The 56,103-nt window shown below is 68.7% G+C and carries 53 protein-coding genes and 1 pseudogene (1 of these 54 only partly in view); 27 read left to right on the plus strand and 27 right to left on the minus strand.

The window, feature by feature from the left end:
* Positions 1–93, minus strand: partial view of a DUF3185 family protein gene (locus BFF94_RS24040; RefSeq protein ID WP_128844192.1) — the 5' portion only. 114 nt of this gene lie to the left of the window's left edge; the window shows 93 of its 207 coding nt (coding positions 1–93); it begins with the start codon at positions 91–93; the stop codon falls past the left edge of the window.
* 187 nt (positions 94–280) lie between these two features.
* Here BFF94_RS24040 and mgrA point away from each other — a divergent pair, with 187 nt between their 5' ends.
* Positions 281–1,324, plus strand: a complete 1,044-nt coding sequence (mgrA, locus tag BFF94_RS24045; RefSeq protein WP_128844189.1) for an L-glyceraldehyde 3-phosphate reductase — start codon at positions 281–283, stop codon at positions 1,322–1,324.
* A 107-nt stretch (positions 1,325–1,431) separates the two neighbouring features.
* On the opposite strand, the gene BFF94_RS24050 is transcribed toward mgrA, so the two are convergent.
* The 3 genes from BFF94_RS24050 to BFF94_RS24060 form a co-directional block, all read right to left on the minus strand.
* The gene (locus tag BFF94_RS24050) at positions 1,432–1,617 is read right to left on the minus strand and encodes a hypothetical protein (RefSeq protein ID WP_014895742.1); all 186 of its coding nucleotides are present in this window, start codon (positions 1,615–1,617) and stop codon (positions 1,432–1,434) included.
* 267 nt (positions 1,618–1,884) lie between these two features.
* Positions 1,885–2,766 (minus strand): DMT family transporter, encoded by an 882-nt coding sequence (locus BFF94_RS24055; RefSeq protein ID WP_128844187.1) that lies wholly within the window; start codon positions 2,764–2,766, stop codon positions 1,885–1,887.
* A 409-nt stretch (positions 2,767–3,175) separates the two neighbouring features.
* Positions 3,176–4,426 (minus strand): MFS transporter, encoded by a 1,251-nt coding sequence (locus BFF94_RS24060; RefSeq protein ID WP_219139933.1) that lies wholly within the window; start codon positions 4,424–4,426, stop codon positions 3,176–3,178.
* A 329-nt stretch (positions 4,427–4,755) separates the two neighbouring features.
* Here BFF94_RS24060 and BFF94_RS24065 point away from each other — a divergent pair, with 329 nt between their 5' ends.
* Both BFF94_RS24065 and BFF94_RS24070 read left to right on the plus strand, forming a co-directional pair.
* Positions 4,756–4,968, plus strand: coding sequence for a hypothetical protein (locus BFF94_RS24065; protein ID WP_011353523.1), 213 nt, complete (start codon positions 4,756–4,758; stop codon positions 4,966–4,968).
* A 58-nt stretch (positions 4,969–5,026) separates the two neighbouring features.
* Positions 5,027–6,049 carry a serine/threonine protein kinase gene (locus tag BFF94_RS24070; RefSeq protein WP_372454285.1) on the plus strand — a complete coding sequence of 341 codons (1,023 nt, stop codon included), beginning with the start codon at positions 5,027–5,029 and terminating at the stop codon, positions 6,047–6,049.
* A 72-nt stretch (positions 6,050–6,121) separates the two neighbouring features.
* On the opposite strand, the gene BFF94_RS24075 is transcribed toward BFF94_RS24070, so the two are convergent.
* On the minus strand, positions 6,122–7,564 hold the full coding sequence (locus tag BFF94_RS24075) for a coniferyl aldehyde dehydrogenase (protein WP_128847224.1): 1,443 nt from the start codon (positions 7,562–7,564) through the stop codon (positions 6,122–6,124).
* A 727-nt stretch (positions 7,565–8,291) separates the two neighbouring features.
* Between BFF94_RS24075 and BFF94_RS24080 the strand changes: the two genes are divergently transcribed.
* Positions 8,292–9,932 (plus strand): GMC family oxidoreductase, encoded by a 1,641-nt coding sequence (locus tag BFF94_RS24080; protein ID WP_219139934.1) that lies wholly within the window; start codon positions 8,292–8,294, stop codon positions 9,930–9,932.
* Between the two features lie 29 nt (positions 9,933–9,961).
* On the opposite strand, the gene BFF94_RS24085 is transcribed toward BFF94_RS24080, so the two are convergent.
* The 6 genes from BFF94_RS24085 to fliF are packed head-to-tail and all read right to left on the minus strand — an operon-like array spanning position 9,962 to position 16,805.
* The gene (locus BFF94_RS24085) at positions 9,962–11,338 is read right to left on the minus strand and encodes a flagellar hook-length control protein FliK (protein WP_219139935.1); all 1,377 of its coding nucleotides are present in this window, start codon (positions 11,336–11,338) and stop codon (positions 9,962–9,964) included.
* Between the two features lie 31 nt (positions 11,339–11,369).
* On the minus strand, positions 11,370–11,828 hold the full coding sequence (gene fliJ / locus BFF94_RS24090; RefSeq protein ID WP_128848942.1) for a flagellar export protein FliJ: 459 nt from the start codon (positions 11,826–11,828) through the stop codon (positions 11,370–11,372).
* Positions 11,829–11,833: 5 nt separating this feature from the next.
* A complete protein-coding gene (gene fliI / locus BFF94_RS24095; protein ID WP_219139936.1) occupies positions 11,834–13,384 on the minus strand; it encodes a flagellar protein export ATPase FliI in 1,551 nt (516 codons plus the stop codon).
* Entirely contained in the window at positions 13,378–14,061 is a 684-nt protein-coding gene (gene fliH, locus BFF94_RS24100) for a flagellar assembly protein FliH (RefSeq protein ID WP_219139937.1), read from the minus strand. The genes fliI and fliH overlap by 7 nt, the downstream gene beginning before the upstream one ends.
* Positions 14,054–15,049 carry a flagellar motor switch protein FliG gene (fliG, locus tag BFF94_RS24105; RefSeq protein ID WP_128849831.1) on the minus strand — a complete coding sequence of 332 codons (996 nt, stop codon included), beginning with the start codon at positions 15,047–15,049 and terminating at the stop codon, positions 14,054–14,056. Before fliG ends, fliH begins: the two co-directional genes overlap by 8 nt.
* On the minus strand, positions 15,039–16,805 hold the full coding sequence (fliF, locus tag BFF94_RS24110; RefSeq protein WP_219139938.1) for a flagellar basal-body MS-ring/collar protein FliF: 1,767 nt from the start codon (positions 16,803–16,805) through the stop codon (positions 15,039–15,041). The genes fliG and fliF overlap by 11 nt, the downstream gene beginning before the upstream one ends.
* Positions 16,806–17,053: 248 nt before the next feature.
* On the opposite strand from fliF, the gene fliE reads away from it, so the two are divergent.
* From fliE to BFF94_RS24145, 7 genes are all read left to right on the plus strand, one after another.
* Positions 17,054–17,398: a flagellar hook-basal body complex protein FliE gene (gene fliE, locus BFF94_RS24115; RefSeq protein ID WP_219139939.1), complete on the plus strand. Its 345-nt coding sequence runs from the start codon at positions 17,054–17,056 to the stop codon at positions 17,396–17,398.
* 272 nt (positions 17,399–17,670) lie between these two features.
* Entirely contained in the window at positions 17,671–18,105 is a 435-nt protein-coding gene (fliS, locus tag BFF94_RS24120) for a flagellar export chaperone FliS (RefSeq protein WP_128849221.1), read from the plus strand.
* On the plus strand, positions 18,102–18,434 hold the full coding sequence (locus BFF94_RS24125; protein WP_128849218.1) for a flagellar protein FliT: 333 nt from the start codon (positions 18,102–18,104) through the stop codon (positions 18,432–18,434). Before fliS ends, BFF94_RS24125 begins: the two co-directional genes overlap by 4 nt.
* A 131-nt stretch (positions 18,435–18,565) precedes the next feature.
* On the plus strand, positions 18,566–19,921 hold the full coding sequence (gene fliK / locus BFF94_RS24130; protein ID WP_219139940.1) for a flagellar hook-length control protein FliK: 1,356 nt from the start codon (positions 18,566–18,568) through the stop codon (positions 19,919–19,921).
* A complete protein-coding gene (locus BFF94_RS24135; RefSeq protein WP_128849050.1) occupies positions 19,918–20,235 on the plus strand; it encodes an EscU/YscU/HrcU family type III secretion system export apparatus switch protein in 318 nt (105 codons plus the stop codon). Before fliK ends, BFF94_RS24135 begins: the two co-directional genes overlap by 4 nt.
* A 38-nt stretch (positions 20,236–20,273) precedes the next feature.
* Complete coding sequence (locus BFF94_RS24140; RefSeq protein WP_128849047.1) at positions 20,274–20,486, plus strand: hypothetical protein; 213 nt, start codon at positions 20,274–20,276, stop codon at positions 20,484–20,486.
* Between the two features lie 18 nt (positions 20,487–20,504).
* A complete protein-coding gene (locus BFF94_RS24145; RefSeq protein ID WP_128849044.1) occupies positions 20,505–21,239 on the plus strand; it encodes a PepSY-associated TM helix domain-containing protein in 735 nt (244 codons plus the stop codon).
* A 90-nt stretch (positions 21,240–21,329) separates the two neighbouring features.
* On the opposite strand, the gene BFF94_RS24150 is transcribed toward BFF94_RS24145, so the two are convergent.
* The 10 genes and pseudogenes from BFF94_RS24150 to BFF94_RS24195 all read right to left on the minus strand — a co-directional run bounded on the left by BFF94_RS24150 (position 21,330) and on the right by BFF94_RS24195 (position 30,442).
* Positions 21,330–22,355 carry an XdhC family protein gene (locus BFF94_RS24150; RefSeq protein WP_219139941.1) on the minus strand — a complete coding sequence of 342 codons (1,026 nt, stop codon included), beginning with the start codon at positions 22,353–22,355 and terminating at the stop codon, positions 21,330–21,332.
* A 207-nt stretch (positions 22,356–22,562) separates the two neighbouring features.
* Positions 22,563–23,066 (minus strand): hypothetical protein, encoded by a 504-nt coding sequence (locus BFF94_RS24155; protein ID WP_128845764.1) that lies wholly within the window; start codon positions 23,064–23,066, stop codon positions 22,563–22,565.
* A gap of 544 nt (positions 23,067–23,610) precedes the next feature.
* Positions 23,611–25,017: a branched-chain amino acid transporter BcaP gene (gene bcaP, locus BFF94_RS24160; protein ID WP_128845761.1), complete on the minus strand. Its 1,407-nt coding sequence runs from the start codon at positions 25,015–25,017 to the stop codon at positions 23,611–23,613.
* A gap of 198 nt (positions 25,018–25,215) precedes the next feature.
* Positions 25,216–25,872, minus strand: a complete 657-nt coding sequence (gene rqpR / locus BFF94_RS24165; RefSeq protein ID WP_128845758.1) for a response regulator transcription factor RqpR — start codon at positions 25,870–25,872, stop codon at positions 25,216–25,218.
* A gap of 7 nt (positions 25,873–25,879) precedes the next feature.
* The gene (rqpS, locus tag BFF94_RS24170) at positions 25,880–26,695 is read right to left on the minus strand and encodes a quorum system sensor histidine kinase RqpS (RefSeq protein ID WP_219139942.1); all 816 of its coding nucleotides are present in this window, start codon (positions 26,693–26,695) and stop codon (positions 25,880–25,882) included.
* A 416-nt stretch (positions 26,696–27,111) separates the two neighbouring features.
* Positions 27,112–27,882, minus strand: coding sequence for a ferredoxin--NADP reductase (locus BFF94_RS24175; protein ID WP_128845756.1), 771 nt, complete (start codon positions 27,880–27,882; stop codon positions 27,112–27,114).
* A 228-nt stretch (positions 27,883–28,110) separates the two neighbouring features.
* Positions 28,111–28,215 (minus strand): annotated as a pseudogene (locus BFF94_RS38480) (LysE family translocator); the annotation flags it as partial.
* A 39-nt stretch (positions 28,216–28,254) separates the two neighbouring features.
* On the minus strand, positions 28,255–29,082 hold the full coding sequence (locus BFF94_RS24185; protein ID WP_219139943.1) for an endonuclease/exonuclease/phosphatase family protein: 828 nt from the start codon (positions 29,080–29,082) through the stop codon (positions 28,255–28,257).
* Between the two features lie 5 nt (positions 29,083–29,087).
* Positions 29,088–29,576, minus strand: a complete 489-nt coding sequence (locus BFF94_RS24190; protein ID WP_128850480.1) for a hypothetical protein — start codon at positions 29,574–29,576, stop codon at positions 29,088–29,090.
* A 146-nt stretch (positions 29,577–29,722) separates the two neighbouring features.
* Positions 29,723–30,442, minus strand: a complete 720-nt coding sequence (locus tag BFF94_RS24195) for a nitroreductase (protein WP_128850477.1) — start codon at positions 30,440–30,442, stop codon at positions 29,723–29,725.
* 229 nt (positions 30,443–30,671) lie between these two features.
* Here BFF94_RS24195 and BFF94_RS24200 point away from each other — a divergent pair, with 229 nt between their 5' ends.
* From BFF94_RS24200 to BFF94_RS24245, 10 genes are all read left to right on the plus strand, one after another.
* Positions 30,672–31,652 (plus strand): AAA family ATPase, encoded by a 981-nt coding sequence (locus BFF94_RS24200; RefSeq protein WP_128850474.1) that lies wholly within the window; start codon positions 30,672–30,674, stop codon positions 31,650–31,652.
* A gap of 134 nt (positions 31,653–31,786) precedes the next feature.
* The gene (locus BFF94_RS24205; RefSeq protein ID WP_128850471.1) at positions 31,787–32,896 is read left to right on the plus strand and encodes an NAD(P)/FAD-dependent oxidoreductase; all 1,110 of its coding nucleotides are present in this window, start codon (positions 31,787–31,789) and stop codon (positions 32,894–32,896) included.
* A 140-nt stretch (positions 32,897–33,036) separates the two neighbouring features.
* Positions 33,037–33,348 (plus strand): high-potential iron-sulfur protein, encoded by a 312-nt coding sequence (locus BFF94_RS24210; RefSeq protein WP_128850469.1) that lies wholly within the window; start codon positions 33,037–33,039, stop codon positions 33,346–33,348.
* Between the two features lie 190 nt (positions 33,349–33,538).
* Entirely contained in the window at positions 33,539–34,846 is a 1,308-nt protein-coding gene (locus BFF94_RS24215) for an MFS transporter (RefSeq protein WP_128850467.1), read from the plus strand.
* A 317-nt stretch (positions 34,847–35,163) separates the two neighbouring features.
* Positions 35,164–36,792, plus strand: a complete 1,629-nt coding sequence (locus BFF94_RS24220; RefSeq protein ID WP_128850465.1) for an ABC transporter substrate-binding protein — start codon at positions 35,164–35,166, stop codon at positions 36,790–36,792.
* Positions 36,793–36,909: 117 nt separating this feature from the next.
* Positions 36,910–37,920: an ABC transporter permease subunit gene (locus BFF94_RS24225; RefSeq protein WP_128850462.1), complete on the plus strand. Its 1,011-nt coding sequence runs from the start codon at positions 36,910–36,912 to the stop codon at positions 37,918–37,920.
* Positions 37,921–37,924: 4 nt separating this feature from the next.
* On the plus strand, positions 37,925–38,842 hold the full coding sequence (locus tag BFF94_RS24230) for an ABC transporter permease subunit (protein ID WP_128850459.1): 918 nt from the start codon (positions 37,925–37,927) through the stop codon (positions 38,840–38,842).
* 2 nt (positions 38,843–38,844) lie between these two features.
* Complete coding sequence (locus BFF94_RS24235) at positions 38,845–39,888, plus strand: ABC transporter ATP-binding protein (protein WP_128850457.1); 1,044 nt, start codon at positions 38,845–38,847, stop codon at positions 39,886–39,888.
* Complete coding sequence (locus BFF94_RS24240; RefSeq protein ID WP_128850454.1) at positions 39,885–40,901, plus strand: peptide ABC transporter ATP-binding protein; 1,017 nt, start codon at positions 39,885–39,887, stop codon at positions 40,899–40,901. The genes BFF94_RS24235 and BFF94_RS24240 overlap by 4 nt, the downstream gene beginning before the upstream one ends.
* Positions 40,894–42,039: a TraB/GumN family protein gene (locus tag BFF94_RS24245; RefSeq protein WP_219139944.1), complete on the plus strand. Its 1,146-nt coding sequence runs from the start codon at positions 40,894–40,896 to the stop codon at positions 42,037–42,039. Before BFF94_RS24240 ends, BFF94_RS24245 begins: the two co-directional genes overlap by 8 nt.
* 537 nt (positions 42,040–42,576) lie before the next feature.
* Here BFF94_RS24245 and pxpA read toward each other — a convergent pair.
* From pxpA to pxpB, 3 genes are read right to left on the minus strand one after another with little or no spacing between them, the layout of a single operon-like run.
* Positions 42,577–43,341, minus strand: a complete 765-nt coding sequence (pxpA, locus tag BFF94_RS24250; RefSeq protein WP_128850449.1) for a 5-oxoprolinase subunit PxpA — start codon at positions 43,339–43,341, stop codon at positions 42,577–42,579.
* Positions 43,342–43,396: 55 nt separating this feature from the next.
* Positions 43,397–44,464, minus strand: coding sequence for a 5-oxoprolinase subunit C family protein (locus BFF94_RS24255; RefSeq protein ID WP_219139945.1), 1,068 nt, complete (start codon positions 44,462–44,464; stop codon positions 43,397–43,399).
* Positions 44,461–45,117 carry a 5-oxoprolinase subunit PxpB gene (gene pxpB / locus BFF94_RS24260; RefSeq protein WP_219139946.1) on the minus strand — a complete coding sequence of 219 codons (657 nt, stop codon included), beginning with the start codon at positions 45,115–45,117 and terminating at the stop codon, positions 44,461–44,463. The genes BFF94_RS24255 and pxpB overlap by 4 nt, the downstream gene beginning before the upstream one ends.
* Before the next feature lie 148 nt (positions 45,118–45,265).
* Between pxpB and BFF94_RS24265 the strand changes: the two genes are divergently transcribed.
* Positions 45,266–45,778, plus strand: a complete 513-nt coding sequence (locus BFF94_RS24265) for a winged helix DNA-binding protein (RefSeq protein WP_006483173.1) — start codon at positions 45,266–45,268, stop codon at positions 45,776–45,778.
* A gap of 84 nt (positions 45,779–45,862) precedes the next feature.
* On the opposite strand, the gene BFF94_RS24270 is transcribed toward BFF94_RS24265, so the two are convergent.
* Positions 45,863–46,471 carry a 5-formyltetrahydrofolate cyclo-ligase gene (locus tag BFF94_RS24270; RefSeq protein WP_128850446.1) on the minus strand — a complete coding sequence of 203 codons (609 nt, stop codon included), beginning with the start codon at positions 46,469–46,471 and terminating at the stop codon, positions 45,863–45,865.
* A gap of 8 nt (positions 46,472–46,479) precedes the next feature.
* Here BFF94_RS24270 and BFF94_RS24275 point away from each other — a divergent pair, with 8 nt between their 5' ends.
* The 4 genes from BFF94_RS24275 (at position 46,480) to BFF94_RS24290 (ending at position 51,566) form a co-directional block, all read left to right on the plus strand.
* On the plus strand, positions 46,480–48,432 hold the full coding sequence (locus tag BFF94_RS24275; protein WP_219139947.1) for a lytic transglycosylase domain-containing protein: 1,953 nt from the start codon (positions 46,480–46,482) through the stop codon (positions 48,430–48,432).
* Between the two features lie 221 nt (positions 48,433–48,653).
* Positions 48,654–49,613 carry a complex I NDUFA9 subunit family protein gene (locus tag BFF94_RS24280; protein ID WP_219139948.1) on the plus strand — a complete coding sequence of 320 codons (960 nt, stop codon included), beginning with the start codon at positions 48,654–48,656 and terminating at the stop codon, positions 49,611–49,613.
* 67 nt (positions 49,614–49,680) lie between these two features.
* Complete coding sequence (locus tag BFF94_RS24285; protein WP_128850440.1) at positions 49,681–50,328, plus strand: glutathione S-transferase family protein; 648 nt, start codon at positions 49,681–49,683, stop codon at positions 50,326–50,328.
* On the plus strand, positions 50,325–51,566 hold the full coding sequence (locus BFF94_RS24290; RefSeq protein WP_128850437.1) for a multifunctional CCA addition/repair protein: 1,242 nt from the start codon (positions 50,325–50,327) through the stop codon (positions 51,564–51,566). Before BFF94_RS24285 ends, BFF94_RS24290 begins: the two co-directional genes overlap by 4 nt.
* A 45-nt stretch (positions 51,567–51,611) precedes the next feature.
* Here BFF94_RS24290 and BFF94_RS24295 read toward each other — a convergent pair whose 3' ends face one another.
* A complete protein-coding gene (locus tag BFF94_RS24295) occupies positions 51,612–52,397 on the minus strand; it encodes a helix-turn-helix domain-containing protein (RefSeq protein WP_219139949.1) in 786 nt (261 codons plus the stop codon).
* A gap of 412 nt (positions 52,398–52,809) precedes the next feature.
* Here BFF94_RS24295 and BFF94_RS24300 point away from each other — a divergent pair, with 412 nt between their 5' ends.
* The gene (locus tag BFF94_RS24300) at positions 52,810–54,660 is read left to right on the plus strand and encodes a M24 family metallopeptidase (protein ID WP_128847467.1); all 1,851 of its coding nucleotides are present in this window, start codon (positions 52,810–52,812) and stop codon (positions 54,658–54,660) included.
* Between the two features lie 19 nt (positions 54,661–54,679).
* Here BFF94_RS24300 and BFF94_RS24305 read toward each other — a convergent pair whose 3' ends face one another.
* On the minus strand, positions 54,680–56,035 hold the full coding sequence (locus BFF94_RS24305) for an SGNH/GDSL hydrolase family protein (RefSeq protein ID WP_219139950.1): 1,356 nt from the start codon (positions 56,033–56,035) through the stop codon (positions 54,680–54,682).
* Between the last annotated feature and the right edge of the window lie 68 nt (positions 56,036–56,103).

The following is a 56,103-nucleotide window of genomic DNA, read 5'->3' on the forward strand; positions in this document are numbered from 1 at the left end:
CATGTTGTCGTTGATCGAATGGAACGACTGCCCGCCGAAGTACAGCAGCACGACGCCGCCGACGAGCAGCGCAACCGAGATGACCCGGGACATACCAACCTCGCTGAAACGGTGATTCGAGACGCCGCAGTGTAGGCGACGCCCGCGGTCGCGTCCATCGCCGTGCGCGCATCGGTCGCCTTCGCTACCATAGCCGCGTGATGCGCTTTCTCCGCCGCCGTCGCGCCATGGGCGCGGCCGGCGCGCGCCCTTCTGTCCGACGTCCCGACGGGAAATACTCATGGCCTACGAAGCAGCTTCCGAACGTTATGCTGACATGCACTACCGCACCTGCGGCAAATCCGGGCTCAAACTGCCCGCCCTGTCGCTCGGCCTGTGGCACAACTTCGGCGACTCGACGCCGATCTCGACGCAGCGCGAGATCCTGCGCACCGCGTTCGACCTCGGCATCAACCACTTCGATCTCGCGAACAACTACGGGCCGCCGTACGGTAGCGCCGAAACCAACTTCGGCCGGCTGCTGAGGGAGGATTTCCGGCCGTATCGCGACGAGCTGCTGATCTCGACGAAGGCCGGCTGGGACATGTGGCCGGGGCCGTACGGCAGCGGCGGCGGGTCGCGCAAGTACGTGCTCGCGAGCCTCGACCAGAGCCTGCAGCGGATGGGGCTCGACTACGTCGACATCTTCTATTCGCACCGCTTCGACGCGCACACGCCGCTCGAGGAAACGGCGGGCGCGCTCGCGTCGGCCGTGCAGCAGGGCAAGGCGCTCTACATCGGCATTTCGTCGTATTCGGCGGCGAAGACGCGCGAGATGGCCGAGCTGCTCGCGCAGTACCGGGTGCCGCTGCTGATCCACCAGCCTTCGTACAACATGCTGAACCGCTGGATCGAGAGCGACCTGCTCGGCACGCTCGACGACGTCGGCGCGGGCAGCATCGCCTTTACGCCGCTCGCACAGGGGCTGCTCACGTCGAAGTACCTGAACGGCGTGCCGGCGGACGCGCGCGTGAACAAGCCGGGCGGCGGCTCGCTGAAGCAGGATCACTTGAGCGCGGACAATCTCGAGCATGTGCGCAAGCTCAACGCGATCGCCGAGCGGCGCGGGCAGAGCCTCGCGCAGATGGCGCTGGCGTGGGTGTTGCGCAACGGCCGCGTGACGTCCGCGCTGATCGGCGCGAGCCGTGCGGAGCAGGTGCGTGAAAACGTCGGTGCGCTGAAGAACCTCGAATTCTCGGCGGAGGAACTCGCGGAGATCGATCGTCACGCGACGGAAGGCGGTATCAATCTTTGGGAAAAGCCGTCCACCGATCAGGCTATCTGACCGGCAGTCGATACGGCATGCGAAACATCGCGTGCCGTATGCCGGCTTGCAGGCAGCACATTGCATCGCTGCGGTGCAGCGATGCGCGTCAAGCACGAGTGGTGCGGCTAGAGCAGGGCAGGCAGGCCTTCGACAAGCAATACCGCGACGCCGACGCCGAGGATGACGCCCAGCACGCGCAGCAGGTTGTGGCGGAATTCGGTTGCGCACGGCACCGCGCCGAGAAATAGCGCTCCGGCCAGCGCCATCGGGATCAACAGGATGAAATCGCCGATCGTGAAGTAGGTCGTCATGCGTGTCTCCAGTCCCATGCCGGGCTGTTTCTAGTGTTGGTCCGACCCGATTGCGAGCCGGGTGGTCAATTCGAGTATAGGCAACCGGCAGCGCTTTTCGCTATCCGAACCATTAAAAATCAGCGGAAAGCCTGACGAATCGCGCATTTTTCCCGCAAGTAAGACGAACACCTTGCGCGCATCTTTCCAGTGCCTTTCGATTTATGCGGGATTGTCGTATGTGTCCGATGCGGGCCGCCGCACCCGCAGGCACGGCGGCCCGCCCGCTTATGCGCGATCGGGTTGCGCGCGGGCGGCCGGCGCGCGGAATACGAGCGCGAGCCCCGCGATGATCGCGCCCATGCCGGCGAGCGCGAGCGGCTCGGGCCGGTTGCCGAGCCAGACGGCATCCATCAGCGTGGTGACGACGGGCACGAGATAGAACAGGCTCGTCACGTTGACGAGATCGCCGCGCTGCATCAACCGGTAGAACAGCAGTTGCGCGATCACCGAAATCACGATGCCGAGCCACAGCAGCGGTACGACGAACGCCCAGCTCATGTCGAACGACACCGGCCGGAACGGCACGATCGCCACGCACAGCGCGAGGCCGATCGCATTCTGCAGCGGCAGCACGTCGGCGGGCGCCGCGCGTACGCGCTTTTGCAGCAGCGAGCCGACGGTCAGCGCGACGAGTGCGGTGAGCGCACACGCGATGCCCGCGGCCGACAGGCCTGCGCCGCCCACGCCGCGGCACACGACGAGCGCGAGTCCGGCCAGCGACAGCGCGAGCCCCGCGACGCGCACGGGCTGCCAGCGCCGTTCGACGATCGCGAGCGTGAGGATCGGCTGCACGCCGAGGATCGTCGCGAGCACGCCCGGCGCGATCCCGCGCTCGAGCGCGAGCAGGTAGAAGATCGAATAGCCGCCCATCATCAGCAAGCCGGTCAGTGCGGCCATGCGCCGCTCGCCGCGCGGCGGCAGCCAGCGTTTGCGCATGAAGGCCAGCGCGAGCAGCACGAGCGACGCGAGCGCGAAACGCGCGGTGAGAAAGACGAACGCGGATGCGTGACGCAGACCGAGTTCAGCGAAGATCGCGCCGCTGCTCCACAGCAGCACGAAGAGCGACGTCGCTCCATGCGCGGCAAGCGCGCGTTTGAACGAAACCATGTGAATCCACCTGTCGAACGGATCGGAATGTTCCATCCGCGCGCGCAGCAGCAAGCCGTGCGTCACGACGCACGAACATCAGCCGACGGGCGAATGGAAAACGAAACGGAAGCCGGCTGGTCAGCCGGCGCGTGCCGCCGGAGGGGGCGGCGCGGCGCCGACGAGCGGCGGTGCGACAGGAGGAGGAAGGACCGACGGATGCGCGCACGCCTGCGGCCGCGAGTCGAACTGCGGCCGGGATTTTGCGAGGGCGGACGTGAGCGGATGCATCGTGTCGGAATGCGCTTGAACGCGGATGAACATCAAAGGTACAGCAAGGCCGGCGTCCAAGGCAACAAATGTCGGTGGCCCCTGCACGGCGAAAGGCCGGTTGCCGCGATGCAGGGCGCGGTGTGTGCGAACGTCATGCTCATGCGGCGTCGCGGCGTTCGCGACCGCGCAGCCACACCGCGGCCGCGAGGCCCGCGGCGAGCAGCACCGCGACGAGCGTCGCGACGCCCGGCCAGCCGTGCGCGCTCCAGAAGCGTCCGCCGAGCGAGCCGACGATGCTCGAACCGAGGTAGTAGGACAGCAGGTACAGCGCGGCGGCCTGTCCCTTGCCCTGCGTCGCGAGGCGGCCGACCCACCCGCTCGCGGTCGAATGTCCGGCGAAGAAGCCGAACGTGACGCATGCGATGCCGAACGCGATCGCGGCGACGGGCTGCAGCAGCGTCAGCGCGACGCCGGCCAGCATGATGACGACGCTCGCGATCAGCACGCGGCCGCGCCCGAGCGAGTCGGCCATGCGTCCCGACCACGGCGACGCGACGACGCCGACGAGATAGACGACGAAGATCGCGCCGATCGTCGCCTGGTTCATCGAATACGGCGGCGCGAGCAGCCGGTAGCCGACGTAGTTGTACAGCGTGACGAAGCCGCCCATCAGGATGAAGCCCATCGCGAACAGCACGGGCAGTTCGCGGCGGCCGGCGAGATGGCGGGCAAGGGCCGCGCGATGCTGCGCAAAACCGATCCCGCGGCGCGGCGTGAAGTGACGCGACGGCGGCAGCAGCGCGCGAAACGCGAGCGTCGACGCGAGGCCGAGCACGCCGATCGCACCGACCGCGACGCGCCACGTGAACAGGTCGGCCAGCACGCCCGCGATCACGCGCCCGGCCATCCCGCCGATCGCATTGCCGCCGACGTAGAGCCCCATCGCGAGCCCGAGCCCGTCGGGATGCACTTCCTCGGCGAGATAGGCCATGCCGACGGCCGGCACGCCACCGAGCGCGAGCCCGGTGAGCGCGCGCAACGCGAGCATCTGGTGCCAGTGCGGCGCGAACGCGGCGACGAGCGTGAGCAGCGACGACAGCATCAACGACGCGGTCATCAGCCGGTGGCGGCTCAGGCCTTCGGACACGAAGCCCGCGACGAACACGGCGGCGGCGAGCGCGGCTGTCGAAAACGACAGCGCGAGGCTGCTTTGCGCGGGACCGACGCCGAACGCGGTCGAGAATTCGGGCAGCAGCGGCTGCACGTAGTAGAGCAGCGAGAACGTCGCGTAGCCGGTGAACAGCAGCGCGACGCTTGCGCGCCAGTAGCTGCGCGAACCGCGTTCGAGATAGGGGGAAGAGGCGACGGTGCGCGAGGCGGGCGGCGTGGTTCCGTCAGGCTCGGTCACGCGAAATCTCCGGGCGGCTGGGTACAGGACAGACGATACGCCCGTTGCGTCGATCACGGGCACGCCGCGGCGGTGCGGCGGATTCGGCGGGCGGTCATATTCGACAGGGTATGATGGGGGTAGCCGGGTGAGCAAGTACCCGCCCGGCGCAGTGGTTGATTGGAGACATTCGACGAATTCGCGGCACTTCGCACGCTTCTTCTTCTTTTCGCGCTTCGATAAACCGTGAACAATGGGATTACGCGCAACGCTCCGACGAGGGCGCGCGGATCGTGCATTTGCCGGCTCGTCAGCGGGCCGGGTTTCAAGTTTCAACGTGGGGAACCATCATGCATGTCGGGTCGATTGTCTGCACTACCCATATCGCGGTGCCGAAGGGCGCGCGCGGCATCGTCCAGCGCGTCCTGGGCGACATGGCCATGGTGACCTGGTACGCGGGCGTGCCGGGCGAGTCGAAAGAACTCAACACCGAGCCGTTCTTTCTCGAGGACCTGATCGACACCGGCGAATCCGTGCTGCCGGCCGGCGCGGCGCTTCACTGAGCGCAAGCGCCGCATCGGACGCTCGTCTTTCGGCCCGGCTGGCGGCACAATGCGGGGCATGAAAGACGTCACTTCCGCTCCCGCTTCTCCCGCCGGCGCGCCGTTCGCCGGGCTCACGCCCGAGTGCGTGCTCGACGCGCTCGACAGCGTGCTGATGCCGGCCGGCCTGCGCACCGACGGGCGCCTGCTCGCCCTCAACAGCTACGAGAACCGCGTCTACCAGGTCGGCGTCGAAGACGGCCCGCCGGTCGTCGCGAAGTTCTACCGCCCGGCGCGGTGGTCGGACGATGCAATCCTCGAGGAGCACGCGTTCGTCGCCGAACTCGCCGCGCGCGAGATACCGGCGGTGCCCGCGCGCGCTTTCGACGGTCTCACGCTGCATGCATTCGACGGCTTCCGCTTCTCGATCTTCGAGCGGCGCGGCGGCCGTGCACCCGATCTCGACCGCAGCGACACGCTCGAATGGCTCGGCCGTTTCATCGGCCGGATCCATGCGGTCGGCGCGACGCAGCCGTATGTCGCGCGTCCCGTGCTCGACATCCAGACGTTCGGCTATGAGCCGCGCGACTACCTGCTCACGCACGATTTCATTCCGGACGATGTGCGGCCTGCCTACGAGACGGCGGTCACGCTCGCGCTCGAAGGCGTCGAGGGCGCGTTCGAGCGTGCGGGCGAGATCCGCCTGTTGCGCACGCACGGCGACTGTCATCCGAGCAACGTGCTGTGGACCGATGCCGGCCCGCATTTCGTCGACTTCGACGACAGCCGGATGGCGCCCGCGATCCAGGATCTGTGGCTGCTGCTGCCGGGCGATCGCGAAGGCGCGTCGCGCGCGCTGGCGGACCTGCTCGCCGGCTACGAGGATTTCTGCGAATTCGAGCCGCGCGAGCTGCACCTCGTCGAAGCGCTGCGCACGCTGCGGCTGATCCACTACGCGGCATGGCTTGCGCGGCGCTGGGACGATCCCGCATTTCCGGCCGCGTTCCCGTGGTTCAACACGCATCGTTACTGGGAAGCGCGCGTGCTCGAACTGCGCGAGCAGATCGGCGCGATGCAGGAAGGGCCGCTCTGGCCCGTGTGACGGCGCGCACGGCACCGGCGCCGCGCGGCAGGCTCGCGCGGGCCGCGGTGCGATGCGCGCGGCCCGTCCGGCTCAGAACTTCAGCATCAGCTTGATCAGCGCGGCGAAGCGCTTGCCGTACGGCGGCGCGAGCAAGTTGCGCGCGTTCAGGCGCGCCTGCGTGAGCACCGGCTTCATCTTCGAGAACGTCACGAAGCCGTCGTAGCCGTGATACGCGCCCATGCCGCTCGCACCGACACCGCCGAACGGCAAACTGCCGCATGCGATGTGCATCAGCGTTTCATTGATCGACACGCCCCCGGAGATCGTTTCGCGCATCACGCGGTCAATCGTGCCGCCGTCCTCGTCGAACAGATACAACGCGAGCGGCCGCGGGCGCGCATTCACGTAAGCGATCGCCTCGTCGAGCCGTTCGTACGGCACGAGCGGCAGCAGCGGCCCGAAGATTTCCTCCTGCATCAGCTGCGACGCGGCCGGCACCTGCGTGACCGCGCACGGCACGAAGCGGCGCGACGCGGGATCGGACTGCGCGTCGGACAGCGGATGCAGTTGCGCGCCGGCCGCCTGCGCGTCGCTCGCGAGTTGCTGCAGCCGCGCATAGTGGCGCGGCGACACGATCGTCGTGTAGTCGCCGTTGGCCGACAGGTCCGGATACATCTTCGCGAACCGTGCCCGCGCGCGCTCGATGAACGCGGCTTCCATCCCGCGCGGCAGCAACACGTAGTCGGGCGCGATGCAGGTCTGGCCCGCGTTCAGCGTCTTGCCCGCGACGATCGCGTCGACGGCCGCATCGAAGCGCGCGTTCGGGCCGACGATCGCGGGCGACTTGCCGCCGAGCTCGAGCGTGACGGGCGTGAGGTTGTCGGCGGCCGCGCGCATCACGTGGCGGCCGACCTGCGTCGAACCGGTGAACAGCAGATGGTCGAACGGCAGCGCGCTGAATGCGGCACCGACCTCCGCGTCGCCGTTCACGACCGCGACGTGGTCGCGCGTGAAAGTCTTCGCGATCAGTTGCTCGAACAGCGCCGACGTGCGCGGCGTCAGTTCGGACATCTTGATGATCGCGCGGTTGCCGGCCGCGAGCGCGCAGATCAGCGGACCGGCCGCGAGCAGCACCGGATAGTTCCACGGCACGACGATGCCGACCACGCCGAGCGGCTGCGGAATCACCTTCGCGCGCGCCGGGCGCAGCCACTTGTTCATCGGCTTGCGGATCGGTTTCATCCAGCGCTTGCCGTGCTTGAGCGCGTCGTCGATTTCTTCCTTCGCCATCCAGATTTCCGATAGCAGCACTTCCTGCTTCGCGCGATGACCGAAATCGGCGCTGATCGCTTCGGCGAGCGCGTCCGCATGGTCGATCAGCATCGTGCGCAGCGCGCGCAGATGCTGCGTGCGCGTTTCCCATGCCGGGTACGGTGCGCGCAGGTAGGCCGCGCGCTGGTCGCGCAGCAGCGACGTCAGCGCATCGACCGACGGCATCGCTTGCGGGGCCAGTTCGGGCAGGTCGTTCTTCATGTCGTCTCCTCCAGTTGGGCCTGGCTGGTCGGCCGGCCGTCACGCCGCACGCGCGCGCTCGGCGAGCGCGGCGGCGCGGATCGGGGTGGTGCGTGTCGCGCGGCGCGGGGCCGGCTGCGACGTGGGCTCGAAAACGGGTTGCTGCGTGTGGCGGGCGTCGCATCCGCGCGACGGTATCCTCATCCGAAAAACGCGCCGCGGTGCATGCGTGTGCGGCGCGATGCGACTGCCGACGGGCGCGCGACACTGCGGCGCGAGCGCCTGCCGGTGCACCGAAGCGGGGCAGCGCAACGCATGCGTCGATACGTGCCGCAGCGCATCGTGCCGCGGCGGCGACCCGCCGTCCAAACGGTCGGCGACGACACGCGCGGTTCGATTTCGAGCGGCCGCGCGCATGACGCCGTACATCCTCGCGCAGGCAGCCGTTTGAAATGAAATGCGGGCCGCGTGCGCCGTGTCCGGGCAACCCGGTCGGCACGCGGCCTGCAGAACCTGGCGCTGCATCGTCGTCTCTCCCGTTTCGCGGTGGATCGGCTTCTCGTGGCCGGCGCATCGCGCAAAGCGAATCGATACATCTTAAATTTAGTTCACGCGGGCGTTTAGAGGAATCGCTCTTGAATCCGCGTGCCGCGTGCAAGACGCCCATTCCTACAATGCCCGAACTACAAGAGGGGACGCGGTCGCGCGGCGGTGCCGGGCGCCTTCCATGACACGACGGAGACGTGACATGCAATACGACTACATCATCGTCGGCGGCGGCTCGGGCGGTTCGAGCCTGGCAGGCCGTCTCGCCGATGCCTGCCCCGACGCGACGATCGCGCTGATCGAGGCCGGCTCGCATACGGAGCGCAACCTGCTCGTCAACATGCCGGTCGGCATCGCGGCGCTGGTGCCGTTCAAGCTCGGCACGAACTACGGCTACGAGACGGTGCCGCAGCCGGGCCTCGGCGGGCGGCGCGGCTACCAGCCGCGCGGGCGCGGGATGGGCGGCTCGAGCGCGATCAACGCGATGATCTATACGCGCGGCCACCCGGGCGACTACGACGAGTGGGCGCAGCTCGGCGCGACGGGCTGGGGCTGGCAGGACGTGCTGCCGTATTTCCGCCGCGCGGAAGGCAACGCGCGCGGCGCCGACGCGTGGCACGGCGCGGACGGCCCGCTGTCGGTGTCGGATCTGCGCTTTCGCAATCCGTTCTCCGAACGATTCATCCAGGCCGCGCACGCCGCCGGCTATCCGCTGAACGACGATTTCAACGGCGCGACGCAGGAAGGCGTCGGCTTCTACCAGGTCACGCACCGCGACGGCTCGCGCTGCAGCGTCGCACGCGCGTATGTCTACGGCCGCAACCGGCCGAACCTGCACGTGATCACCGACGCGACGGTGCTGCGCGTCGGCTTCGACGGCAAGCGCGCGGTCGGCGTCGCGGTATCGCGCAACGGACGCGTCGAGACGCTCGGCGCACGCGCGGAAGTGATCCTGGCGGCCGGCGCGTTCAATTCGCCGCAACTGCTGATGTGTTCGGGGATCGGCCCGGCGGAGCAGTTGCGCCGCCACGGGATCGCGGTCGTGCAGGATGCGCCGGACGTCGGCACGAACCTGATCGACCACATCGACTTCATCATCAACACGCGCTTGAATTCGTCGGAGCTGGTCGGCGTGTGCCTGCGCGGGATCGCGAAGATGACGCCCGCGCTCGCGCGCTATTTCTCGAGCCGCACGGGGATGATGACGAGCAACGTCGCGGAGGCCGGCGGCTTCATCAAGAGCGATCCGTCGATCGAGCGGCCCGACCTGCAGCTGCATTTCTGCACGGCGCTCGTGGACGACCACAACCGCAAGATGCACTGGGGTTTCGGCTACTCGCTGCACGTGTGCGCGCTGCGGCCGTTCAGCCGCGGCACGGTCGCGCTCGCGAGCGGCGACGCGCGCGACGCGCCGCTGATCGATCCGCGCTTCTTCAGCGATTCGCGCGATCTCGACCTGCTCGTGCGCGGCACGCAGGCGATGCGCCGCATCCTGTCGCAGGCGCCGCTCGCGTCGCAGGGCGGGCGCGAGCTGTACACGCGGGCGGGCCAGAGCGAAGCCGAGCTGCGCGCGACGATCGTCGCGCATGCCGACACGATCTATCACCCGGTCGGCACGTGCCGGATGGGTTCCGATGCGCGCGCGGTCGTCGATCCGCAACTGCGCGTGCGCGGCGTCGAAGGATTGCGCGTGGTGGATGCGTCGGTGATGCCGACGCTGGTCGGCGGGAACACGAATGCGCCGACGGTGATGATCGGCGAGCGCGCGGCGGACTTCATCGTCGCGACGCGCCAGGGCGGTGTGTCGCGCGGCGAGACGGCTAGCGCGGTGCACGGCCGCTGAACGCGGCGCGCGCACTGCAGCGGCAATGCTCAGGCAAACGTATCGACGAGCCCGGCGCGGCTCACGCTCGCGGCGGCCGGTGCGGATTGCGCAGCGTCGGCGGGTGCATCGACGGCTGACGGTCCGCCGTTCCCGCGCCGCGACGGCCGGCCGTGGGCGTTGGTCTGTTGCGGGTTCTGCTGCTGCGAAGCGAAGCCGCCGTCGCTGACGGTCGCGCTGCCGAGCCCGAGCCCGCCCGCTTCCATCGCTTCGCGCAGCTTCGGCAGCGCGGCTTCGACCGCGTCGCGCACCTGCGCGTGCTGCGACACGAACAGCGCGTGCGCGTGGTTGTCCGCGACGCGCAGCACGACCTGCAGCGGCCCGAGATCGGGCGGGTTGAGCGTCAGCTCGGCGCTCTGCTGGTGCGCATTCGACAGGAACACGACCTTCTGGCTCAGCGCATCCGTCCAGTCGGCGGTGCCGACGTGCGGGGCGAGCACATGCGCGTTGGCGGCGGCGATCGCGCTCGCGGCCGGCGACAACTGCAGGTTCGCCTGCGCCGCGGCCGCAGCCGATGCGCCGGCCGCGAGCGTCGCGCTGGCGGCCGGATCCGTCGCATCGCTGGCCGCCGCGAGTGCATGCTGCGCGCCCGACTGCGTATTCGCGTCGGCCTGCAGCGCCTGCGCGGTGGCCTGCGCCGGCGTCTGCTGGGTGGCGAGCGGACCCTTCGCGTCGGCGAGCGTGCGGTCGAACGTCGGCACCTTCGGCGTCAACGGTGCGGCCGCGGCGCCGGTCGAGGCGGTTGCTGCCGGTGCCGGTGCCGAGGCCGTGGCACCGGCCGTCGTGCCGGTCGCGGGCATCGCGATCGCGCCCGAGCCGCCCGTCAGCTTGGCGAGCGCCGCTTGCAGCGCATCGCGGCTCGACGCCGGCGCGGCCGCAGCCGGCTGGGCGGCCGCATCCTTGGCCGCGTGGTCCGCCAGCGTGGCCGTGGCATCGGGCTGGCCGGCCACGGCCGTCTTTTGCGCGGCGGCAGCGGCGGTCGCGGCATCGGCCGGCATTGCGTTGTCCGTGCGTGCCTGCAGTTGCGCTTGCACGGCCGCGGCGGCCGCGAGTGCGGCGGCGTCGGGGTTGGTGGTGGCGTTCGCGTCGTCGGTCGACTGATCGTCGTCCGCGCCGGACGGCTTCGCGCCGGCGGCCGGCTTCGACGAAGCCTGTTTCGTCGATACGTCCGGGGTGCCGGAAGTCGCCGCGTCGCGACGCGTGACGACACTTTGCTTCAGCGTCTGCGCGAACGGCACGGCGGTCGTGGCGGTCGCGGCACCGTTGCCGGTGGCAGAGGCGGCGCCGGACGCCCCCGAGCTGCGGGCGGCCTTGAGTGCGGCGCCGGCGGTGTCGATCAGCGCGCCGAGCAGGGGCAAGGGAGGCATGACGGTTCTCTCGTTCGAAAGCGGTGGTCGGTTACGACGAACGGGCCGCGTCGGCCCGCATGCGCAGGATCTTCGCGGCGTGTTCGTCGGCGTCGCGCTGTTCGCGCCGGGCGTCGAGTTTGGCTTCCTGCGCGACGCCGCGCGCCTGCAGGATTTCATACGAGCCGACGGTGCGTTTCTTCTGTTGCCAGTTCGGGCGCGCCTCGTCCATGCGGACTTCGGCCGCGGCCAGCACGTTGCGCTGCTGCACGATCGCCGCGTCGAGCGTGTCGATGAACGCCTGGAAATTGCGCCAGCTGCCGGCCGGCATCCCGTGCTGCGCGGACTGCGAGAAGCGCGCGTGGTACTCGTCGCGATAGCGCAGCAGCGCGTCGAGCTGCTCGGCGGCCGCGGTGCGGTCGCGCTGCGCGGTGCCGAGCTGCCTGGCCGCCGTGTCGAGGTCTTCCTGCGCGCGATCGAGCAGCAACTGCAGGGGAAAGCCGTGAGCCATCTGCGTCAGCCTCCGTGGGGATCGAACAGCGCATCGAGCCCGGCGAGGCTCGACGCGAACGGCGCGCATTCGCGAAAGCCCTGCTGCAGGAATGCCTCGATGCGCGGATAAAGCGCGATCGCGCGGTCGAGCTGCGCGTCGCGGCCAGGCGCGTAGGCGCCGACCGCGATCAGGTCGCGGTTGCGCTGGTAGCGCGACAGCATCTGCTTGAACTGCCGGACGTGGTCGAGATGCGTTTCGTCGATCAGCGCGGTCATCGCGCGGCTGATCGACGCCTCGATGTCGATCGCGGGATAGTGGCCGGCCTCGGCGAGCGCGCGGGACAGCACGACGTGGCCGTCGAGGATCGCACGCGCCGAATCGGCGATCGGGTCCTGCTGGTCGTCGCCTTCGGTCAACACCGTGTAGAACGCGGTGATCGAGCCGCCGCCTTCCGGCCCGTTGCCGGTGCGCTCGACGAGTGCGGGCAGCTTCGCGAACACCGACGGCGGATAGCCTTTCGTCGCGGGCGGCTCGCCGATCGCCAGCGCGATCTCGCGCTGCGCCATCGCGTAGCGCGTCAGCGAATCCATCAGCAGCAGCACGTGCTTGCCCTGGTCGCGGAAATACTCGGCGAGCGACGTTGCGTACGCCGCGCCCTGCATCCGCAGCAGCGGCGACACGTCGGCCGGCGCCGCGACGACGACCGAGCGCGCGAGCCCGTCCTCGCCGAGGATCTGTTCGATGAATTCTTTCACTTCGCGGCCGCGTTCGCCGATCAGCCCGATCACGATCACTTCCGCGCTCGTGTAGCGCGCCATCGTGCCGAGCAGCACCGACTTGCCGACGCCGGAGCCCGCGAACAGGCCCATCCGCTGCCCGCGGCCGACGGTCAGCAGCGCGTTGATCGCGCGTACGCCGACGTCGAGCACGTGGTGGATCGGTTCGCGCTCGAGCGGGTTGATCGACGGCGCCGACAGCGGTGCGTCGACCTTCGACGCGAGCGGGCCGAGGCCGTCGAGCGGGCGGCCCGACGCATCGACGACGCGCCCGAGCATTTCCCAGCCGACCGGCAGCCGTTTCGCGCCCGCGAGCGGATCGGTGACAGGCGCGCTTTCGCGCGGCCACACGCGCGCGCCGGGCAGCACGCCGGCGACGTCGGTGGTCGGCATCAGGAACAGGCGGTCGCCGGCGAAGCCGACGACTTCGGCTTCCGCGTGCGGCAGCGTGCTGCCGGGCGGCAATTCGATCGTGCACTCGGCGCCGACCGACAGGCGCAGCCCGATCGCCTCGAGCACGAGGCCGGCCGCGCGCGTGAGGCGCCCGCACGGCCGCAGCGGCAGCGCGCGGTGGCTGCGCGCGGCGAGCCCGTTCAGATGCGTGCGCCAGTGCGCGAGATGCGGGTTGTGCGGCGCACGCGGTGCGGCGTCGAGTGCGGCGGCCGCAGCGGTTGCGTGCTTCGTTGCGTCGTGTGCGGTGTCGTGCGCGGCAGCGGGGCCGAACGACGCGAGCGCGAGCTCGCGTTCGAGCGGCGTCATGCCGTCGTGCGCAAGCGACTCGGGCGGCCGCGTCACCACGTGCTCACCTTGCCGATCGCGGCGGCGACGCGCTGCCAGCGCGTGGGCAGCGTCGCGTCGACCTCGCCGGTGGCGGCGTGCGCGCGGCAGCCGCCGCGCTCGATCGATGCGTCGGTGCGCACGTTCCAGCCGAGCGTATCGAGATCGTCCTGCAGATAGGCTTCGACGACGGGCAGGTCGGCCGGATTCACCGCGAGATGCGGCGCGCCGGACAGCGCGGGTTCGGCCGCGAGCACGTCGCGCACGGCCGCGACGAGCGCGGCCGGGTCGTGCTTCACGTGCTGGCGCACGACCTGCTGCGCGATGTCGAGCGCGAGCTGCGCGATGTCGGACGCGAGATCGTGCTCGGCGGTCGACACGGCCTCGCGGAACGACGCGGCGAGCGCCGTGAGCTGCGCGGCCTGTTCGCGCGCGTCGGCCTGGCCGGCCTCGAAACCCTGTTCGCGGCCCTGCTCGAAACCGGCCTGGTAGCCGAGCGCCTGGCCTTCGACGTGGCCGGCCGCATGGCCTTCGGCGTGCGCGGCGTCGCGCACGCGCTGCAGTTCCGCGGCGAGCGCGGCGGCGGCCGCTGCCGCGTCGTCGGGCGGCGGCGGGGGCGGCGGCGGGTCGAACGACGCCATCTCCCACCGCTGGTACGCGGTGAGGGTGCCCGCGCGATCGCTCGCCGAATCAGACATACGCGTCTTCCGCCTTGCCGCCGATCACGATCTGGCCGCTCTCGGCGAGGTTGCGCACGATCTGCAGGATGCGGCGCTGCTGCGTCTCGACTTCGGACACGCGTACCGGGCCGCGCGCGTCGAGATCCTCGGCGAGCAGTTCGGCCGCGCGCTGCGACATGTTCGCGAGGAACTTCTGGCGCAGCGCGGGCGGCGCGCCCTTCAGCGCGATGATCAGCGTTTCCGACTCGACTTCCTTGAGCACCATCTGGATCGCGCGATCCTCGAGTTCGAGCAGGTTCTCGAACACGAACATCTGGTCGACGATCTTCTGCGCGAGATCGGCGTCGTACTGGCGCACGCTTTCGAGCACGCCTTCCTCATGCACGCTCGTCATGAAGTTCAGGATCTCGGCCGCGGTGCGGATGCCGCCCATCGGGCTGCGTTTCAGGTTGTCGCTGCCGGACAGCAGGCCCGTCAGCACGTCGTCGAGTTCGCGCAGCGCGGCCGGCTGGATGCCGTCGAGCGTCGCGATCCGCAGCAACACGTCGTTGCGCAGCCGTTCGGTGAAGCACGATGCGATCTCGGACGCCTGGTCGCGGTCGAGGTGCACGAGGATCGTCGCGATGATCTGCGGATGCTCGTTCTTGATCAGTTCGGCCACCGCGCCCGAGTCCATCCACTTCAGGCCCTCGATGCCGCTCGTGTCGCTGCCCTGCAGGATGCGGTCGATCAGCACGCCGGCCTTGTCCTCGCCGAGCGCCTTCGTCAGCACCGAGCGGATGTACTCGCTCGAATCGAGCGACAGCGCGGTGTGCTGCTCGGCTTCCTTCACGAAGTCGTGCAGCACGTCCTCGACCTGCTCGCGCGTGACGTTCTTCAGCGCGGCCATCGCGGCGCCGATCTTCTGGACCTCGCGCGGCGCGAGGAACTTGAATACCTGCGCGGCCTCTTCCTCGCCGATCGACATCAGCAGCAGCGCGCTCTTGGTCAAGCCTTCAGCGTTCATCGGACACCCAGTTCTTCACGACGGTGGCGACGATCTTCGGATCCTGGCGGGCGATCGTGCGCGCGTAGTCGAGGTTGCGTTCGTAGCGGTTCTTCTCGTTTTCGAAGCCGAGCAGCAGCGTATCGGGCTCGTCGTCGGCCTTGGCGGGCGCCGGCAGGCCGTCGAGCGCGACCGGATCGTCCGGCGCCGCGAGCGCCGGCGCGGCCGGCTCGGCCGGCGGGAACGCGCGGCGCATCGCCGGGCGCACGAACATGAAGTAGAGCGCTGCCGCGGCCGCCGCGATGCCGAGCCACTTCGCGGCTTCCTTCGCCATCGCGATCACGTCGGGCTGGCGCCACCACGGCAGGTCGGCGTACGGGTCGCTCACGGTCGAGAACGCGCTGTTCACGACGTTCACCGAGTCGCCGCGCTTCTCGTCGTAGCCCATCGCGTCCTTCACGAGTTGCTCGACCTGCGCGAGCTTCGCGGGCGGCAGCGGCTGCATCGTCACGTGGCCCTTCGCGTCGGCGATCGGCTGGTAGTTGACGACGACCGCGACCGACAGCCGCTTCACGCTGCCCATCGGCTGTTCGAGATGGCGGATCGTCTTGTCGACCTCGTAGTTGGTCGTCTGGTCCTTGCGGTCGCTCACGGGTGTCGTCTGCGGCGCGTTCTGGCCGTTGCCGGCGACGACCGGCGCGGAGGCCGGCTGCGGCGGCGTGTTCGACAGCGCGCCCGGCACGCCCGATGCGCCGCCCTGCGCGAGCTCGGTCGCGCTGCTGGTCTGCTGGCTGCGGATCGCGGCCTGCTGCGGCACGCCGTTCGGGCCGTAGCTTTCCGACGTCTGTTCGATCTTCGAGAAATCGAGGTCCGCGCTGACCTGCGAGCGCGCGTTGCCGGCACCGAAGATCGGCGCGAGGATCGCGTCGATGCGCTTTTGCGTGTTGTGCTCGACCTGCTGTACGTACTTGAGCTGGCTCGCGTCGAGGCCGGATGCCGACGCGGTCTGGGTCAGCAGGTTGCCGTCCTGGTCGACGATCGTCACGTTCTTCGCGGGCATGTCGGGCACGCCGGACGACACCATTCGCGTGATCGCCTGGACCTGGCCCTCGTCGAGCACGCGGCCCGGGTAGAGGTCGACGAACACCGACGCGCTCGGCGCTTCCTTGTCGCGCACGAATACCGACGGCTTCGGGATCGCGAGATGCACGCGCGCGCCGCGCACGGCGTTGATCGATTCGATGGTGCGCTGCAGCTCGCCTTCGAGCGCGCGCTGGTAGTTCACTTGTTCGGCGAACTGGCTGATACCGAATTTCTGGTTGTCCATCAGCTCGAAGCCGACCGAGCCGCCCTTCGGCAAGCCCATCGCGGCGAGCTTCAGGCGCGTTTCATGTACCTGGTTCGACGGCACGAGGATCGCGCCGCCGGCATCGGCGAACTTGTAGGGAACGTTTGCCTGCTGGAGCGCGGCAATGATCGCGCCGCCGTCGCGGTCCGACAGGTTGCTGTACAGCACGCGGTAATCGGGCGTCCGGCTCCACAGCACGAGCGCGGTGATCGCGGCGATCGCGAACGCGACGGCGATCACGAACGGCAGCTTCGGGTTGCCCTTCATCCGCGTGATGCCGGGAATGCGTTCCGCGAAGCCGCCAAGCCCGAAGTCCGCGCCTGCGCCACCCGCGCCCGGCAACGCGGCGGCCGCGGCGGCGCCGGGCGCCGGGCTGGCGAGGCCCGCGCGGGCGTCTGGGTTGATCAGCGAGTTGGCCTGCGAATCCATGCGTCGAGTTTCTCCGGAGCGGGACGACTGAGCTCGCTCGGACGAGCGGGCGGACAATGACACGATGCGATTATCGTGATCCGGGCCGTACTCCGATCGACCGAAAAGAGCGGGGTTTCCCCCGTACTTTCTCGGCTTTGACGCGCGGCGCACTGCTATCCTTTTTCGCGATCCGGCATGGTGCGCGTGGTGCGGCGCCGGCGGAAACGCCCGGTACGTCCGGGTCTCTTCTCTATTCTGGGGACAGCATGACTGCGAACGTCAGCGGAATCGGTTCGGTGTTGCAACAGATGCAGTCGGTGGCCGCGCAGGCGTCCGGCGGCGTCGCGAGCCCGACGGCGGCGCTGGCCGGCTCGGGCGCGGCCACGGCCGGCACGTTCGCCAGCGCGATGAAGGCGTCGCTCGACAAGATCAGCGGCGACCAGCAGCACGCGCTCGGCGAGGCGAAGGCGTTCGAGGTCGGCGCGGCGAACGTGTCGCTGAACGACGTGATGGTCGACATGCAGAAAGCCAACATCGGCTTCCAGTTCGGGCTTCAGGTCCGCAACAAGCTCGTGAGCGCTTACAACGACATCATGCAGATGTCGGTGTGACGGGACGGCCATCCGGCGACGGGCATCCGGGGACGGCCATCCGGGGACGGGCATCCGGGGACGGCCATCCGGCGACGGGCGTCCGGCGACGGCCACTCGGGGACGGCCACCCGGCCCACCCGGGCGGGGCCGGCGGGCCGGTTTCCTGCCCCCGGCGGCGGCCCCGCGCGCCTAAAGCTTTTCAAATCCCTTCCGATAACTTCGGTGAAGGCCGCGTCGTGCGATGCACGGCGGCGGCTCCCGTATAGCCAAGGCAAGACAAGGAGAAGCGCATGTTTTCCCCAGGACACGCTGGAGCCAGTGCCTATGCGCGTGTCGGCGTCGAGACCGGGGTGATGGGCGCCTCCCCGCACCGGCTGATCGCGATGCTGTACCAGGGCGCGCGACAGGCGATTGCGCTGGCGCGCATGCATTTGCAGCAGGGCAACGTGGCCGCGCGTGGCGAAGCGATCGGCAAGGCGATCCGGATCGTCGAGAGCGGCCTGCAGGCGTCGCTGAACCGCGACGCGGGCGGCGAGATCGCGGGCCGGCTCGACGCGCTGTATGCGTATGTCGGCCGGCGTCTGCTGGAAGCGAACGCGCAGGCGAGCGACACGATGCTGGTCGAGGTCGACGGGCTGCTCGCAACGCTCGAGGAAGCATGGACGGGCATCGCCCCGGAAGTCGCGCGCATGGCCGCGCAACAGGCAGCGGAAGCTTCACGATGAATCACAAGGCCGAATACTTCGCACGTTACGAGGCGCTCGCAGCGGTGTCGGGCCGGATGCTGTGCGCCGCGCGCGGCGCCGACTGGAGCGCGTTGCCGGAGTTGCAGGCCGAATTCCTGCGGCTCGTCGACGGGCTGAAGGAGGCCGATCCGGGCGTCGCGCTCGACGAATCGGATCTCGGCCGCAAGCTGGACCTGATCCGCCGCATCCTGGCCGACGACGCCGCGATCCGCGATCTCGCGAGCCCGGACGTCGCGCGGTTGTCCGCGCTGTTCGAGGCGCGGCGCTCGACCAAGGTATTGACCGATCTCTACCGCGCGCGCGGGTAGGGCCCGTTTTCCGGGAAACGGGCGCGGGGGGCGTACGAGCCCGTTGCGGCAGGCGCGCTGTTCCCGCGGGCGGCACTGGCGTGCCGTGCCCGGATTCGCAACGATGTGGCTGAAGTGAGCAGGCTCCGATCATGACCGGTATCGATTCCGTTGCGGCCGCGCTGCTGGCGAGCCGCCTCGACAGCCTGCTGACCGGCACCGTGTCGGCGCCCGCCGGCGGCGGCGCGACCTCGCAGGTCGGCACGCCGGGCGCCGGCGCGTCGCCCTCGCCCGCGGCCGGCAGCCCGCCCGCCGCGCCGCCGGCCTCCACGCAGACCGCGCTGTCCGATGTCGGGCGCGTGCTCGACGCGATCTCGCGCGCGGGCGGCGACGCGACGCCGGTCATTGCCGGGCGCGCGCCGCTGCTGGCCGATCCCGCCGTGCTGCTGACCGATCCGGCCGTGCCGGCGCGTGCGCCGGCCGCGTCCGATCCGGCTGCGTCTTCCACGCCTGCTTCCGCTGCGACGTCGTCCGCCGCGGCTGCGCGCGAAGCGGCCGCGCCGCCGCCGGTCGCGGCGCTGCGCGCGGCGCTCGCGCAGGCCGTGAGCGAGAGCGGCCTGTTCTACGAATCCCATCTGGCGCAGTGGCTGGCCGGCCAGCGTCCGCTCGCGGCGCTGATGCGCGAGCCGCAGGCGCGCCTGGCGGCCGCGCTCGCGCCGGCCGACCCGGATGCCGCGCCGCACGACTCGGCCGACGTGCTCGACGAGCTGCTCGCGCAGCGCCTGCCGCCGCCCGCAACCGCGCGGGCGACCGCGCAACCGGGCACGCCGGCCCAGGGCGGCGCGCCGGCTCGCGACCCCGCGCAGGCTTTGCCGGCGGCCGCCCGGCAGGGTGCGTCGTTGCCGCCCGACAGCGCCGATCCGCTTGGCGCGCACGCCGACACGCGCTGGACGCCCGCACGTGCCGAACTGGCCGCCGCGTCGTCCGATCCTCAGGCGCAGCCGCTCGCCGCCGTGCACCCGGCCGCCGTGCCGCTCGTCAGGCAGCAGCTCGATGCGCTCGCGACCGACCAGTTCCGCTGGACCGGCGAGGCGTGGCCCGGTGCGCGCCTCGACTGGACGATCGAGCCCGACGATCCGGGCGGCCGCGCGCCGCGCGGCGGCGACGACGCGGGCGACGGCATCGCATGGCGCACGCGCCTGACGCTGACGCTGCCGTCGCTCGGCACGGTCGACGCGGAGCTGGTGCTGAACGGCGCGCAGCTCGTCGCGCGGCTGCGGGCGAACCAGACGGGCGCCGACCGCCTCACGCGGCACGAGGCCGCGCTGCGGCAGCGTCTCGAGGGATCGGGGCTGAAGGTGGGCGGGCTGTCGATCCGCGCGGTCGACGACGGGCCGGACGGCTTCGACCTGTTTGCCGCCCAGGCCGCCGCCGCCGCGTATGCGCGCGGCGCGGCCGGCGGGCAGGCGCCGCGTGCGCCGGGCGCCGACGACGAGGTGCCGCAATGAGCATGACGTCCCGCAAGCGCGCGGCCGCGCTCGTCTACGACCCGAAAGGCGGCGATGCGGCGCCGCGCGTGGTCGCGAAGGGCTACGGCGTGCTCGCCGAGATGATCGTCGCGCGCGCGCACGATGCGGGGCTGTACGTGCATACGGCGCCGGAGATGGTGTCGCTGCTGATGCAGGTCGACCTCGACGACCGGATTCCGCCGCAGCTCTACCAGGCCGTCGCCGACCTGCTCGCGTGGCTGTACGCGCTCGATCGCACCGAGCCCGGGCCGGACGACGCCGCGCCGCGCTTTCCGCTGCCGCCGCTGCGCTGAACCGCCCGCCGCCGCGCGACTTCTTACGAAATGCCGTCTTGATCTTGCGAGATCATTTTTTCGCCATTTTTCGCCTATCGAGCGCCATTGCGTTGCAACGTGCGCGCTTCGTTCGCGTTTCTTCGCTCGCCGGGCGCATCGCCGCATGCCCGGACGGATTGAGCCGGCATTCGATTTGTGTAATGATATCCATTCTCATTTTCATGCTGCTCGGGCGGCGCGCACTCTCTGCGCGCCGCCCGTTGTTTTGAACGAATGGATACTTTCGCGTGAACGCGCCCGAAACGATCGACCCGCCCAAGGCGGGCATGCCGCGCGCCGGCGTCACCATGCTGAACCCGGCGGCCCGCCCGCTGACCGACGACGAACTGGCCGCGCGCCGCCAGCGCTCGCGCCGCGCGACCTTCATCAAGTGGCTGCGCAAGGTGCACGGCTGGGTCGGGCTGTGGGGCGCGGTGCTCGGGCTGCTGTTCGGCGTGACGGGCGTGCTGCTGAACCATCGCGCGCCGCCGCTGAAGATTTCGACCGGCGAGCCGCAGGTCGAGGAGATGCAGGTCGCGCTGCCGGACCCGGTGCCGAAGACGCCCGCCGCGATGACGAAGTGGCTGCAGCAGGAGCTGCATTTCGACGGCAAGCCGGGCCGCATGCGCAAGGAGCCCGCGCAGGCCGTCGCGTGGGGCGACAAACGCGTGATGCAGCCCGAGCACTGGCAGTTCGGCGTGTTCGGCCCGCACCAGAACCTGCAGGCCGAGTACTGGGTCGGCAACGGCTACGTGTCGGTGAAGCGCACCGGCAACACGTTCCTGACGACGATGAACAACCTGCATCGCGGCGTCGGGATGAACCTCGGCTGGGTGCTGCTGATGGACACGATCGCGGGCTCGCTGATCCTGCTGTCGCTGACGGGCGTGCTGCTGTGGACCGAGCTGAACAAGCGCCGTACGGTCGGCGTCGTGCTGGTGGCCGGTTCGGTCGCCGCGGCGCTGGCCGCCGGCCTGACCTGATCGACATCCGCGCCGGCCTGCCGCCGGCGCGAGCCGTGGGGCTGCCTGTCCGGCCTGTCAGGCGCGGCCGAAGCGGTTGGCCGGCGCCGATCAGAGTCCGCAGGCCGCGCCGCTGTTCGCCGCGATCTCGCGCGCGGCCTTCGCGCCCTCGACCTGCAGGATCGTCGGCAGCGACACGTGGTTTTTCGCGGCGGTGATCTCGGCAAGGATCGAGATCGCGATTTCCGGCGGCGTCCGGCTGCCGATGTAGATGCCGGCCGGCCCGTGCAGCCGGCCCAGTTCCGCTTCGTTCAGGTCGAATTCGCGCAGCCGCTCGCGCCGCGCCGCGTTGTTGCGCCGCGAGCCGAGCGCGCCCACGTAGAACGCGGGCGTCTTCAGCGCCTCCATCAGCGCGAGATCGTCGAGCTTCGGATCGTGCGTGAGCGCGATCACGGCCGAACGCGCATCGAGCTTCATGTCGAGCACCGTATCGTCGGGCATCGTGCGCACGACGCGCGTGCCCGGCACGTCCCACGCATCCGTGTATTCCTCGCGCGGATCGCACACCGTCACCTGGTAGTCGAGCCCGACCGCGATCTGGCACAGATAGCGCGACAACTGGCCGGCGCCGATCACGAGCATCCGGTAGCGCGGCCCGTGGATCGTCACGAGCCGCTCGCCGTCGAACGCGAGCCCGTCGGCCGCCTGCGCGGGCGACAGCGACGCGCGGCCGGTCGCGAGCGTCATCGTGCGCGTGACGAGGCGGCCGGCCTCGACTTCCGCGCACAGCGCGGCGATCCCGCTGTCGCGCGTGAGCGGCTCGAGCACGAGCTGGATCGTGCCGCCGCAAGGCAGCCCGAAGCGGTGCGCTTCCTCGGCCGTCACGCCGTACTTGAGCGCTTCCGGGCGCGCGTCGGCCGCGATCCCGCTCGCGTGCACGCGGGCGATCAGGTCGTCCTCGATGCACCCGCCGGACACGGAGCCGACCACCAGGCCGTCCTCGCGCACCGCGAGCATCGCGCCTTCGGGGCGCGGCGACGAGCCCCACGTCTTCACGACCGTCACGAGCAGTACGCGGCGCCCTTCTTCGAGCCAGCGCGCGCTGGATTTCAGTACATCGAGATCGACGCTTTCCATCATCTTTTCCTGTTGCCGGACGGCCCGCCGGTCCGGGCTGTCATTCGATGGCGGGATTATGAACCGGCCGCGGCAAGCGTGCAGGCGACGGGGAAGGCGCAAAAAGGGGGAAGGGAGAAGCGGAGTGGCGGGGAAGGTGAACAGCGGCCCGTGCCGGGCCCGCTGGCAGGTCGCCGGGCGGACGCATCCGCCCGGCGAGGCGATGCGTCAGAGCGAGCCCAGGTACTGCGTCAGGTTGCGGATGTTGTTGTCATATGCGCTCGGCGAGCCAAGCTCGACGCCGCCGCTGCGCACGTAGTACTCGAACGGCACGGAGCGGGTGCCGAAGAACGGCAGGAAATTGTCCGGCTGCAGTGTCGTGCCGTTCAGGCCGATCGCCCAGTTCCTCGACTTGTACAGCTCGAGCTCGCGGATCGTCGCCTGGACCTGGTTCGTCTCCGACGCGCGAATCGCGGCGATGTGCTGCGTCAGCGTCTCGATGTTTGCCTGGTATGCGCTCGGCTCGCCGACCGAGACGCCACGCGCGCGGACGTAGTAGCTGAACGGCAGGTTGCGCTCGGTGAAGAACGTCAGGAAACCGTCCGGTGCCAGCGTATCCCCGTTCAGCCCGATCGCCCAGTTCTTGCTCTGATAATCCCGGAGCCCCGCAATCGTCTGGTTGGCCGCGCTGATTTCGACCTTCGCCGTGACGTTGACCAATGTATTGCTCATGACAGACCTCTCTGGTTCTTGTTGAACTTCGGACAGGTGCAGCGACATGCCTCCGGATGGAGGCAATGCAATACCAGCGACCGGATTATCCGGTTTTAATTGTGTCGAATTAAAAAGGTGCTGAAAATTCGTTTATGAATTCACGATGATTTTCTGCTTGATGGAAAGGCGCTTCGATGAAGTCGATTGCATCGCGCTGCGCTCCTGTTACGGCGCATGCCCCGTCTGGTATTGGCTGTGCGGGTGCGTGCGGTCAGCCGACCTGAATACTAGTTTGGCGGATGCAAGAGTTCAATGTCGGTCGCGCGATTATTTTATGCTATTCATATTCAATTCAATCAGATTACATTTTTAATCGATTAATTTTCTGATCAGAATCGAATATATCGACATCCGAAAAACGCCAAATGGAAATGGGAATTGCCGCGCGAATCGTTGCAGAAAACGCAACGTGGCGGCGTGACGAGCGATGGAAGGGGAGAGGGAGCGGGGCCGGCATCCGGCCTCGCGGGTGCGCACCGTGCCGCATGCGGCACGGCGGCGCTCAATGCGCGTCGGGGTGGCCGTGCGCGAGCTTCGAATGGTGCCGCGAGTAGAGGAAGTAGATCACGAGGCCGATCACGAGCCAGATGCCGAACGCGGCCCACGTGACGGGCTGCAGGTTCAGCATCAGGAACAGGCACGACGCGACCGCGAGGATCGGCACCACGGGCACGCCGGGGCAGCGGAACGCGCGCGGCAGGTCGGGGTGCGTGCGACGCAGCACGAGCACCGCGATCGACACCATCGAGAACGCCGCGAGCGTGCCGATGTTGATCAGTTCGGCGAGCACGTTGAGCGGCACGAGTGCGGCGATCAGCCCGAAGAACAGGCCGACGAGCCAGGTCGTCAGGAACGGCGTCGCGTAGCGCGGGTGGACGCGCGACAGCGTCGCCGGCAGCAGCCCGTCGCGCGACATCGCGAAGATCACGCGCGTCTGGCCGTAGCTCATCACGAGGATCACGGTCAGCATGCCGAGCACGGCGCCGAGATCGATGAAGCCCGCGACCCACGTTTCGCCGGCGGCCTGCAGCGCGTACGAGATCGGGTGCGAGATGTTCGCGTACCGGGCCGACGGCACGATGCCGGTCGCGACCGCGGCGACCGTCACGTACAGCACCGCGCACACCGCGAGCGACGCGATGATGCCGATCGGCAGATCGCGTTTCGGATTCTTCACTTCCTCGGCCGCCGACGACACCGCGTCGAAGCCGATGAACGCGAAGAACATCACGGCCGCCGCGCCGAACACGCCGTTCCAGCCGTGCGGCATGAACGGCTTCCAGTTCGCGGGCGTCACGTGGAACACGCCGACCGCGATCACGAGCAGCACCACCGACACCTTGATGAACACCATGATGTTGTTGATGCGGGTCGATTCGCGGATGCCGATCGACAGCAGCGTCGTGATCACGAGCATCACGAGGAACGCGGGCAGGTTGAACCACGTGACGACGCCCGGCACCGCGCCGGGTGCGGCCGTCAGCACGGTCGGCAGCGTGAGCCCGAAGCCCTGCAGCAGCGACTGCAGGTAGCCCGACCAGCCGACCGACACGGCCGACGCGGCGAGGCCGTATTCGAGCATCAGGTCCCAGCCGATGATCCACGCGGCGAGCTCGCCGAGCGTGGCGTACGAATACGTGTAGATCGAGCCGGCGACGGGGATCGTCGACGCGAATTCGGCGTACGACAGCGCCGCGAGGCCGCACGCGATCGCGGCGATCACGAACGACAGCATCAGCGCGGGACCGGCCTGCACGGCGCCGGTGCCGGTCAGCACGAAGATGCCGGTGCCGATGATCGCGCCGATGCCGAGGAAGGTGAGGTCGATCGCGCCGAGCGCTTTCTTGAGCCCGGCGGCGTGCGCGCCGGCGATCATGAGATCGACGTTTTTCTTGCGGAAGAGGGACATTGCGGATGAATGGCCAGCGCGCGCGAGCGCGGCGGCGCTGACTGAGTGAAAACCCGCAATTTTAGCCGATTTGGCGAACAAGACCTGCTGCGGCGCAGCGGCGCGTCGCCGAATCGTCCGGTAAAACAAGCGCTTGCGCGCAAAACGGGCGGTGGTTGACGGCGCCGCGGCGTGCGCCGCGTCGTTGAATCAGGAGAATCAGGCGCCGGCCGCGGGCGCCATGTCGACGAGCCGGTTGCTCATCACGTAGAACGTGAGCTCCGCGTTGTTCGACAGCCGCATCTTCTCGAGCAGCCGCGACCGGTACACGCTCACTGTCTTCACGGACAGCGACAGCGTGTTCGCGATGTCGGTGAGCCGCTTGCCCGACGCGAGCATGCAGAGCGTCTGGTATTCGCGGTCGGACAGCTTCTCGTGCGGCAGCGGCTCGTTCTCGAACGACACGTATTCGGCGAGCGCCTCGGCCATCGCGGGGCTCACGTACTTGCGGCCGGCCGCGACCTGCTGGATCGCGCCGATCATCTGCGCGGCGTTGACCGTCTTCGACAGGTAGCCGGCAGCGCCGGCCTTCAGCGCGCGTACCGCGTACTGGTCTTCGCGGTACATCGAGAACATCAGCACGGGCGCGCGTGTCGGCTTGCGCTTGAGGCGCTTGAGCACCTCGATGCCGTTCGTATCCGGCAGCGAGATGTCGAGCAGGATCACGTCGAATTCCTGTTTGTCGACGGCGGTTATCGCGTCGCCGCCATTCTCGGCCTCGGTGACGTTGCGCGCGACGCCCCGGTCGATCAGCAACTGGCGGACCCCTTGCCGGACGATCGCATGATCGTCCACGAGCAGGATGTTCAGGCTCATGACGACCTCACGAAAGCGCCGCGCGGCATGCCGCAACGGGCACCGCGAGCAGCGAATCCCACGCGAAGCGCGCGGTGACGCGCGTGCCGTGGCCGGTTTCCGGCGTGGCCGTCTCGAAGCTGCCGCCGAACGCCTCGCAGCGGGCGCGCATGCCGGCGAGGCCGTAGCCGGTGCGACGGCCCCTGGAGAAACCGGTCCCATCGTCGGAGACGATCAGCGACAGGTGCGTGCCGTCGGTGACGATCCGCACGTCGACCGACGACGCGCGTGCGTGCTTCGCGACGTTCGACAGCGCTTCCTGCGCGACGCGGAACACCGCGAGCGCGCTGGCGCCGGCGATCTGCGTCAGGCGCGCGTCGGCCGCGCACACGAAGCTCGTGCGCAGGCCCGTGCGCGTCGCATGGCTGTCGACCCACGACGACAGTGTGCCGACCACGCCCGCGTCGAGCGCCGGCGTGTGGCGTTCGTCGATCAGCCGGCGACTCGCGTCGGTCGCGGCGTCGAGCGCCTGCTGCGCAAGCTCCAGCGCGCGCAGGCAACCGTCCGGCGCATCGGCAGGCAGCCACGTTTGAACGTTTGCGAGCGCGAATCGCGCTGCGGTGAGTTCGGCGCCGAGCCCGTCGTGCAGCTCGCCGGCCAGGTGGCGGCGGGCCGCTTCGTCGGCGGCGAGCAGTTGGGCGGACAGCGCCGCGATCCGCGCGGCGGAAGCATCGCGCTTCGACGCGGCTTTGGCAATGGACGGAGTAGCGGCGCAGCCATGCACGAGCTGCCGCGACGGGAACGGGGCGGGGGCGCCCGAGGGCGCGTTAAGCAACGTATCCATGACTCTCCCTGCTGTCAGAAAGCGGTTCAGACACCGGCTGGTTGCGTGGATCGGCTGCCGTTTCGATCACGGTCGCCGCCAGAGAATCGCCCCATGCCGAAGTAACAAAAGTTACGTTTTGTAACACTTGCATCCGACCCTTCCAGCCTCATCCGAACGGTAACCACGCGGGCCGAATAATATCTCAAAAATTCTGAAAAGATCATGTCAGGCGGACATTTAAGGGTAAATGTGAATAATCGGAATGAACCTGTTGTAGGAAAAACACTGACACCCGAGCACCGGGCGATGACGTATCAAAATGTAACTATTTGAGATGGAATGGTCTCAGTTTGTTACGAATTCGCCAAGTAGGGACGAAAAAAAACCGGAGCTTTTGCTCCGGTTCTTGATGCGGCACAAATTTCGGGGGCGGATCAGTCCACGAATGCGCGTTCGATCACGTAGTGGCCCGGCGCGCTGTTCTTGCCTTCGACGAGGCCGGCCTGCTTCAGCAGGTCGGTCGTGTCCTTCAGCATCGCGGTGCTGCCGCACAGCATCACGCGGTCGTTTTCCGGCGAGAACGGCGGCACGTCGAGATCCGTGAACAGCTTGCCGGTCGCGATCAGGTCGGTGATCCGGCCCTCGTTGTCGAACGCTTCGCGCGTGACGGTCGGGTAGTAGATCAGCTTTTCCTTGATGATGTCGCCCAGGTACTCGTGGCCCGGCAGGTCGTGCTTGATGAAGTCCATGTACGCCAGCTCGCCCTTCAGGCGGCACGTGTGCGTCAGGATCACCTTGTCGAAGCGGTCGTAGATGTCCGGGTCGCGGATGATCGACATGAACGGCGCGAGGCCCGTGCCCGTCGACAGCATCCACAGCGTCTTGCCCGGCAGCAGGTTGTCGGCGACCAGCGTGCCGGTCGGCTTCTTGCCGATCAGCACCGTGTCGCCCACCTTCAGGTGCTGCAGGCGCGACGTCAGCGGGCCGTTCTGCACCTTGATGCTGAAGAATTCGAGGTGCTCTTCGTAGTTCGGGCTGACGATCGAGTAGGCGCGCGCGAGCGGCTTGCCGTCGACCTCGAGGCCGACCATCGTGAATTCGCCGTTGTTGAAGCGCAGGCTCGCTTCACGGGTGCAGGTGAAGCTGAACAGCGTGTCGGTCCAGTGATGGACGGATTGGACGGTGGCGGTGTCGTATTTGCTCATGGCTTTGAAAACGGACGCGCGTAGCGAACGCGTGTAACGGGCCCAAAAACGGGCAAAAAAACCGAGTGCGACGGCCTGATCGCGGATCGGCCGGCCGGCGCGTCGGACACGCGCCTTCTCGATGACAGACGATTGAGGAACTCGTTATTTTACCCTGCTTGGCGCGGATCGCGGGCTTGACCCCCGCAGCCGCGCGGATTTGGCGCAACGAATCATTTCAATTTTCTTTCATTTGTCGGCCGCGAGTTTCGCGTCGAGGCCGACGAGCGCCACGCGGCACAGCGCGTCGAGCGGGCGCCGCACGCGCCGGTAGCCGCGCGCGTGCGGCGCGGCCAGCGGCGCGCGATTGCGGTGTGACCGGGATCGGGATCGTTATTGCGGATCGTTTTGCGGATCGAGGCGCAGGCGTGCGATGTACGGCAGGTGGTCCGACAGCCACGCGGCCTCGCCGGACGGCGCGCGCCATTCGAGCGGCGTCAGGCCGCGCACGAACATCTTGTCGAGCGCGAGCGCCGGCGAGAACGCGGGGAACGTGCGGCCCGATTCGCCGAGCAGCGTCGCGACCTCGGACATCCCGATCTCGCCGAACAGCGCGACCGAATCGTTGCGCCAGTCGTTGAAGTCGCCGGCGAGCATCAGCGGGCCGTCGCCCGCATTGCGCACGATCCAGTGCGCGATCCAGTGCATCTGGCGCAGCCTGGCGGCGCGCGTGAGCGCGAGGTGCGCGCACAGCAGCGTGACGGGGCGCGCGCCGGCGAGCGTCGCGCGCGCGACCAGCAGACCGCGTCGCTCGAAGCGGTGCGCGGAGATGTCCCAGCGGCCGCCGAGGTCGAGCGGATGCGGCGACAGGATCGCGTTGCCGTGCCGCCACGACGGCTTGAACACGTTCGGCCCGAGCGCGATCTGCCAGTCGAGCGCATGCGCGATCTCGGTGGCCTGGCAGTGCCACACGTCGTCGACCGCGTCGTCCATCTGCGCGCCGAAGCCGGGCGCGAGGAGGGGGCGCGGCATGCGGCGCGCCATCGCTTCCTGCAGGAAATACACGTCGGCGTGGGTCGACTGCATCCAGTTGCGCATCGCGTTCCACGCGGTGAAGCCGAGCGGCGAGCGGCCCTTGTGCAGGTTCCAGCTGACCGCGGTGATTTCGTCGGGTGCGGCGTGCGGTTCGGCGAACGGCAGGGACAAAGGGGCGACGGACATGACGCTCAGTCCTTCGCGACGTGCGCACGCACGCGGTACACGAGGTGCGGGCGCTGCTCGACGAGCGTCCAGTCGGTCCAGGCGTCGCCGCCGACCGACAGGCCGGGGTGGCTCGCGACGATTTGCCGCGGCGATGCGGGCAAGCACGGATCGCTGCGCGTCGCGTTTTCGTCGTCGAGCGTTTCCTGCACGTCGAGCGCGAGCGACACGGTGTTCGCGGTCGTGTCGACGGTGAGCGGCGCGACCGTCACCGAGCGCGAGCGCTCGGTCGGCACGACGCGCGCGGCGTTGCCGCAGCCGACCGGCACGGCGGACGGATAGCGATGGGTATCGGTGCGGGTCTGACCCACGGTGGTGCGCTGCTGGAACGTGTCGATCGTCTGACCGTCGCGCACCACCTGGATTTCCCACGCGACGGAGGCCGGTGCGGGGTTCTGCGCATAAGCGGCGAGCGCGACGCTCGCGAGCAGGACGGCCAGGCCGTGTTTCAGCATGAAACGTCTCCGGAAACGCGGAATAGCGGGGAACGGACGCACATCTTACGCCCGATCGATTTCGATCGTGATGTGACGGGACGTGCCGCGGCAGGTCCGCCGCACGATGCGGTCCTCTTCGAAAGGTAGGGCCGCGCCATGCGTTTTCAAGCAAAAAAACGCGCGAACTCGGCGACGGGCGCGCGCTCGGTGACAAGGCCGTTCTCGATCGCGGCCGGGTCCGCATGGCCGAGCGCCATGCCGCAGACGAACTGTTCGTTGGCGGGAATGCCGAGGTGTTCGGCGACGATCCGGTGAAACGGCACGAACGCGGCCTGCGGGCAGGTATCGAGCCCGCGGGCGCGCGCGGCCGTCATCACGCCCTGCAGGAACATCCCGCAATCGAGCCATGCACCGTGCGTCATCACGCGATCGAGCGTGAAGAACAGCGCGACCGGGGCATCGAAGAAACGGAAGTTGCGTGCGTGCTGCGCGTGCATGCGCGCCTTCTCGTCACGGCCGATGTTCAACAGGCCGTACAGGTCCCAGCCGACCTTGCGGCGCCGGTCGATATACGGCGACACCCATTCGCGCGGGTAGTAGTCGTACTCGGCGACGTATTTCTCGTCGCGCGCGGGATCGTCGTACGCCGCGGTGAGCGCGGCGGCGAGCGCATCGCGCGTGGCGCCGGTCGCGACGTACACGTGCCACGGCTGGATGTTGGTGCCCGACGGCGCGCGGCTCGCGGCTTCGAGGATCGCCTCGAGCGTGTCGCGCGGCACGGGCGTCGGCAGGAATGCGCGGATCGCGCGACGCGACGTGAGCGCCGCGTCGACGGCGCCGATCGCATCGCTATCGACGCGCGGGGAAGCAGTGGGGACGGACATCGGCATACCTTCGGGACGGGCGCGAGGCGCCGCGCGGGCGCCGTCGGCCAAGGCCGGCGCGGCGGGCGGGTGAACCGTCGATCATACGCCGCGGCGCGCCGGCGTGCAGCGCGCGCCGGCTGTTAGCAGCAGACTCGCACGGCTGCTTGCTTGCGCGCGGATGCGGGCCCGCTACACTGAAATCGTAAGGGTCTGATGGTTGGTGACGGCAAGCGGCAGCGAGGTTGGTATGACGACGGCGATGGTGAAACAGGAACTGGCGGTGGCGTCCTTCAGCACGGTGTACGACCTCGAGCAGGTCGAGACGGCGCTGAACGACCTGAACGAGAGCGCGAGCGACGCACTGCGCGCCACCTACGAGAGGATGCTCAGGACAGGCAATCTGCGCTTCTGCGTGAAGCCGAACCGGATGCCGTCGTTCGACGCGCTCGGCGAGGCGCTGCCCAATTTCGCCGAGACGCTCGACGACGTGCGCAAGCAGGTCGCGCTGTGTCTCGAAACGGACGACCGGCTCGAACTGATGCCGATCCTGCTGCTCGGGCCGCCCGGCATCGGCAAGACGCATTTCGCGAAGGCGCTCGCGCTACTGCTCGGCACCGCGTACCACTACGTGCCGATGAGTTCGCTGACGGCCGGCTGGATCCTGTCGGGCGCATCGTCGCAATGGAAGAACGCGAAGCCCGGCAAGGTGTTCGAGGCGCTGGTGAACGGCAGCTACGCGAACCCGGTGATCGCGGTCGACGAGATCGACAAGGCCGGCAGCGATGCGCAATACGATCCGCTCGGCGCACTGTACGCGTTGCTCGAGCACGACACCGCGCGGGCATTCATCGACGAATTCGCGGAAGTGCCGATCGATGCGGGCAACGTGATCTGGATCGCGACCGCGAACGACGCGCACGCGATTCCGGAGCCGCTGCTCAACCGGATGAACGTGTACGAGATCGCGCCGCCCGATGCGGCCGGCGCGCGCCGGATTGCGCAGACGATCTACGACGAGATCCGCACGTCGCATGCGTGGGGGCGGCGCTTCCCCGACATGCTCGGCGACGACGCGCTCGACGTGCTGGCCGAGACGCCGCCGCGCACGATGCGCCGCGCGCTGCTGCACGCATTCGGCGCGGCGCGGCTCGACGGCCGCGACGCGATCGGGCCGTGCGACATCCGCGCCGACGAGGGCGCCGCGAAGCGCAGGCCGATCGGCTTCTGAGCCGGCGGCGCGGCACGGCGGCGGGATGCGCGCGCCGTGCCGTCGCGACGTGGTGCGCATCCGTTCGGCAAGCGGGCGAACCGGGACGTACAATTCCCTTCTCTCCCCTCGACGCATTAGCGGTGCGAAAAGTCATGGAGCAGACGGATTGTGTGGTGATCGGCGCGGGCGTCGTCGGTCTGGCGATTGCGCGCGAACTGGCCGCGCGCGGGCGTGAAACGCTCGTGCTCGAAGCCGCCGATGCGATCGGCACGGGCACGAGCTCGCGCAGCAGCGAGGTGATCCACGCGGGGCTTTACTATCCGCGCGGGTCGCTGAAGGCGATGTCGTGCGTGCACGGGCGCGATCTGCTGTACGAATTCTGCGAGACGCATCACGTGCCGCACCGGCGTGCCGGCAAGCTGCTCGTCGCGACGAGCGCCGCGCAGGTGAAGCAGTTGAAGTCGATCGCCGCGCGCGCGGTCGAAAACGGCGTGCTCGACCTGCTGCCGCTCACGCGCGCCGAGGCGCAGACGCTCGAGCCCGCGCTCGAATGCGTGGGGGCGGTGTTCTCGCCGTCCACCGGCATCGTCGACAGCCACCAGCTGATGCTCGCGCTGCTCGGCGCCGCGGAACGCGACGGCGCCGTGTGCGCGCTGAAATCTCCGGTCGAATCGATCGACGTGCTGCGCGGCGGGCGCTTCATCGTGCGCACCGGCGGCGACGCGCCGGCCGAGATCGAGGCTGCCTGCGTGATCAACAGCGCGGGCCTCGGCGCACAGGCGCTGGCGCGTCGCACGCGCGGCCTCGACCCGCGCTGGGTGCCGCCGCTCTATCTCGCGCGCGGCAATTACTTCAGCCTGTCGGGCCGCGCGCCGTTCTCGCACCTGATCTACCCGATGCCCGATCGCGCGGGGCTCGGCGTGCACCTGACGCTCGATCTCGGCGGGCAGGCGCGCTTCGGCCCGGACGTCGAATGGGTCGATGCGCTGCGCTACGAAGTCGATCCCGCGCGCGCGACCGCGTTCTACGCGTCGATTCGCGCGTTCTGGCCGGGCCTGCCCGACGACTCGCTGCAGCCGGCGTACGCGGGCATCCGGCCGAAGGTCGCGGGGCCCGGCGAGCCGCCGGCCGACTTCATCGTGCAGGGCGCCGCGCAGCATGGCGTGCGCGGGCTCGTGAACCTGTTCGGCATTGAATCGCCGGGGCTCACCGCGGCGCTCGCGCTCGCGCAGCGCGTGGGCGACATGGCGGCTTACCGCTGACGCGGCGCGCGGCGTGTCGGCCGTGTCAAATTCATTATCTCCGGCATTTCGGCGCGCACATTTATTCGCTTGGCGGTTATTCTGTTGAACGGCTGTCGCCAGAACAGCTTTCAAACCGATAACGTTGGAGCGAGTCCCCCATGAAAACATCCCGTCGGAGTTTCCTGATTACGAGCGTTGGTGTCGTGTCCGCGCTGGCGCTGTCGCGCGAAGCGCTGGCCGATGCGCCGATGCTGCCGGAAACCGATCCGACCGCGGTGGCGCTCGGCTACAAGGCCGATGCCACGAAGGTCGACAAGACGAAGTACCCGAAATACGCAGCGGGCCAGGATTGCGCGGCCTGCATGCTGTACCAGGGCAAGAAGGGTTCGGCTTCGGGCCCGTGCGGCGCCTTCCCCGGCAAGCAGGTGTCGGCGAAGGGCTGGTGCAGTGCCTTCTCGAAGATGGGTTGAGGCCCGTGCGGCATCGTGCGATGCCGCATTGTGGCGAAAACCGCAAAACGCCCGCCGTCGAAAGACGGCGGGCGTTTTTAATGCTTGAAAACGGTTCCGTCGCTTTCTACACTCGCTGCAAACCAGCGCGCTGCGGGCACACCGCGCGCCGCGCCGCCCCACACGGCGAATTCACGAGGACGAGGCACGCATGGCGACGATTGCGAATTCAACGAAAACGATCCGGCCCGAGCGTGCGCTGAACCGGCGTGCGGTTGCGGCGGCCGTGATCGGCAACGCGCTCGAGTGGTACGACTTCACGGTGTTCGGCTTCATGACGGTCGTGATCGCCGAGCTGTTCTTCCCGACCTCCAGCGAATACTCGTCGCTGCTGCTGACCACCGCGACATTCGGCGTCGCGTTCTTCATGCGCCCGATCGGCGGCATCGTGTTCGGGCTGTACGCGGACCGCGCCGGCCGCAAGGCCGCGCTGTCGCTGGTGATCCTGCTGATGACGGGCGGCATCTTCCTGCTCGCGATCGCGCCGCCCTATGCGGCGATCGGCATCGGCGGCCCGATCCTGATCGTGCTCGGCCGCCTGCTGCAGGGCTTCTCCGCGGGCGGCGAATTCGGCAGCGCGACGGCGCTGCTGATCGAGGCCGCGCCGTTCTCGAAACGCGGTTTCTACGGCAGCTGGCAGATGGCGAGCCAGGCGGCCGCGCTGCTGATCGGCGCGCTCGTCGGCGCGGCCGTGACGCGCGGGCTGTCGCACGACGCGCTGCGCAGCTGGGGCTGGCGCGTGCCGTTCATCCTCGGGCTCATGATCGGCCCGATCGGTTTCTATATCCGCCGCCATCTCGCCGATTCCGAAGCGTTCCTGCATGCGCAGCAGAGCGCGCGCCGCGCGACGCTCGGCGAAGTGTTCACGCGCCACCCGCGCGAGGTGCTGTGCGGGCTCGGCTCGGTGATCGCGCTGACGGTGACGGTCTACGTGCTGATCAGCTATCTGCCGACCTTCGCGGTGAAGCAGCTGAAGCTGCCCTACGCGGAATCGTTCTATGCGGTGATCATCGGCAACCTGCTGCTGATGGTGCTGTCGCCGGTCGCGGGCGCATGGTCGGATCGCATCGGCCGCAAGGGGCTGTCGCTGTGGTCGCTCGTGCTGACGCTCGCGCTGATGTATCCGCTGTTCGCGTGGCTCGACGCGGCGCCGAGCATCGGGCGGCTGATCGCGGTGCAGGCCGCGCTGTCGGTGACGCTCGCGGGCTATTACGGGCCGTTCGGCGCGATGATCGCCGAGCTGTTCCCGGCCAACGTGCGCTCGACCGGGCTGTCGATCGCGTACAACGTCGCGGTGATGCTGTTCGGCGGCTTCGGGCAGTTCATCGTCACGTGGCTCATCAAGGTCACCGGGTCGCCGCTTGCGCCCACCTATTACGTGATGGCGGGGCTCGCGCTGTCGATCGTCGCGGTCGCGTTCGTGCCCGCGCGCAGCGCCGACCTCGACGCGCCGGCGTGACGACATGAATGCCGTCATCGAATGAATCGTTGTGCAAAACGCAACGATGGACGGCCCGATGCGGGAAACGGCGCGCCGGGCTTTCGCGTTCGCGCCCGAATTGTTTAGTTGTCGGACGAAACTTGCGCGGGATGAACGGAATTGTCGCTCGCGCGCGTTTTCGCATTTTTTGTCCGTGCTAGACATCGGCAAAAACCCGCGCGGGCGCGTCTAGAAGAGTTTTTTCTCCAGCTTGTTGCAGTATCGCTAGCTCAAGTAATATCCGCGTACGCCGGCCCCTGGCGGGACCGGATCCGATCTGGAGACCTGGAGGAAACATGGAATACAACCGTCTGTTGCACACCCTGCGTGTTACCGCCATTGCAGGCGTGGCAGCGGCATCGCTCGGCGTCGCGGGCTCTGCATTCGCACAGATCCCGAACAAAACGCTCGTCTACTGCTCAGAAGGCAGCCCGGCGGGTTTCGATTCCGCGCAATTTACGACCGGCGTCGATTTCACCGCCGCCACGTTCACCGTCTATAACCGTCTCGTCGAATTCGAGCGCGGCGGCACGAAGGTCGAGCCGGGCCTCGCCGAGAAGTGGGACGTGTCGTCCGACGGCAAGGTGTACACGTTCCACCTGCGCCACGGCGTGAAGTTCCACACGACCGACTTCTTCAAGCCGACGCGCGAATTCAACGCGGACGACGTGCTGTTCTCGTTCCAGCGCATGCTCGACCCGAACCAGCCGTTCCGCAAGGCATACCCGGTGTCGTTCCCGTACTTCACCGACATGGGCCTCGACAAGCTGATCACGAAGGTCGAGAAGGTCGATCCGTACACGGTGAAGTTCACGCTGGCCGAGCCGAACGCGCCGTTCATCCAGAACATGGCGATGGAATTCGCGTCGATCCTGTCGGCCGAATACGGCGACCAGCTGATGAAGGCCGGCAAGGCCGCCGACATCAACCAGAAGCCGGTCGGCACGGGCCCGTTCATCTTCCGCAGCTACACGAAGGACGCGACGATCCGTTTCGACGGCAATCCTGATTACTGGAAGAAGGGCGAAGTGAAGGTCTCGAAGCTGATCTTCTCGATCACGCCCGATCCGGGCGTGCGCGTGCAGAAGATCAAGCGCAACGAATGCCAGGTGATGAGCTATCCGCGTCCGGCCGACATCGCGACGCTGAAGGCCGATTCGGGCGTCGACATGCCGTCGCAGGCGGGCTTCAACCTCGGCTATCTCGCGTACAACGTCGAGCACAAGCCGGTCGACAAGCTCGAGGTGCGTCAGGCACTCGACATGGCGATCAACAAGAAGGCGATTCTCGAATCCGTCTACCAGGGTGCCGGCCAGGCCGCCAGCGCGCCGGTGCCGCCGACCCAATGGTCGTACGACAAGAACCTGAAGATGGCCGCCTACGACACCGCGAAGGCGAAGGCGCTGCTCGCGAAGGCCGGCTATGCGAACGGTTTCGAGATCACGCTGTGGGCGATGCCGGTGCAGCGCGCGTACAACCCGAACGCCCGCCTGATGGCCGAGATGATCCAGGCCGACTGGGCGAAGATCGGCGTGAAGGCGAAGATCGTCACGTACGAATGGGGCGAGTACATCAAGCGCGCGCACTCGGGCGAGCAGGACACGATGCTGATCGGCTGGACGGGCGACAACGGCGATCCGGACAACTGGCTCGGCACGCTGCTCGGCTGCGAGGCGATCAAGGGCAACAACTTCTCGCACTGGTGCTACAAGCCGTTCGACGAACTGGTCCAGAAGGGCCGCACGACGACGGGCCAGGACGCGCGCACGAAGCTCTACATGCAGGCGCAGCAGATCTTCGCGCAACAGCTGCCGTTCTCGCCGATCGCGAACTCGACGGTCTACCAGCCGGTGCGCAAGAACGTGGTCGACATGCGCATCGAGCCGCTCGGCTATGCCCGCTTCGACGGTGTTAGCGTGAAGTAACACGCCCGGCGTAAGCTGTCTACGACGACCGAGACCGGCTAACTCATCCGGCGGCGGGAGGCCAAAAGCTTCCCGTCGCCGGTCGCACATTTCCCACAAGAAAATACGAGACGCATCATGTTCACATTCGTGTTGCGCCGCGTGGGGATGGTGATCCCGACCTTCATCGGCATCACCATCCTGGCGTTTGCGCTGATTCACCTGATACCGGGCGACCCCATCGAAGTGATGATGGGCGAGCGCGGCGTCGATCCCGCGATGCACGCGGAGGCGATGAAACGCCTCGGGCTCGACCAGCCGCTGCCCATGCAGTACGTCCACTACATCGGCCGTGCGCTGCACGGCGACCTCGGCACATCGATCATCACCAACACGAGCGTCGCGGGCGAGTTCTTCGCGCGCTTCCCGGCGACCGTCGAGCTGTCGCTGTGCGCGCTCGTGTTCGCGCTCGCGGTCGGGCTGCCGGCCGGCGTGATCGCCGCGCTGCGGCGCGGCTCGGTCGTCGACCACGGCGTGATGGGCACCGCGCTCACCGGCTACTCGATGCCGATCTTCTGGTGGGGGCTGATCCTCATCATGGTGTTTTCGTCGTATCTCGGCTGGACGCCCGTGTCGGGGCGCATCGCCGTCGAATACGACTTCCCGCACCCGACGGGCTTCATGCTGATCGACGCGCTGCTTGCGCCGGACGAAGGCTCGTTCAGGTCGGCGGTCAGCCACCTGATCCTGCCCGCGATCGTGCTCGGCACGATCCCGCTCGCGGTGATCGCGCGGATGACGCGCTCGTCGATGCTCGAAGTGCTGCGCGAGGACTACATCCGCACCGCACGCGCGAAGGGGCTGTCGCCCGTGCGCGTGGTCGTCGTGCATGCGCTGCGCAATGCGCTGATCCCGGTCGTCACCGTGATCGGCCTGCAGATCGGCACGCTGCTCGCGGGCGCCGTGCTGACCGAGACGCTCTTTTCGTGGCCCGGTGTCGGCAAGTGGCTGATCGATGCGATCGGCCGCCGCGACTATCCGGTCGTCCAGGGCGGCATCCTGCTGATCGCGACGCTCGTGATCGTCGTGAACCTGGTCGTCGACCTGCTGTACGGCGTGCTGAATCCGCGCATCCGCCACACGAGGTAATTCCATGAGCAATCTGCAAAACACCCTGCCGAGCGAATCCGCGCCGGCCGGCGGCCGTGCGCTCGCGCTGCGCGAGTTCTGGGCCAATTTCTCGCGCAACCGCGGCGCGGTCGCCGCGGGCATCGTCGTGCTCGTGCTGATCCTGGTCGCGCTGCTCGCGCCGCTGCTCGCGCCGCACAGCCCGGTCGAGCAATACCGCGACTACGTGAAGATCCCGCCCGCGTGGCTCGCCGGCGGCAACTGGAAATTCATCCTCGGCACCGACGAAGCGGGCCGCGACATTCTTTCGCGCCTGATGTACGGCGCGCGGATGTCGTTCTGGATCGGCTTCGTGTCGGTCGTGCTCGCGCTGATCCCCGGCGTCGTGCTCGGGCTCGTCGCCGCGTTCTTCCAGAAGTGGGCCGACACGCCCGTGATGCGCATCATGGACGTGCTGCTCGCGCTGCCGTCGCTGCTGCTCGCGGTCGCGGTCGTCGCGATCATCGGCCCGGGCCTCACCAACACGATGTTCGCGATTGCGATCGTCGCGCTGCCGGCCTACGTTCGCCTCACGCGCGCATCGGCGCTCGGCGAGCTGCAGAAGGAATACGTGACGGCGTCGCGCGTGGCCGGTGCCGGCACGCTGCGCCTGATGTTCTCGCAGGTGCTGCCCAACTGCACCGCGCCGCTGATCGTGCAGGCGACGCTCGGCTTCTCGTCGGCGATCCTCGATGCGGCCGCGCTCGGCTTCCTCGGCCTCGGCGTGCAGCCGCCGACCGCCGAGTGGGGCGCGATGCTGGCCTCCGCGCGCGACTACATCGACAACGCGTGGTGGATCGTGACGATGCCGGGCCTGTCGATCCTGATTTCAGTGCTCGCGATCAACCTGCTCGGCGACGGGCTGCGCGACGCGCTCGATCCCAAACTGAAACGGATGGCGTGACCATGAGCAATCTTCTGACCATCCGCAATCTCGCGGTGAACTTCAACGGCCTGCCCGCGGTCGACCGGATCAACCTGTCGATCGCGCCGGGCGAGGTGGTGGGCGTCGTCGGCGAATCGGGCTCGGGCAAGAGCGTGACGATGATGGCGCTGATGGGCCTGATCGACGCGCCGGGCAAGGTGACGGCCGACGAGGTCACGTTCAACGGCGTCGACCTGCTGAAGGCGTCGCCGAAGGCGCGCCGCAAGATCGTCGGCAAGGACATCGCGATGGTGTTCCAGGACGCGCTGACGAGCCTGAACCCGAGCTATACGGTCGGCTACCAGATCAAGGAGGTGCTGAAGCTGCACGAAGGCCTGCGCGGCGACGCGCTGAACCGGCGCGCGCTCGAACTGCTCGACCAGGTCGGCATTCCCGATGCGAAGAACCGCGTCGCGTCGTTCCCGCACCAGATGTCGGGCGGGATGAACCAGCGCGTGATGATCGCGATGGCGGTCGCGTGCAACCCGAAGCTGCTGATCGCCGACGAGCCGACCACCGCGCTCGACGTGACGATCCAGGCGCAGATCATGGATCTGCTCGTGAAGCTGCAGAAGGAGCGCGGGATGGCGCTCGTGCTGATCTCGCACGACCTGGCCGTGGTGTCGGAGGTCGCGCACCGCGTCGCAGTGATGTACGCGGGCGAGATCATCGAGACCAATCGCGTGCCGGACATCTTCCGCGCGCCGCATCATCCGTACACCGAAGCGCTGCTCGCGGCGATTCCCGAGCACAATAAGGGGGCGCGTCGCCTTGCCGCATTGCCCGGCATGGTGCCGGGCCGCGATGATCGCCCGTCCGGGTGCCTGTTCGCGCCGCGCTGCAAGTACGTCGTCGACGATTGCCGCAAGGCGCGGCCGGCGCTCGATACGCTGGTGTCCGGCAACGAAGCGATGCGCGCACGCTGCATCAAGCCGCTCAATGTGTCCAACCTCGACCTGACGGCTTCGCATGGGACCGGAGTAAGCGCCAAAGGGCAAACGCCGGTCGACAGGAGTTCACGATGAATGCAAATCAAGAAGTCCATCGCGCATCGCCCGACGAGGAAGCCGTGCTGGTGGCCAACGGGCTCGCGAAGCACTATTCGGTGAAGCGCGGGATGTTCGGGCAGGGCACGGTGAAGGCGCTGAACGGCGTGTCGTTCTCGCTGAAGCGCGGCAAGACGCTCGCCGTCGTCGGCGAGTCGGGCTGCGGGAAGTCGACGCTCGCGCGGCAGCTCACGATGATCGAGACGCCCACCGCGGGCAGCCTGATGATCGACGGCAAGAACGTGGCCGGTGCGAACCGCGAGACGGTCGCCGACCTGCGCCGCCGCGTGCAGATGGTGTTCCAGAACCCGTTCGCGTCGCTGAACCCGCGCAAGACCGTCGAGCAGACGCTGGCCGAGCCGCTCGAGATCAACACGAACCTGACGGCCACCGAGCGCGCGCAGCGCATCGCGCAGATCATGCGCACGGTCGGCCTGCGGCCCGAGCACGCGAAGCGCTATCCGCACATGTTCTCGGGCGGCCAGCGGCAGCGTGTCGCGATCGCGCGCGCGATGATCCTCGATCCGCGCATCGTCGTCGCCGACGAGCCGGTGTCCGCGCTCGACGTGTCGATCCAGGCGCAGATCCTGAACCTGTTCATGGATCTGCAGGAGCAGTTCAAGACGAGCTACGTGTTCATCTCGCACAACCTGTCGGTGGTCGAGCACGTCGCGGACGACGTGATGGTGATGTACTTCGGCAGCGTCGCCGAGCTCGGCGATAAAGCAACGATCTATGCGCGGCCGCGCCATCCGTACACGCGCGCGCTGATGTCGGCGACGCCGGCGATCTTCGAGGAAGACCGCCGCGTGCAGATCAAGCTGCAGGGCGAGCTGCCGTCGCCGCTCAATCCGCCGTCGGGCTGCGCGTTCCACCAGCGCTGCCCGTATGCGGTCGAGCGCTGCCGCGCCGAGGAGCCGCAGTTGCGCGACGTCGACGGCCGGCGCGTGGCCTGCCATCGCGCCGAGGAGGTAGGGGAGGCGAATGCCTGAAGCGTTGGCGGCGCGCGCGTCCGGCGTGCGCCGTTCGGGGGCCAGCAGCGCGCGCGTGATGCGCGCGTACCGCTACGCGCGGCGCTGGAGCGTGCGTACCGTCACGGGCGCGGCGCTGGCCGGCGCGTGCGTGGCGGCCAGCCTCGTGGTTCCTGTCGAATCCGCGCGCGCCGAAGGGCGCGCGCCGGCCACCTCGCCGATCCATCCGTCGCAGATCCCGCCGCCCGGCATGAGCCTGCCGGGCTTCCACGTGCCTGCCGCGTCGGACGGCACGGTCGCGCGCGGCACGGTGCGCGTGCAGCCCGCGCGCATGCCGTTCTACGTCGCGACCAAGGGCAAGGTCACGCTGTACGTGCTCGGCACGCTGCACACGGGCGACCCGTCCGATTACCCGAGCGCGCAGCCGTTCCGGCCGCGCATCCTCGCGGCGCTCGCCGCGTCGCCGACGCTCGCGCTCGAGCTGTCGCCCGACGATCTGCTCGAGTCGCAGGACGACGTGTCGAAATACGGCGTGTGCCGCTACCCGTGCCTGCAGCGCCTGCTGCCCGAGCCGCTGTGGCAGCGGCTCGCGGCGCGCCTGCGCGGCAACCCGGCCGCGCTGGCCGAGATCCGCAAGATGCGGCCGTGGCTCGCGGCGCTCGTCGTCGAGACCTACGATTCGCTGTCGGCCGGCCTGCAGACCGAGTACGGCACCGAGGCGCAGCTGCAGAACGTATTCCTGAAAAAGAAGGGCGGCCGCGTGATCGGGCTCGAGACGCTCGCCGAGCAGATGCGCGCGTTCACCGGGCTCACGCTGGCCGAGCAGCGCGAGATGCTCGCGCAGGACATGGTGCAGACCCCCGCGCAGAACGCGGACGACATCAAGGCGCTGCACCGGCTGTGGCGAATTGGCGACGCCGACGCGATCTCGGCATGGGCCGTCGCGAAGAGCGAGCGGCTCGCGCGTTCGAAGGCGTTGTCGGCATCGATCGACAACAAGATCCTGTACGAGCGCAACCGGCGCTTCGTTGCACGGATGACGGCAATCGCCGCGCCGAACCGGCCGCTGTTCGTCGCGATTGGCGCGCTGCATCTGGGCGGCCCGCGCGGCGTGCTCGAATTGTTGCGCCAGCAAGGATACCGGGTCGACGCGAACTGATCGCGCCCGGCGGCACGCACCGATCTTCCCCTGTTTGATCGACCTCGCGCGCGCATTGCGAGACGCCGGCGCGATGGCGGAAGTCGATAAGGAAAACCCTCGAATCGTCGGAAAATAGCGTTTAAAACGATTGACATCCCGTTCTGCCAATATCTATTCTTCACCCCACAAGTTGAAAAAATGAAAAGAATAGATAAGTTCTACGGGGTAGCAGAAATAAAGCGCGGGGTTAGCGTTGCCGGCACGTGAAGCACGTGCCGGCCGCGGAGTGTCTGCATGCACGGCGGGGCCAATCATCGTCGGACAACATACGCATGCAGGCCGACTTGCAGATAAGCAACGTTCCGTCGTCTGACCGGGGAATGCAGTGATCGGGCGGCGGCGGACGATTTTTAATCCGGAATATTTTTCCGGTCACCGTCGCAAGACGGTTTCGGGGGGTGAATCGACAGACGGCGAAGCCGCAGCGATTGCGCCAACGGAAAAGCGCCACGAGGGCGCTTTTTTCTTTTGTGCAACGGCTACGGGCAATGCGCGTCACGCGCCTTCGTCGGCCTGCAGCGCGCCGGGCGCGACGACGTCGACGCCGGCGGCCTCGAGCGCCGCGCGAATCCGTTTCGCGAACGCCAGCGCGTGCGGTCCGTCGCCGTGCAGGCAGACGGTCTGCGCGTTGAGCGGCACCCATTCGCCGCTCAATGCGCGTACCTGCCGGTTGCGCACCATGTCGAGCGTGCGCGCGAGCACCGCGTCTTCATCGTCGATCAGCGCGCCGGGCTGGCTGCGCGGCACGAGCGAGCCGTCCGCGCGGTAGCCGCGATCGGCGAACACTTCCTCCACCGCGGCGAGCCCCGCCTGCCGTGCGGCCGCGACGAACACGCTGTTCGCGAGCCCGAACACCGCGAGCGACGGATCGAAGTCGTGGATCGCGGACACCACCGCATCGGCGATCATCGGGTCGCGCGCGGCCTGGTTGTACAGCGCGCCGTGCGGTTTCACGTGCGCGATGCGTCCGCCTTCGGCCTGCGCGATCGCCGACAGCGCGCCGAGCTGGTACAGCACGCCGGCATAGATGTCGCCGGCCGGCAGCTGCATTTCCTTGCGGCCGAAATTCTCTGGATCGTGAAAGCTCGGGTGCGCGCCGATCGACACGCCTTTCTGCACGGACCAGCGCACGCAGTCGCGCATCGCATTCGCGCCGCCTGCATGCCACCCGCATGCGATGTTCGCCGACGTGACGAGGTCGAGCAGCGCCTCGTCCGATCCGCATCCTTCGCCGAGATCAGCATTCAGATCGATTTCCATTTTGTTCCTCGTCCACTGATTGCGTGGCGCGTCTTCCGTACAGCTTCCGCCATTGTCACGCCGCGCGCGATTGCGCGCGGCGGCGCGCTTCCTCGCGCATGTCGATCGCGACGTCGATCTGCCGCAGGTACGCACGTTCCGCGGCGAGGGCGGCGCGCGCGGCGTCCGGTGTCGTGCGCACGAAGCGGATCGGCAGGTTGAGCCGCGCCTGCGCGAGCTTCCACAGATCGGCGCGGATCACCGTGCCGATCTTCGGGTAGCCGCCGGTGGTCTGCGCGTCGTGCATCAGCACGATCGGCTGGCCGTTCGGCGGCACCTGGATCGTGCCGGGCAGCACCGCGTGCGACAGCAGCTCGACCGGCCGCTCGCGCACGAGCTCGGCGCCGGCGAGGCGATAGCCCATCCGGTTGCTGTTCGCGGTGACGAGCCATTCCTCGTCCCAGAACGCCTGCTGCGAATCGGCCGCGAACGACGCATAGTCGGGGCCCGGCAGCACGCGCACGGGCATCGCCCACGGCGCATGCGCGGGGCGGTGGCGGCGCGGCGGCTCGTCGACGCGCACGAACGCGCACCACGCGGGCGCCTTCACGCCGAATTCGGGCGCGTCGGCCGCGAGACAGGCCGCGCCGGCCGGCGGCACGCCGACCGGGAGCCGATCGCCGTCGCGCAGCGTGCGGCCGCCGAGGCCGCCGAAGCGCGACGCGAGATCGGTGCTGCGCGAGCCGAGCATCGGCAGCACGTCGATGCCGCCCGCGATACACAGGTAGCCGCGCATCCCGCGTTTCGCGGCCGGCAGCACGAGCGTCTGGCCGGCCTCGACCGGCAGGCTCCACCATGAATGCACTCGCCGGCCATCGAGTGTCCCGCCGAACTCGGTGCCGGTGATCGCGATGCGCGTGGCGCGCGTGAAGCGGAAGGCGGTCGGGCCGATCGTGATCTCGATGGCCGCCGCGTCGGGGCGGTTGCCGACCAGCCGGTTGCCGACCTCGAGCGCGAGGCCGTCGAGCGCGCCGCCCTGCGCGACGCCGAGATGGCGCGCGCCGCGGCGCCCGAGATCCTGCACGGTGGACAGCGGGCCGGCCCGCACCACTTCGATGGTGCCCGGTGCGTTGCTCTGGGTCATCGTGCGTCGACTCCCGCAATGGTGAAGCGCACGCGGTCGCCGGGCAGCAGCAGCGTCGGCTGCGGCCGTGCCGGATCGAACAGCACGTGCGACGTGCGGCCGATCAGTTGCCAGCCGCCGGGCGACGTGGCCGGGTAGATGCCTGTCTGCGCGCCGCCGATGCCGACCGAGCCGGCCGGCACCTCGAGGCGCGGCGCCGCGCGGCGCGGCGTGTGCAGCGACGGGTCGAGGCCGCCGAGATACGCGAAGCCCGGCTGGAAGCCGATGAAGAACACGACGTATTCGCCGGCCGTGTGGCGCGCGACGACTTCGTCGGCCGACAGGCCCGTGTGGGCGGCGACGGCCGGCAGATCCGGGCCGGCCACACCGCCGTATTCGACCGGAATCTCGATCTCGCGGCCGTCTGCGTGCTCGACGTCGGCCGTCTCCCACGCGTCGCGCAGCGCGGGCATGAGCGAGTCGGCCGTCGCGGCGAGCGCGTCGAACACGATGGTCAGGTTGTTCATGCCCGGCACGACGTCGATCACGTCGGGCCATGCGCGCGCGGCCTCGGCAACGGCCCAGACGCGGCGCTGGCAATCGAGCGTGGCAGGCGGCGGCACCTCGCAGACGAGGGCGGCATCGCCGAGCGGATAAAAGCGGGGTTGCGTCATCGGACTGGCACGGTTCGGACGGCAATGTTAGCGCACATTGTCAATAAAATATCGACAACTTCTCAATAAGCGTTTTCGCCTAGCCCGTATACGAGGGCTTCTGACGTACACTCGGCACACCCTGTCAACCTCCTTGCGCCGCCTTTCCATGAAGCGACCTGCGACCAAGATCGTGTCATCCGAACACCTCGTTTCCGATTCGAGCGCGGAGCTGTCGGAACTCGAATACGGGCTCATCATGGCCGGCAACGCGTTCAACCGCTGGATGGTGCGCTGCATGTCGGCGGCCGGTGCGAAGGACATGACGGCGGTCGAGGTGTCGCTGCTGCATCACGTCAGCCATCGCGAACGCAAGAAGAAGCTCGCCGACATCTGCTTCGTGCTCAATATCGAGGATACGCACGTCGCGACCTATGCGCTGAAAAAACTGATCGCCCGCGGCTATGTAAAGAGCGAGAAGAACGGCAAGGAGGTGTTCTTCTTCGCGACCGACGCGGGCCGCGACCTGTGCCTGAAGTATCGCGAGGTGCGCGAGCACTGCCTGATCGAGACGCTGAAGGACAGCGGGCTCACCAACGAGCAGATCGGCGACGCGGCGCAGTTGCTGCGCCACGCATCGGGCCTTTACGACACGGCCGCGCGCGCGGCGGCGTCGCTGTAAGCCTGTACACGATTGCGGCAAGGGTGGCGCGCGGCGCGGCGCTGACGGGCGCGGGATGACGGCCGCGGCAACCGCGGCGCCGCGTCATCCGGCGGCCGGGTAGAGCGCGCCGTCGGTCACGATCCAGCGCAGCGCGAGATCGTGCGCTTCGGCCGGCAGCGCATCGACGCGGCACGCTTCATACGCGATGCCGACCGTCACGGGCAGCGTGTCGCCCGGCCACGCGGCGAGCGTGCGGTCGTAATAGCCGCCGCCGTAGCCGAGCCGGTAGCGCTGCGGATCGAATCCCAGGCAGGGAATCAGCAGCAGATCGGGCACGACGACGATTCCCGACGCGGGTTCCGGAATCCGGTGATGACCTTCGCGCATCGGCGTGTGCGCGTCCCACGCATGGAACACGAGCGGCGTGTGCCGCTCGTCGATCACCGGCAGCGCGGCGCGGCGCCCCGCACCGGCCGCGCACCAGGCGAGCACCGCATCGCGCGCATCGAATTCGCCCTGCAGCGGCCAGTAAAACCCGACCGTGCGCGGCGCGAGCCGTTCGAGCAGCGTGCGCAGCCGCGCGTCGAGCGCGGCGTTCGCGGCGGGTTGCGACGCGGCGTCGCGCCGCGCGCCGGACAGCGTTTTGCGTAGCGCAACCTTCGGGTTCGGCACAGGGTTGCGTGCTATGCTTTCGCTCACTTCGCGCTCCATTCAAAACGATGTCGAACAGCCTTTTCCGAGTATATCGCGCGGTCGCGCTGACGCTTGCGGCCGCCGCACTCGTCGCGGGTACGGCCGCGTGCGCCGCACCGAACGACGACACGCTCCCCGGGGACGACCAGATCTTCGTGCAGCTGCGCGAAGCCGCGCGCCGCAACGACGCCGCGAAAGCCGCGCAGCTCGCGTCGACGATCCCGAACTATCCGGTCCCGTCCTACGTCGAGTATTTCCAGATCAAGCCGCAGCTGTTCGATTCGACGGGCCGCGCGCGCGTCGATGCGCCGGATGCGCCCGTGCAGTCGTTCCTGCAGCGCTACGACGGCCAGGCGATCGCCGACCGCCTGCGCAACGACTACCTGCTCGTGCTCGGCGCGCGCCACGACTGGCGCAGCTTCGACGACCAGTACAAGCGCTTCGTGCTCGACGACGACACGCAGGTCAAGTGCTATGCGCTCGAATCGCGCGCGGCACGCGGCGAGAACGTCGCCGATGCGGCGCGCGCGCTGCTCGTCGAGCCGAAGAACTACGGCGACGCGTGCGCCGACCTGATCACCGCGCTGGCGGTCAACCAGCAGTTCACGAGCGACGACGTGTGGCAGCAGGCGCGCCTCGCGTACGAACAGAACTACACGACGCTCGGCGGCAAGATCGTCGACGCGCTCGGCGCGCGCCCGGTCGGTTTCGACCAGGCGACGAGCGCGCCGCCGCTGTACCTCGCGCGCGGCGTCGGCCCCGACGCGGTATCGCACCAGCTCGCGCTGATCGCGCTCGGCCGCATGGCGCGCAACGATCCGGACGCGGCCGCCGGGATGCTGACGTCGGTCGCCGCGTCGCTGACCAAGCAGGAGCAGGCGATCGCGTGGGGCGCGATCGGCTACCAGGGCGCGATCAAGCGCTCGCCGCTCGCGTCGGTCTGGTACGCGAAATCCGCGAACGCGCCGCTGTCGAACCCGGGCTACGAATGGCGCACGCGCGCCGCGCTGCTCGCCGGCAACTGGCCGATGGTGCGCTGGTCGATCGAGCAGATGCCGCCGTCGCTGCGCAACGATCCGGCATGGATCTACTGGCATGCGCGCGCGCTGAAGCAAAGCGGCGACACGCTGCAGGCGAACCAGGAATTCGAGCAGGTCGCCGGCCAGTTCAACTTCTACGGGCAGCTCGCCGGCGAAGAGCTCGGCCAGCGCACGTCGATCCCGCCGCGCACGAAGGTGAGCGACGCCGAGATCGACGCGATGGGCAAGATTCCGGGCTTCGCGCTCGCGCAGCGTTTCTATGCGCTGAACCTGCGCCTCGAAGGCAATCGCGAATGGAACTGGCCGCTGCGCGGGATGACCGATCGCCAGCTGCTCGCGGCCGCCGAATACGGCAAGCGCGTCGAGCTGCTCGACCGCACGGTCAACACGGCCGACCGCACGAAGGCCGAGCACGACTTCACGCTGCGCTACCCGTCGCCGTACCGCAATATCGTCGAGCGCTATGCGCAATCGACGGGCCTCGACGTCGAATGGGCGTACGGGCTGATCCGCCAGGAATCGCGCTTCGTCATCAGCGCGCGTTCGTCGGTAGGCGCGGGCGGCCTGATGCAGCTGATGCCGGCCACCGCCCAGATGGTCGCGAAGAAGCTCGGCATGGGTACGATCTCGCGCGCGCAGATGCACGACATCGATACCAACATCCAGCTCGGCACCTGGTATCTGGCGGACATCTACAACAACTTCGACAGCTCGCCGGTGCTCGCCACCGCCGGCTACAACGCGGGCCCGGGCCGGCCGCGCCAGTGGCGCCAGGTATTGACGCAGCCGGTCGAAGGCGCGATCTTCGCGGAGACGATTCCGTTCAACGAGACGCGCGACTACGTGAAGAACGTGCTGTCGAACACCGTCTATTACGCGGCGCTCTTCGAGGGCAAACCGCAGTCGCTGAAGAAACGTCTAGGCATGATCTCGCCCTGATCCGCAATCTTCACACTGCCGCGCGAGACGCGGCAGTGTGCTTAAGGGCCCGTTCGCGCCAGTAACGGCCAGCCCCGTTCATGATTTTTCCTGGTCAGGGGAACGAGCGTTGCCGGCCGCATGGCGGCGTCGCGCGTCGCTTGTCCCCCCGGGGGACAGCCGGCAACGCACGTTCGCAAGTCCGTTATTGGCGTGAACAGAGGCCCTATGGAGTCCCGAACATGGATCGCCAGACCGTCGCCCTGCTGGGCGGCACCGGCTTCATCGGCAGCCGGCTCGTCAATGCGCTGATCGACGCCGGCAAGCAGGTACGGATCGGCACGCGGCGGCGCGACCACGCGCGCCACCTGCAGATGCTGCCGGTCGAGATCGTCGAGCTCGAAGCGCTCGACACGCGCACGCTCGCGCGCTTCGTCGCCGGTGCGCAGGCCGCGGTCAACCTGGTCGGCGTGCTGCACGGCGGCCGCGGCACGCCGTACGGGCCCGGTTTCGAGCGCGCGCACGTCATGCTGCCGGCCGCGCTCGCAACCGCCTGCACCGAGGTGGGCGTGCGGCGCCTGCTGCACATGAGCGCGCTCGGCGCCGATTCGCGCGGCGCGAGCATGTACCAGCGCTCGAAGGGCGACGGCGAGGCCGCGCTGCATGCGATCGCGGCGACCGATTCGCTTGCGCTGACGATCTTCCGCCCGTCGGTCGTGTTCGGTCCGGGAGACGCGTTCCTCAACACCTTCGCGAACCTGCAGCGCACGGTGCCCGTGCTGCCGCTCGCGATGCCCGATGCGCGCTTCCAGCCGGTGTTCGTCGGCGATGTCGTGCGCGCGTTCGTCAATACGCTCGATCTCGCGGCCGCGCATGGCAAGACCTACGAACTCGGCGGGCCGACCGTCTACACGCTCGAGCAACTGGTGCGCTATTGCGGCACGCTGGTCGGCCGGCAGGCGCGCATCGTGCGGCTGTCCGACGCGCTCGCGCGGCTGCAGGCGAGCGTGTTCGAATGCCTGCCCGGCGAGCCGGTGCTCACGCGCGACAATCTCGCGTCGATGTCGGTGCCGAACGTGCTGTCGGGGCCGCTCGCGCCGGAACTCGGGATCTCGCCCGCGAGTCTCGAAAGCATTGCGCCCGCGTATCTCGGCAACACCGCGCAGCGGTCCCGGTTCGACTGGTTCCGCTCGCGCCGTTAGCGCCCGTGCGGGGCGCCGTCGTTCTGCCCCTTTATTTTTTCCTCTTCGCGTTTTCCGGAACACCGCCATGAAACTCGTCATTGGAGACAAGAACTACTCGTCGTGGTCGATGCGCCCGTGGCTGCTGCTTGCGCATTTCGGCATCCCGTTCGACGAGATCGCGGTCGAACTGCGCCGCGACGACACGACCGCGCACATCCTCGAGTATTCGCCGTCCGGCAAGGTGCCGTGCCTGGTCGACGACCACGGCGTCGCGATCTGGGATTCGCTCGCGATCGCCGAGACGCTCGCCGAGCGCTATCCGCAGTTCCCGATGTGGCCGGCGGATCCGCTCGACCGCGCGCATGCGCGCTGCATCGCGGCCGAGATGCACGCGGGCTTCGCGGCGCTGCGCACGCAGATGGGCATGAACGTGCGCGCATCGATGCCGGGGCGCGGCGCGACGCCCGACGCGCTCGCCGATGTCGCGCGCATCGATGCGTTGTGGAGCGCGTGCCTCGAGGCGTCGGGCGGGCCGTTCCTGTTCGGCGAATTCGGGATCGCCGATGCGATGTACGCACCCGTCGTGATGCGCTTCAACACGTACGCGCCGGGCCTGTCGCCGGAAGCGGCGGGCTACGCGGCGCGCGTGACGGCGCTGCCGGCCGTCCAGCGCTGGATCGACGCCGCGCGCCGCGAGACGACCGTGATCGCCGACTACGAGCCCACGCCATGAACATCTACGCAGTGGGCGGCGCGATCCGCGACGAATTGCTCGGCGTGCCGGTGCAGGACCGCGACTACGTGGTGGTGGGCGCGACACCCGAACAGATGGCCGCGCAGGGCTTCCGGCCGGTCGGCAAGGATTTCCCGGTGTTCCTGCATCCGCGGACGCAGGAGGAGTACGCGCTGGCGCGCACCGAGCGCAAGACGGCGGCCGGCTATCACGGCTTCCAGTTCCATTACGCGCCGGACGTGACGCTCGACGAGGATCTCGCGCGGCGCGACCTGACGATCAACGCGATGGCGCGCGAGGTGAGCCCGGAGGGCGCGCTGGTCGGGCCCGTGATCGATCCGTTCGACGGGCAGGCCGACCTGCGCGCGCGCGTGTTCCGGCACGTGAGCGACGCGTTCGTCGAGGATCCGGTGCGGATCCTGCGCATTGCGCGCTTCGCCGCGCGGTTCGCGGATTTCACGGTTGCTGACGAAACGCTCGCGCTGATGCGGCGGATGGTCGACGCGGGCGAGGTCGACGCGCTCGTGCCCGAACGCGTGTGGCAGGAAATCGCCCGCGGGCTGACGGAGGTGAAGCCGTCGCGGATGTTCGCGGTGCTGCGCGAGTGCGGCGCGCTCGCGCGCGTGCTGCCCGAGGTCGATGCGCTGTGGGGCGTGCCGCAGCGCGCCGACTACCACCCGGAAGTCGATACGGGCGTGCATGTGATGATGGTCGTCGACTATGCGGCGAGGCAGGGCTATTCGCTGCCGGTGCGCTTCGCGGCGCTCACGCACGATCTCGGCAAGGCGACGACGCCCGCGGACGTGCTGCCGCGCCACGTCGGCCACGAGGGCCGCAGCGTCGACCTGCTCAAGCCGTTGTGCGAGCGGCTGCGCGTGCCGAACGACTGCCGAGATCTCGCGCTCGTGGTCGCGCGCGAGCACGGCAACCTGCATCGCGTGATGGAGATGGGTGCGGCCGCGCTGGTGCGGCTCTTCGAGCGCAGCGACGCGCTGCGCAAGCCGGCGCGTTTCGCCGAGATGCTGCAGGCGTGCGAATCGGATGCGCGCGGGCGGCTCGGGCTCGACGCGCAGCCGTATCCGCAGGCCGAGCGGCTGCGCGTCGCGCTCGCGGCCGCGCGCAGCGTCGATGCCGGCGCGATCGCGCGCGGGGTCGGCAACGATACGGTGAAGATCAAGGACGCCGTGCATCAGGCACGGGTCGAGGCCGTCGCGCAGGCGCTGCAGATCGGCGAATAGGGTGGACCGGCATGACAGCGGCGGGCGGTGCGCGCCCGCCCGCCGTTACGGCTTCTTGCGCGTGGCGGCCTTGCGCGCCGAGGTCGCGGCAGGCGGGCGTTTGCCGGTGGATGCGCGCGGCCTGGCGGAGGCCTTCTTTGCGGCGGCGTCGGCCGGCCGTGCGGCGTCGGTGTCGCGGTCGCCCCGTTTGGGGGCCGGCTCGCGGCGGCTCACGCGCGGCTCGCCCGGCGCGGGCTGCCTGATTTCCATCGTCGCGGACACGAATTCGGCGCAACGGTCGTCGAACAGCGGCAGCGTGCCGACCGCGATCAGCTCGGCCGGCCCGTCGCCCACATTGGCGACGCGATGCCGCTTGCGCGCGTCGAAGTGCAGCGAGTCGCCGGGCGCCAGCGGGTAATCCTTCTTGCCGATCGTGTAGCAAATGCGGCCCGTCAGCACGTAGACGAATTCGTCGCCGCCGTGCGACACCCATTCCGAGCGGTAGCCTTCCATCATCCGCACCTTGACCGCGTTGATCTGGCTGCCGTCGAACGTGGTGGAAAGCCGTTCGTACCACTGCGACGTGCTGTCGACCGCGTACAGCTCGCGGCTGCCCGCGTGCGAATCGGGCTGCGCCTGGCGCGGCTGGTCGATCAGCGCGCCGAGCGGCACGTCCAGCGCCTTCGCGACGTTGACGAGCGACGACAGGGAGATGCCCGTGAGATGGCGCTCGACCTGGGACAGGAACCCGACCGACAGTTTCGCTTCGGTCGCGACTTCCAGCAGCGTCTTCTTCGCTTCCCGGCGCAGGCGGCGAATGCGCTGGCCGATACGCATGATGTCTGAATCCATGAATCTCTTTCGCGGCAACGAGTCGGGAGGCGAGCGCAGGGGCGGTGCAGTCGCCGCGACGTTGCTTTCCGCGCATCGCACGAAGCACGGCCGTCGGGACGACGATGCCGGCGCATTGTACCGCGCAGTGTCGCCGCGCGAAGCCATGTCGCGCGAGGCATGCTGCGCCGGGCCGGGCCGGCGATTTTAGTCCTACGAAAATTTTGGCTTGACCTCAATTTCAGCCTGCTCTAGATTCGTCGCTCGTATCAAACAAAGTTAAGTGAGACAAAAATTCCCGATGGCCTGCCGCTGGAACGGCACGGCGGCACGGCTGCGTGCCGGGCCGTGCGTCATCCGCGCAACGGCGCCGTGTCGCTCCAGGCATGCGACCCGCCGCCGGCCGCCGACCACCATCAATGACGGGCATCCGATGATCGATCGACTGAAATACAGCTTCTCCGGCCTTCCCCCGTACGACGCGTCCGTCGCCGACACGCAGGCCGGCCTGTCGCGCCTGCTCGACGCCGCGCGGCTCGACGCGGTGGTGATCACGTCGCAGGACGAATACGTCACCGAGTACCTGCCGCGCAGCAACAACCCGCGCTACGCGCTGTCGGGCTTCGACGGCTCGGCCGGCTGCGGGATCTTCCTGAGCGCGGCGACCGCGCAGGCGCTCGACATGCCGCCGTTCGTGCTGTTCGTCGACGGCCGCTATCACCTGCAGGCCGAGCAGCAGTGCGATCCGGCACGCGTGCGCATCGAGAAGCTCGGGATGAACCTGACGATCTGGCCGGCGATGGCCGACTGGCTGGTCGCGCATGCGAGCCGGCTCGCGCGGGTCGGCTATGACGCGCTGCGGATCAGCGTCGCGCAGCGCGACCGTCTGCTCGAGCAGACGCAGGCCGCGTCGCTGGACTGGACGAGCCTCGCCGATCGCGAGATCGATCGCGCGATCGCGCTGCCGGGCTGGATCGTCGAGCGGCCGATTTTCGAGGTGCCGGAAGCGATGACCGGCCTGAGCGTCGCGCAGAACCTCGACACGCTGGACCGCAAGCTCGCCGCGCATACCGGCGCGCCGGGCGGCAAGACCGCGTTCTTCACCTGCGCGTCGGACGATCTCGCGTACCTGCTGAACAGCCGCGGCTATCACATCCCGAATGTGTCGTCGCACCTCGGCTTCCTGTTCGCGGTCGGCGGGCAGGTCGCGCTGTTCTTGCCGGACGGCTGCGACCGCTGCGAGGTCGTGCTCGAGTCGTGTCCGGCGCTGCACGTGATCCGGCGCGATGTCGCGGCGCTCGAGCATTTCCTCGCGCAGTTCGCGGTCGATCACGTGTGCTACGGGTTCGAATCGGTGAACTGCGCGCTCGTCGATGTGGTGAGCCGGGTATGGCCGCACGCGCGGCATGCCGACTTCAACCCGGTCGAGGCGATGCGGGCCGCCAAGACGCCGGCGGTGCTCGACCGGTTCCGCGACGCGTTCGAGCGCAGCTCCGCGGCGATCGCCGAGACGATGCGCTGGGCGAAGGCCGGCGAGCCGGGCGCCCGCCACACCGAATACGACCTGGCGCGCACGATCAACGACGCGTACGGCGCGCGCTCGGCGGTCGCGCTGACGTTTCCGTCGATCGCGGCGAACGGCGCGAACAGCGCGTTCGCGCATTACACGGCGGCGAGCGCGGACGTCGAGCTGACGGAAGGCGAACTCGTGCTGCTCGACAGCGGCGCGTACTACGAAGCCGGCTTCGCGACGGACTGCACGCGCGTCGTGCTGCGGCGGACGCGCCCGGATACCGTTGCGCAGCCGTGGCAGCGCGAGATCTACACGGTCGCGCTGAAGGCCTGCATCAAGGGGCTCGTCACGCGCTTCCCGGCCACGGCGACGGGCGGCGATGTCGATGCGCTGGTGCGGCAGGTGTGCCGCGATCACGGCCACGATTTCGGCCACGGCACCGGGCACGGCGTCGGGATTCACGTGCATGAGGGCGGCGTGCGGTTCGCGCCGGGCGCGAAGTACGGGCTGGTGCCGAATGCGGTGATTTCGGTCGAGCCGGGCATCTACCTGCCGGGCAAGGGCGGCGTGCGGATCGAGAACATCGTGATCATCCGGCCGGATGAAGCGCAACCCGGCACGGTGATGTTCGAGAACATCGTGACGGTCGGCTACGACTGGGACCTGATCGATCTCGACCTGTTGAGCGACGACGAGCGCGCCTACCTGCGCGACTACGAGCGGCTGTGCGTGGAGCGCGGTACGCAGGTCAGCGCGTGTCCGCTGTTGTAAGCACCGCCGCCCGCGCCGATCAGTTCAGCAAGCGCGCGCGCACGAACGGCGCGATCTGCTCGGCCAGCCACGCGTGCGTGCGCGTCGTCGGGTGCAGCGTGTCCCAGAACACGAAGCGCGCCGGATCGCGACAGTCCGCACGCGGCGTCTGCGCGCTCACGTAGGTGAGCGACGACGGCTTCGGGATGTCGAGGCACGCGCGCTTCGCGTCGTCGAAGCCGTACTTGGCCGGGTGGCTCAGCAGGTCGTCGAACGATGCGTACGCGTCGAATACCTCGAGCCGCAGCGTCGCGCCGTAGCGGGCGCGCAGCGCGGCGGCCGCGTCGGCGAGGCGCTGGTTGTAGTCCTTTACCTGCGCGGCGACGCTCGCGGTGTCGGCGCGGGTCGCGAACACCGGCGCGCGCGACACGTCCGGCAGCGTGACGAGCATGATCCGCGTCGCGCCGGCCGCGGCGAGCCGCTCGAGGCTGTCGCGCACCGCATTCGCCGCCTGCTCGGGCGAGCGCCCGTAGTTCACGAGATCGTTGCCGCCGGCGAACACCGCGAACAGCGTGTTGGCGGGCCGGTAGTCCGGCGCGCGCTCCATGTATTCGCGCCAGGAATCGATCTGCTGCACGAGGCCCGGCACGACGAGGTACTGGTCGGTCGCCGCGCCGCCGATCGCCCAGTTGTAGAACGGCAGCCGCAGCGCGTTCGCGAGATATTCGGCCCACACCGGGCCGTTGCTGAAGCGTCCCGCATGCCAGCTCGTGCCGTTCGGCAGCTTCCACTGACTCGCGTTGAACATGTTCTGGGTGTCGGACAGGCTGTCGCCGAACACGATCAGCTTGTTCGCGCGCGCGTCCTGCTGCGCGGCATCGATGGTCCATATCGTGTAGTTGAACGACAGCGCGTTGTTGGCGGCGACCGCCTGCGTGAGCCCGGACTTGATGCCTTTCGCGGCCAGCGTCGTGCGGCACACGTCAGCAAGCGTGTCTTGCGTCGTCGTGCTGTAGAACATGTTCTTCCACTGCGTGACGCCGTCCGCCCACCAGTAGCCGGACACGCGAAACCAGTCGCCGCCGGCGGGGTCGCGCGCCCATTCGTAGGTCGCGGCCGGCTTCAGCGGGTCCGCGTCGATGCGGTACCAGCAGCGCAGGTACGTGTAGGTGTCGGAACCGCGGCGCGCCGTGCGCGGCTGCACGGGGGGCGCGCTCGACGCAGCCCGCGGCGCGACGTCGGGGCCGGCCGGCGACAGCGACATGTCGCCCGTCGGCGTGGGCAGCGGCGCGGGGCCGGCGGCATGTGCGGGGGGAAGCGTCAGCGCGGCGCCCAGCGCCGCGACAGCGGAAACGGCGGCGACGCGGTGTGACAACGGGATACGGAAATAGTGCATGCGGCCCTCTTCTGATTGTCGTGACTGGACGGCGGCGCGGCTGCGCGGCCGTGTATCAGAGGGGACCG

The sequence above is a fragment of the Burkholderia catarinensis genome (assembly GCF_001883705.2).
Classification (GTDB): Bacteria; Pseudomonadota; Gammaproteobacteria; order Burkholderiales; family Burkholderiaceae; genus Burkholderia; species Burkholderia catarinensis.

Coding starts and splice junctions, on each gene's coding strand:
- BFF94_RS24190 (WP_128850480.1), bottom strand. CDS start 29,576: ATGCTGAAACACGGCCTGGCCGTCCTGCTCGCGAGCGTCGCGCTCGCC.
- pxpA (WP_128850449.1), bottom strand. CDS start 43,341: ATGGAAATCGATCTGAATGCTGATCTCGGCGAAGGATGCGGATCGGAC.
- BFF94_RS24070 (WP_372454285.1), top strand. CDS start 5,027: ATGAAAGACGTCACTTCCGCTCCCGCTTCTCCCGCCGGCGCGCCGTTC.
- fliE (WP_219139939.1), top strand. CDS start 17,054: ATGACTGCGAACGTCAGCGGAATCGGTTCGGTGTTGCAACAGATGCAG.
- BFF94_RS24300 (WP_128847467.1), top strand. CDS start 52,810: ATGATCGATCGACTGAAATACAGCTTCTCCGGCCTTCCCCCGTACGAC.
- BFF94_RS24235 (WP_128850457.1), top strand. CDS start 38,845: ATGAGCAATCTTCTGACCATCCGCAATCTCGCGGTGAACTTCAACGGC.
- BFF94_RS24290 (WP_128850437.1), top strand. CDS start 50,325: ATGAACATCTACGCAGTGGGCGGCGCGATCCGCGACGAATTGCTCGGC.
- rqpS (WP_219139942.1), bottom strand. CDS start 26,695: ATGGATACGTTGCTTAACGCGCCCTCGGGCGCCCCCGCCCCGTTCCCG.
- BFF94_RS24225 (WP_128850462.1), top strand. CDS start 36,910: ATGTTCACATTCGTGTTGCGCCGCGTGGGGATGGTGATCCCGACCTTC.
- BFF94_RS24150 (WP_219139941.1), bottom strand. CDS start 22,355: ATGGAAAGCGTCGATCTCGATGTACTGAAATCCAGCGCGCGCTGGCTC.
- BFF94_RS24265 (WP_006483173.1), top strand. CDS start 45,266: ATGAAGCGACCTGCGACCAAGATCGTGTCATCCGAACACCTCGTTTCC.
- fliG (WP_128849831.1), bottom strand. CDS start 15,049: ATGAACGCTGAAGGCTTGACCAAGAGCGCGCTGCTGCTGATGTCGATC.
- BFF94_RS24155 (WP_128845764.1), bottom strand. CDS start 23,066: ATGAGCAATACATTGGTCAACGTCACGGCGAAGGTCGAAATCAGCGCG.
- BFF94_RS24270 (WP_128850446.1), bottom strand. CDS start 46,471: ATGGAGCGCGAAGTGAGCGAAAGCATAGCACGCAACCCTGTGCCGAAC.
- BFF94_RS24255 (WP_219139945.1), bottom strand. CDS start 44,464: ATGACCCAGAGCAACGCACCGGGCACCATCGAAGTGGTGCGGGCCGGC.
- fliH (WP_219139937.1), bottom strand. CDS start 14,061: ATGTCTGATTCGGCGAGCGATCGCGCGGGCACCCTCACCGCGTACCAG.
- BFF94_RS24200 (WP_128850474.1), top strand. CDS start 30,672: ATGACGACGGCGATGGTGAAACAGGAACTGGCGGTGGCGTCCTTCAGC.
- BFF94_RS24205 (WP_128850471.1), top strand. CDS start 31,787: ATGGAGCAGACGGATTGTGTGGTGATCGGCGCGGGCGTCGTCGGTCTG.
- mgrA (WP_128844189.1), top strand. CDS start 281: ATGGCCTACGAAGCAGCTTCCGAACGTTATGCTGACATGCACTACCGC.
- fliF (WP_219139938.1), bottom strand. CDS start 16,805: ATGGATTCGCAGGCCAACTCGCTGATCAACCCAGACGCCCGCGCGGGC.
- BFF94_RS24055 (WP_128844187.1), bottom strand. CDS start 2,766: ATGGTTTCGTTCAAACGCGCGCTTGCCGCGCATGGAGCGACGTCGCTC.
- BFF94_RS24245 (WP_219139944.1), top strand. CDS start 40,894: ATGCCTGAAGCGTTGGCGGCGCGCGCGTCCGGCGTGCGCCGTTCGGGG.
- bcaP (WP_128845761.1), bottom strand. CDS start 25,017: ATGTCCCTCTTCCGCAAGAAAAACGTCGATCTCATGATCGCCGGCGCG.
- BFF94_RS24185 (WP_219139943.1), bottom strand. CDS start 29,082: ATGTCCGTCGCCCCTTTGTCCCTGCCGTTCGCCGAACCGCACGCCGCA.
- BFF94_RS24210 (WP_128850469.1), top strand. CDS start 33,037: ATGAAAACATCCCGTCGGAGTTTCCTGATTACGAGCGTTGGTGTCGTG.
- BFF94_RS24305 (WP_219139950.1), bottom strand. CDS start 56,035: ATGCACTATTTCCGTATCCCGTTGTCACACCGCGTCGCCGCCGTTTCC.
- BFF94_RS24295 (WP_219139949.1), bottom strand. CDS start 52,397: ATGGATTCAGACATCATGCGTATCGGCCAGCGCATTCGCCGCCTGCGC.
- fliJ (WP_128848942.1), bottom strand. CDS start 11,828: ATGGCTCACGGCTTTCCCCTGCAGTTGCTGCTCGATCGCGCGCAGGAA.
- pxpB (WP_219139946.1), bottom strand. CDS start 45,117: ATGACGCAACCCCGCTTTTATCCGCTCGGCGATGCCGCCCTCGTCTGC.
- BFF94_RS24080 (WP_219139934.1), top strand. CDS start 8,292: ATGCAATACGACTACATCATCGTCGGCGGCGGCTCGGGCGGTTCGAGC.
- rqpR (WP_128845758.1), bottom strand. CDS start 25,872: ATGAGCCTGAACATCCTGCTCGTGGACGATCATGCGATCGTCCGGCAA.
- BFF94_RS24240 (WP_128850454.1), top strand. CDS start 39,885: ATGAATGCAAATCAAGAAGTCCATCGCGCATCGCCCGACGAGGAAGCC.
- BFF94_RS24085 (WP_219139935.1), bottom strand. CDS start 11,338: ATGCCTCCCTTGCCCCTGCTCGGCGCGCTGATCGACACCGCCGGCGCC.
- fliK (WP_219139940.1), top strand. CDS start 18,566: ATGACCGGTATCGATTCCGTTGCGGCCGCGCTGCTGGCGAGCCGCCTC.
- BFF94_RS24215 (WP_128850467.1), top strand. CDS start 33,539: ATGGCGACGATTGCGAATTCAACGAAAACGATCCGGCCCGAGCGTGCG.
- BFF94_RS24050 (WP_014895742.1), bottom strand. CDS start 1,617: ATGACGACCTACTTCACGATCGGCGATTTCATCCTGTTGATCCCGATG.
- fliS (WP_128849221.1), top strand. CDS start 17,671: ATGTTTTCCCCAGGACACGCTGGAGCCAGTGCCTATGCGCGTGTCGGC.
- BFF94_RS24230 (WP_128850459.1), top strand. CDS start 37,925: ATGAGCAATCTGCAAAACACCCTGCCGAGCGAATCCGCGCCGGCCGGC.
- BFF94_RS24075 (WP_128847224.1), bottom strand. CDS start 7,564: ATGAAGAACGACCTGCCCGAACTGGCCCCGCAAGCGATGCCGTCGGTC.
- BFF94_RS24195 (WP_128850477.1), bottom strand. CDS start 30,442: ATGTCCGTCCCCACTGCTTCCCCGCGCGTCGATAGCGATGCGATCGGC.
- BFF94_RS24135 (WP_128849050.1), top strand. CDS start 19,918: ATGAGCATGACGTCCCGCAAGCGCGCGGCCGCGCTCGTCTACGACCCG.
- BFF94_RS24125 (WP_128849218.1), top strand. CDS start 18,102: ATGAATCACAAGGCCGAATACTTCGCACGTTACGAGGCGCTCGCAGCG.
- BFF94_RS24275 (WP_219139947.1), top strand. CDS start 46,480: ATGTCGAACAGCCTTTTCCGAGTATATCGCGCGGTCGCGCTGACGCTT.
- BFF94_RS24285 (WP_128850440.1), top strand. CDS start 49,681: ATGAAACTCGTCATTGGAGACAAGAACTACTCGTCGTGGTCGATGCGC.
- BFF94_RS24175 (WP_128845756.1), bottom strand. CDS start 27,882: ATGAGCAAATACGACACCGCCACCGTCCAATCCGTCCATCACTGGACC.
- BFF94_RS24280 (WP_219139948.1), top strand. CDS start 48,654: ATGGATCGCCAGACCGTCGCCCTGCTGGGCGGCACCGGCTTCATCGGC.
- BFF94_RS24065 (WP_011353523.1), top strand. CDS start 4,756: ATGCATGTCGGGTCGATTGTCTGCACTACCCATATCGCGGTGCCGAAG.
- BFF94_RS24220 (WP_128850465.1), top strand. CDS start 35,164: ATGGAATACAACCGTCTGTTGCACACCCTGCGTGTTACCGCCATTGCA.